The 57,671-nt window shown below is 32.4% G+C and carries 51 protein-coding genes and 1 CRISPR repeat array (1 of these 52 cut by a window edge); of the genes, 25 read left to right on the top strand and 26 right to left on the bottom strand.

Going from position 1 to position 57,671, the window contains the following annotated elements:
• Positions 1 to 268: 268 nt before the first annotated feature.
• The 4 genes from METIG_RS08475 (at position 269) to METIG_RS08460 (ending at position 4,217) form a co-directional block, all read left to right on the top strand.
• Positions 269 to 1,372, top strand: a complete 1,104-nt coding sequence (locus METIG_RS08475; protein ID WP_013799807.1) for an OBG GTPase family GTP-binding protein — start codon at positions 269 to 271, stop codon at positions 1,370 to 1,372.
• Between the two features lie 21 nt (positions 1,373 to 1,393).
• Positions 1,394 to 2,281: a type II methionyl aminopeptidase gene (map, locus tag METIG_RS08470; protein ID WP_013799806.1), complete on the top strand. Its 888-nt coding sequence runs from the start codon at positions 1,394 to 1,396 to the stop codon at positions 2,279 to 2,281.
• Positions 2,282 to 2,479: 198 nt separating this feature from the next.
• Positions 2,480 to 3,049, top strand: a complete 570-nt coding sequence (locus tag METIG_RS08465) for a GMP synthase subunit A (protein WP_013799805.1) — start codon at positions 2,480 to 2,482, stop codon at positions 3,047 to 3,049.
• Positions 3,050 to 3,137: 88 nt separating this feature from the next.
• Positions 3,138 to 4,217: an archaeosine biosynthesis radical SAM protein RaSEA gene (locus tag METIG_RS08460; RefSeq protein ID WP_013799804.1), complete on the top strand. Its 1,080-nt coding sequence runs from the start codon at positions 3,138 to 3,140 to the stop codon at positions 4,215 to 4,217.
• 157 nt (positions 4,218 to 4,374) lie between these two features.
• On the opposite strand, the gene METIG_RS08455 is transcribed toward METIG_RS08460, so the two are convergent.
• Together METIG_RS08455 and METIG_RS08450 are read right to left on the bottom strand one after the other, a co-directional pair.
• Positions 4,375 to 4,938 (bottom strand): AAA family ATPase, encoded by a 564-nt coding sequence (locus METIG_RS08455; RefSeq protein WP_013799803.1) that lies wholly within the window; start codon positions 4,936 to 4,938, stop codon positions 4,375 to 4,377.
• Positions 4,939 to 5,072: 134 nt separating this feature from the next.
• Positions 5,073 to 5,276 carry a class III signal peptide-containing protein gene (locus tag METIG_RS08450; RefSeq protein WP_013799802.1) on the bottom strand — a complete coding sequence of 68 codons (204 nt, stop codon included), beginning with the start codon at positions 5,274 to 5,276 and terminating at the stop codon, positions 5,073 to 5,075.
• Positions 5,277 to 5,531: 255 nt separating this feature from the next.
• Here METIG_RS08450 and METIG_RS08445 point away from each other — a divergent pair, with 255 nt between their 5' ends.
• The 9 genes from METIG_RS08445 (at position 5,532) to METIG_RS08405 (ending at position 18,458) form a co-directional block, all read left to right on the top strand.
• Positions 5,532 to 7,937 (top strand): DEAD/DEAH box helicase, encoded by a 2,406-nt coding sequence (locus tag METIG_RS08445; RefSeq protein ID WP_013799801.1) that lies wholly within the window; start codon positions 5,532 to 5,534, stop codon positions 7,935 to 7,937.
• Between the two features lie 125 nt (positions 7,938 to 8,062).
• Positions 8,063 to 8,587 (top strand): hypothetical protein, encoded by a 525-nt coding sequence (locus METIG_RS08440; RefSeq protein ID WP_013799800.1) that lies wholly within the window; start codon positions 8,063 to 8,065, stop codon positions 8,585 to 8,587.
• Positions 8,584 to 10,308, top strand: coding sequence for a coiled-coil domain-containing protein (locus tag METIG_RS08435; protein WP_013799799.1), 1,725 nt, complete (start codon positions 8,584 to 8,586; stop codon positions 10,306 to 10,308). The genes METIG_RS08440 and METIG_RS08435 overlap by 4 nt, the downstream gene beginning before the upstream one ends.
• A gap of 15 nt (positions 10,309 to 10,323) precedes the next feature.
• Entirely contained in the window at positions 10,324 to 10,953 is a 630-nt protein-coding gene (locus tag METIG_RS08430) for a hypothetical protein (protein ID WP_013799798.1), read from the top strand.
• A gap of 248 nt (positions 10,954 to 11,201) precedes the next feature.
• Positions 11,202 to 12,218, top strand: a complete 1,017-nt coding sequence (locus tag METIG_RS08425; RefSeq protein WP_013799797.1) for an ATP-binding protein — start codon at positions 11,202 to 11,204, stop codon at positions 12,216 to 12,218.
• A complete protein-coding gene (locus tag METIG_RS08420) occupies positions 12,208 to 12,843 on the top strand; it encodes a hypothetical protein (RefSeq protein WP_013799796.1) in 636 nt (211 codons plus the stop codon). Before METIG_RS08425 ends, METIG_RS08420 begins: the two co-directional genes overlap by 11 nt.
• A gap of 37 nt (positions 12,844 to 12,880) precedes the next feature.
• Complete coding sequence (locus tag METIG_RS08415) at positions 12,881 to 14,074, top strand: ATP-binding protein (RefSeq protein ID WP_013799795.1); 1,194 nt, start codon at positions 12,881 to 12,883, stop codon at positions 14,072 to 14,074.
• Between the two features lie 77 nt (positions 14,075 to 14,151).
• Positions 14,152 to 17,445, top strand: coding sequence for a DUF2341 domain-containing protein (locus tag METIG_RS09360; protein WP_013799794.1), 3,294 nt, complete (start codon positions 14,152 to 14,154; stop codon positions 17,443 to 17,445).
• Between the two features lie 38 nt (positions 17,446 to 17,483).
• On the top strand, positions 17,484 to 18,458 hold the full coding sequence (locus tag METIG_RS08405) for a PP2C family protein-serine/threonine phosphatase (protein ID WP_245527609.1): 975 nt from the start codon (positions 17,484 to 17,486) through the stop codon (positions 18,456 to 18,458).
• A 12-nt stretch (positions 18,459 to 18,470) separates the two neighbouring features.
• On the opposite strand, the gene METIG_RS08400 is transcribed toward METIG_RS08405, so the two are convergent.
• The 7 genes from METIG_RS08400 to cobK all read right to left on the bottom strand — a co-directional run bounded on the left by METIG_RS08400 (position 18,471) and on the right by cobK (position 25,689).
• Entirely contained in the window at positions 18,471 to 19,622 is a 1,152-nt protein-coding gene (locus METIG_RS08400; protein ID WP_048055603.1) for an inositol-3-phosphate synthase, read from the bottom strand.
• A gap of 773 nt (positions 19,623 to 20,395) precedes the next feature.
• Positions 20,396 to 20,668: an ACT domain-containing protein gene (locus METIG_RS08395; RefSeq protein ID WP_013799791.1), complete on the bottom strand. Its 273-nt coding sequence runs from the start codon at positions 20,666 to 20,668 to the stop codon at positions 20,396 to 20,398.
• 202 nt (positions 20,669 to 20,870) lie between these two features.
• On the bottom strand, positions 20,871 to 21,887 hold the full coding sequence (locus tag METIG_RS08390) for a potassium channel family protein (RefSeq protein ID WP_013799790.1): 1,017 nt from the start codon (positions 21,885 to 21,887) through the stop codon (positions 20,871 to 20,873).
• A gap of 471 nt (positions 21,888 to 22,358) precedes the next feature.
• Positions 22,359 to 23,639, bottom strand: coding sequence for an RNA-guided endonuclease InsQ/TnpB family protein (locus tag METIG_RS08385; protein ID WP_013799789.1), 1,281 nt, complete (start codon positions 23,637 to 23,639; stop codon positions 22,359 to 22,361).
• Positions 23,629 to 24,234, bottom strand: a complete 606-nt coding sequence (locus METIG_RS08380; RefSeq protein WP_048055602.1) for an IS607 family transposase — start codon at positions 24,232 to 24,234, stop codon at positions 23,629 to 23,631. The genes METIG_RS08385 and METIG_RS08380 overlap by 11 nt, the downstream gene beginning before the upstream one ends.
• 43 nt (positions 24,235 to 24,277) lie before the next feature.
• Positions 24,278 to 24,844, bottom strand: a complete 567-nt coding sequence (locus METIG_RS08375; protein WP_245527608.1) for a cation diffusion facilitator family transporter — start codon at positions 24,842 to 24,844, stop codon at positions 24,278 to 24,280.
• Between the two features lie 80 nt (positions 24,845 to 24,924).
• Positions 24,925 to 25,689 (bottom strand): precorrin-6A reductase, encoded by a 765-nt coding sequence (gene cobK, locus METIG_RS08370; protein ID WP_013799786.1) that lies wholly within the window; start codon positions 25,687 to 25,689, stop codon positions 24,925 to 24,927.
• Positions 25,690 to 26,183: 494 nt separating this feature from the next.
• Between cobK and rpl7ae the strand changes: the two genes are divergently transcribed.
• The 5 genes from rpl7ae (at position 26,184) to minD (ending at position 28,406) form a co-directional block, all read left to right on the top strand.
• Positions 26,184 to 26,537 carry a 50S ribosomal protein L7Ae gene (gene rpl7ae / locus METIG_RS08365; protein ID WP_013799785.1) on the top strand — a complete coding sequence of 118 codons (354 nt, stop codon included), beginning with the start codon at positions 26,184 to 26,186 and terminating at the stop codon, positions 26,535 to 26,537.
• Between the two features lie 101 nt (positions 26,538 to 26,638).
• Complete coding sequence (locus METIG_RS08360; RefSeq protein ID WP_013799784.1) at positions 26,639 to 26,866, top strand: 30S ribosomal protein S28e; 228 nt, start codon at positions 26,639 to 26,641, stop codon at positions 26,864 to 26,866.
• Between the two features lie 76 nt (positions 26,867 to 26,942).
• Positions 26,943 to 27,152: a 50S ribosomal protein L24e gene (locus tag METIG_RS08355; protein WP_013799783.1), complete on the top strand. Its 210-nt coding sequence runs from the start codon at positions 26,943 to 26,945 to the stop codon at positions 27,150 to 27,152.
• Positions 27,153 to 27,260: 108 nt separating this feature from the next.
• Positions 27,261 to 27,428 (top strand): hypothetical protein, encoded by a 168-nt coding sequence (locus tag METIG_RS09355; RefSeq protein WP_245527607.1) that lies wholly within the window; start codon positions 27,261 to 27,263, stop codon positions 27,426 to 27,428.
• A gap of 186 nt (positions 27,429 to 27,614) precedes the next feature.
• On the top strand, positions 27,615 to 28,406 hold the full coding sequence (minD, locus tag METIG_RS08350; RefSeq protein WP_013799781.1) for a cell division ATPase MinD: 792 nt from the start codon (positions 27,615 to 27,617) through the stop codon (positions 28,404 to 28,406).
• 71 nt (positions 28,407 to 28,477) lie between these two features.
• Here the strand turns inward: minD and dapB are convergent, their stop codons facing one another.
• The 3 genes from dapB to METIG_RS08335 form a co-directional block, all read right to left on the bottom strand.
• Positions 28,478 to 29,302: a 4-hydroxy-tetrahydrodipicolinate reductase gene (gene dapB / locus METIG_RS08345; RefSeq protein WP_013799780.1), complete on the bottom strand. Its 825-nt coding sequence runs from the start codon at positions 29,300 to 29,302 to the stop codon at positions 28,478 to 28,480.
• Positions 29,303 to 29,369: 67 nt separating this feature from the next.
• Complete coding sequence (locus METIG_RS08340; protein ID WP_013799779.1) at positions 29,370 to 30,689, bottom strand: nucleotide sugar dehydrogenase; 1,320 nt, start codon at positions 30,687 to 30,689, stop codon at positions 29,370 to 29,372.
• A 65-nt stretch (positions 30,690 to 30,754) separates the two neighbouring features.
• Positions 30,755 to 32,014 (bottom strand): cation:proton antiporter, encoded by a 1,260-nt coding sequence (locus tag METIG_RS08335; RefSeq protein WP_013799778.1) that lies wholly within the window; start codon positions 32,012 to 32,014, stop codon positions 30,755 to 30,757.
• Positions 32,015 to 32,270: 256 nt separating this feature from the next.
• Here METIG_RS08335 and METIG_RS08330 point away from each other — a divergent pair, with 256 nt between their 5' ends.
• Positions 32,271 to 32,594: a hypothetical protein gene (locus METIG_RS08330; protein ID WP_013799777.1), complete on the top strand. Its 324-nt coding sequence runs from the start codon at positions 32,271 to 32,273 to the stop codon at positions 32,592 to 32,594.
• Between the two features lie 100 nt (positions 32,595 to 32,694).
• Here METIG_RS08330 and METIG_RS08325 read toward each other — a convergent pair whose 3' ends face one another.
• The 5 genes from METIG_RS08325 to METIG_RS08305 form a co-directional block, all read right to left on the bottom strand.
• Positions 32,695 to 33,810: a TdeIII family type II restriction endonuclease gene (locus METIG_RS08325; RefSeq protein WP_013799776.1), complete on the bottom strand. Its 1,116-nt coding sequence runs from the start codon at positions 33,808 to 33,810 to the stop codon at positions 32,695 to 32,697.
• Complete coding sequence (locus METIG_RS08320; protein WP_048055713.1) at positions 33,811 to 35,400, bottom strand: DNA methyltransferase; 1,590 nt, start codon at positions 35,398 to 35,400, stop codon at positions 33,811 to 33,813. It abuts the gene before it with no gap.
• A gap of 112 nt (positions 35,401 to 35,512) precedes the next feature.
• Positions 35,513 to 36,430, bottom strand: a complete 918-nt coding sequence (locus tag METIG_RS08315; protein ID WP_013799774.1) for an SDR family oxidoreductase — start codon at positions 36,428 to 36,430, stop codon at positions 35,513 to 35,515.
• A gap of 103 nt (positions 36,431 to 36,533) precedes the next feature.
• Positions 36,534 to 37,637, bottom strand: coding sequence for an ADP-forming succinate--CoA ligase subunit beta (gene sucC, locus METIG_RS08310; protein ID WP_013799773.1), 1,104 nt, complete (start codon positions 37,635 to 37,637; stop codon positions 36,534 to 36,536).
• Positions 37,638 to 37,869: 232 nt separating this feature from the next.
• Positions 37,870 to 38,082 (bottom strand): class III signal peptide-containing protein, encoded by a 213-nt coding sequence (locus tag METIG_RS08305; protein WP_013799772.1) that lies wholly within the window; start codon positions 38,080 to 38,082, stop codon positions 37,870 to 37,872.
• Between the two features lie 243 nt (positions 38,083 to 38,325).
• Between METIG_RS08305 and METIG_RS08300 the strand changes: the two genes are divergently transcribed.
• The 4 genes from METIG_RS08300 to METIG_RS08285 all read left to right on the top strand — a co-directional run bounded on the left by METIG_RS08300 (position 38,326) and on the right by METIG_RS08285 (position 44,035).
• Complete coding sequence (locus METIG_RS08300; protein WP_013799771.1) at positions 38,326 to 39,090, top strand: 4-phosphopantoate--beta-alanine ligase; 765 nt, start codon at positions 38,326 to 38,328, stop codon at positions 39,088 to 39,090.
• Positions 39,091 to 39,335: 245 nt separating this feature from the next.
• A complete protein-coding gene (gene gatD / locus METIG_RS08295) occupies positions 39,336 to 40,589 on the top strand; it encodes a Glu-tRNA(Gln) amidotransferase subunit GatD (RefSeq protein ID WP_013799770.1) in 1,254 nt (417 codons plus the stop codon).
• A 98-nt stretch (positions 40,590 to 40,687) separates the two neighbouring features.
• Positions 40,688 to 42,583 carry a Glu-tRNA(Gln) amidotransferase subunit GatE gene (gene gatE / locus METIG_RS08290; RefSeq protein WP_013799769.1) on the top strand — a complete coding sequence of 632 codons (1,896 nt, stop codon included), beginning with the start codon at positions 40,688 to 40,690 and terminating at the stop codon, positions 42,581 to 42,583.
• 453 nt (positions 42,584 to 43,036) lie between these two features.
• Entirely contained in the window at positions 43,037 to 44,035 is a 999-nt protein-coding gene (locus METIG_RS08285) for an IS701 family transposase (RefSeq protein ID WP_013798772.1), read from the top strand.
• 202 nt (positions 44,036 to 44,237) lie between these two features.
• Positions 44,238 to 44,719: direct repeats of the CRISPR family, unit length 37 nt; unit sequence GTTTGAATACCTCATCCATTAAAACAAGGATGGAAAC.
• Positions 44,720 to 44,772: 53 nt separating this feature from the next.
• Here METIG_RS08285 and METIG_RS08280 read toward each other — a convergent pair.
• The 6 genes from METIG_RS08280 to METIG_RS08255 form a co-directional block, all read right to left on the bottom strand.
• Positions 44,773 to 45,960, bottom strand: a complete 1,188-nt coding sequence (locus METIG_RS08280; RefSeq protein ID WP_048055712.1) for a tripartite tricarboxylate transporter permease — start codon at positions 45,958 to 45,960, stop codon at positions 44,773 to 44,775.
• The gene (locus METIG_RS08275) at positions 45,953 to 46,561 is read right to left on the bottom strand and encodes an OB-fold nucleic acid binding domain-containing protein (RefSeq protein WP_013799767.1); all 609 of its coding nucleotides are present in this window, start codon (positions 46,559 to 46,561) and stop codon (positions 45,953 to 45,955) included. The genes METIG_RS08280 and METIG_RS08275 overlap by 8 nt, the downstream gene beginning before the upstream one ends.
• 11 nt (positions 46,562 to 46,572) lie before the next feature.
• Positions 46,573 to 47,385, bottom strand: coding sequence for an SPFH domain-containing protein (locus METIG_RS08270; protein ID WP_013799766.1), 813 nt, complete (start codon positions 47,383 to 47,385; stop codon positions 46,573 to 46,575).
• A gap of 63 nt (positions 47,386 to 47,448) precedes the next feature.
• Positions 47,449 to 47,862, bottom strand: coding sequence for an NfeD family protein (locus METIG_RS08265; RefSeq protein WP_013799765.1), 414 nt, complete (start codon positions 47,860 to 47,862; stop codon positions 47,449 to 47,451).
• A 178-nt stretch (positions 47,863 to 48,040) separates the two neighbouring features.
• The gene (alaS, locus tag METIG_RS08260) at positions 48,041 to 50,722 is read right to left on the bottom strand and encodes an alanine--tRNA ligase (RefSeq protein ID WP_013799764.1); all 2,682 of its coding nucleotides are present in this window, start codon (positions 50,720 to 50,722) and stop codon (positions 48,041 to 48,043) included.
• Positions 50,723 to 51,041: 319 nt separating this feature from the next.
• Entirely contained in the window at positions 51,042 to 51,998 is a 957-nt protein-coding gene (locus METIG_RS08255; protein WP_394295230.1) for a pentapeptide repeat-containing protein, read from the bottom strand.
• 120 nt (positions 51,999 to 52,118) lie between these two features.
• On the opposite strand from METIG_RS08255, the gene METIG_RS08250 reads away from it, so the two are divergent.
• Positions 52,119 to 53,339: an RNA-guided endonuclease TnpB family protein gene (locus tag METIG_RS08250; RefSeq protein ID WP_013799763.1), complete on the top strand. Its 1,221-nt coding sequence runs from the start codon at positions 52,119 to 52,121 to the stop codon at positions 53,337 to 53,339.
• 116 nt (positions 53,340 to 53,455) lie between these two features.
• Here METIG_RS08250 and METIG_RS08245 read toward each other — a convergent pair whose 3' ends face one another.
• Entirely contained in the window at positions 53,456 to 53,899 is a 444-nt protein-coding gene (locus METIG_RS08245) for a pentapeptide repeat-containing protein (protein ID WP_013799762.1), read from the bottom strand.
• A gap of 312 nt (positions 53,900 to 54,211) precedes the next feature.
• Between METIG_RS08245 and metG the strand changes: the two genes are divergently transcribed.
• The gene (gene metG, locus METIG_RS08240) at positions 54,212 to 56,191 is read left to right on the top strand and encodes a methionine--tRNA ligase (RefSeq protein WP_013799761.1); all 1,980 of its coding nucleotides are present in this window, start codon (positions 54,212 to 54,214) and stop codon (positions 56,189 to 56,191) included.
• Between the two features lie 155 nt (positions 56,192 to 56,346).
• Here the strand turns inward: metG and hemB are convergent, their stop codons facing one another.
• Both hemB and pyrE read right to left on the bottom strand, forming a co-directional pair.
• Positions 56,347 to 57,321: a porphobilinogen synthase gene (gene hemB, locus METIG_RS08235; protein ID WP_013799759.1), complete on the bottom strand. Its 975-nt coding sequence runs from the start codon at positions 57,319 to 57,321 to the stop codon at positions 56,347 to 56,349.
• A gap of 113 nt (positions 57,322 to 57,434) precedes the next feature.
• Positions 57,435 to 57,671 carry the 3' end of an orotate phosphoribosyltransferase gene (pyrE, locus tag METIG_RS08230; RefSeq protein ID WP_013799758.1) on the bottom strand. The gene runs 300 nt beyond the window's last position, so 237 of the gene's 537 nt are visible here — the last part of the coding sequence; the start codon falls outside the window, past its right edge; the stop codon is at positions 57,435 to 57,437.

The raw sequence follows: 57,671 nt of genomic DNA, 5'->3' as shown, positions 1-57,671 counted from the left end.
AAGGAGGAAAAATGACCACTTAAAATTTTATAAGTTTTTATAATAAGTTTAAAAAAATTCGCACACAACTATAATCGTTATGCATTCATTAAAATTTGAAATAACGCATTAACCTTAAAAATTTACTAATAGCATATTCCAAATTATACGGCAAAACTTTTAGTTTTGCCAAAAGATATACGGCAAAATCCCTTGGATTTTGCCAAAAAACCTTTCCAACGCACACGACTATATATTTTTTAGGAACACTTATATTTTCGGTGAGAACATGGGCATTGAAGAAGAAATTAGGAGGATTGAAGAGGAATTAAAAAACACCCCATACAACAAAGCTACTCAAAAACACATTGGAAGATTGAAGGCAAAACTTGCAAAATTGAGAGAAGAACAGAACAGACAGAGGGGTGGTGGAGGCGGTCATGGTTATGCCGTAAAAAAATCAGGAGATGCAACAGTAGCATTTGTTGGATTCCCATCAGTTGGGAAATCAACCCTACTAAATAAATTAACAAATGCTCATTCAGAAGTTGGGGCTTACGCATTTACCACATTAAAAATAGTCCCCGGAATTATGGAATATAAAGGGGCAAAGATCCAAGTTTTGGATGCTCCGGGTATTATTACAGGAGCTTCTTCTGGTAAAGGTAGAGGAACTGAAGTTTTAGCAGCGGTGAGAAGTGCAGATTTGATATTGCTTGTAGTTGATGTTTTTTCATTAGAGCATTTACCAGTTATTGAAAAAGAGTTGTTTAATGTTGGTATTAGATTGGATCAACAGCCACCAGATGTGAAAATTGTTAGAAAAGAGAGAGGAGGAATAACAGTAAACACAACAGTCCCATTAACTCATTTAGATGAGGAGACCATAGTGGCAATTTTGAATGAATACAAAATACACAACGCAGATGTCGTTATAAGGGAAGACATAACCGCAGACCAACTTATTGATGTTATCATGGGCAATAGGGTTTACATCCCATCATTAGTTGTTGTAAATAAGATTGATTTGGCAACTGAGGAGCAATTGAAGGAGATTGAAGAGAAATTAAAGGATAGACCTCATGTTCTTGTATCGGGGCATAAAGAAATTAACCTTGATAAATTAAAGGAAGCTATATATAACACACTTGGATTTATAAAGATATATTTAAAACCTCAAGGAAAGAAACCTGATTTTGATGAACCTCTCATTATGTTGAGGGGTTCAACTGTTAGAGATGTGTGTAACAAATTGCACAGAGATTTCGTTGAGAACTTCAGATATGCCCAAGTTTGGGGTAAATCAGCAAAACACCCTGGGCAGAGGGTTGGATTAGACCACGTTTTGGAAGATGAAGACATTTTAACGATTGTTATAAAGAGAAGCAAGTAAAAATTTGGCAATGTGGTTGTAATGAATGAGGAAACATACAATAAAATAATAGAAGCGGGTAAAATAGTATCTAAGGTAAGAGAAGAGGCAATAAAGATGATAAAGCCAGGAGTTAAGTTGTATGATGTGGCAGAGTTCGTTGAGAATAGAATTAAGGAATTGGGTGGAGAACCAGCATTCCCGTGCAATATTTCAATAAACAATATTGCTGCCCATTACACTCCATGTCATAATGATGATAAAATATTTGGAGAGAATGATGTTGTAAAATTAGATTTAGGAGCTCATGTTGATGGGTATATTGCAGATACTGCCATTACTGTTGATTTATCAAATTCCTATAATGATTTAAAAAAGGCAGCAGAGGATGCATTAGAAACGGTAATTAAAGAAATAAACCCCCCAATGAATGTTGGTGAAATGGGGAGGATTATTGAAGAAGTTATTAATAGTTATGGATATAAGCCAATTTCAAACCTCTCTGGGCATGTTATGTATAGGTATGTTCTGCATTCAGGTATAAGCATTCCAAATGTTAAAGAGCGAACTAATGATGTTGTTGATGTTGGAGATTTGGTTGCAATTGAGCCATTCGCAACTGATGGGTTTGGAATGGTTAAGGATGGGAGTGTTGGGCATATATATAAATTTATAACCTCAAAACCTATGCGATTACCTACTGCAAGAACATTATTAAAGAAGATAGAGAAAGAATATCCTTATTTACCATTTGCCGAAAGATGGGTTGTCAAAGAAAATCCAAAATTCAAAACAGCATTAAAGAGTTTGATTATGGCAGGGTGCGTTTATAGTTACCCTACCTTAGTTGAGAGAAACAATGGAATGGTTACACAGGCAGAACATACAGTATTGATTACTGAAAATGGTGTTGAGGTTGTAACTAAATAAACCTGCACTTTCAAATGAATAATATTTTTATTTTACTACAAAAACTATTGGTTGTTTGCGTTATAAAGGTTGAAAACTTAATCAAAATTAAAAAGATGAATTATGCCTTATTTAAATAATTTTGACCTCTTTCAATTCCATTATGCCAAGAAATCCCGCAAACGACTATATATTTAACAATTTTAAGGGGTTGAGATTGTGATAGTTATTTTAAACAACGGCGGGCAGTATGTCCATAGGATATATAGGAGTTTGAAATATATGGGAGTTCCTTCAAAAATCATCCCAAATACAACACCATTGGAAGAAATTGAGCAGAACGAAGAAATAAAGGGCATTATATTAAGTGGAGGGCCAGATATTGAAAAAGCAAAGAACTGTATAAATATAGCTTTAAATGCAAAACTTCCAATATTGGGTATTTGCTTAGGGCATCAACTCATAGCAAAAGCATACGGCGGAGAAGTTGGAAGGGCAGAAGCAGAGGAATATGCAAGCACAAAGGTGTATGTTATAGAGGAGAATGATTTATTTAAAAATGTTCCAAAAGAGTTCAACGCTTGGGCATCACACAAGGATGAGGTTAAAAAAGTTCCAGAAGATTTTGAGATTCTTGCATACTCAGATATATGTGAAGTTGAGGCAATGAAGCATAAGAAAAAACCAATTTATGGAGTCCAATTCCATCCTGAGGTAGCACATACTGAATATGGCTCAGAGATTTTGAAGAACTTTTGTAAAGTTTGCGGATTTAAGTTTGATGAATAATTTTTTATAAATTTTAAAACCTATTTTTGTGGTATAAATTTTTCAAAAACATCTAAATATGCTAAAAATTTTTTAAGGTGTTATAATTATGATTGAAAACTATTCTGAACTTTTTTTAAAAAAAATGAGAGAAAAACATCTAAAGAAAAGAAAAGAATCAAATCCAAATAAACCAATTGCCACATGGGTTCAAGATGATATTTTTTTGGATAAAAGTATTGGGAAATCCCTCACCATTATACTTAGAACAGTTGGATGCAGATGGGCGTATGAAAGTGGAGGATGCACGATGTGTAGTTATTTGATGGATTCGTCCCCAACTCCAATATCTGCAGAGAACTTAAAGAAACAGTTTGATTATGCCATTGAAAAAGTAAAAGATTTGGATGAGTTCAGCGTAAAAATCTTCACATCTGGGAGTTTTTTGGATGAATTTGAAGTGCCAAGAGAAGCAAAGGAATATATTTTTGAGAGATTGGGAAAGTTGGAAGAAGAAGGGAAATTAAAAGAAATAGCAATTGAATCACGACCAGAATTTATAACAGAAGAGAACTTAAAGAATATTAGGGAATATATTAAAGATATAAATGTTGAGATTGGTGTAGGGGTTGAGACGTTTAACGAAGAGATTAGGAACATTGCTATTCATAAAGGTGTTACAACAGAAGACATAATAAATGCTATAAACATTGCGAAAAAATATAATGTTGGGATAAAGGCATATTTACTAATAAAACCCCTCTTTATAACTGAAAAAGATGCTATATTGGATGCAATAAACTCAGCAAATAAAGCATTTGAAGTTGGATGTAGTAGAGTTTCTTTCTGTCCAGCAACAGTCCACAAAGGGACATTGATGGAATATTTCTGGTCAAAGAATCAATACCGCCCTCCATTTTTATGGAGTATAATTGAAATATTAAAAGAAGTCAAATCAAAAAATCCAGACAAGATCGTTATGTGTGATACCTCAGGTATTCCTACAAAAAGAGGAGCACATAATTTATATGGTTGTGAATGCAACTATAAAATAAAAAATGCAATAGAAAAATTCACATTAACGCAAGATATCGATGTTTTAGATGTTGAATGTAAATGCAGAAAATATTGGGAAGGTTTTATTGAGATGGAAGAAAAGAACATCGTTCCTTTGGGGGATAAGTATTAAAATATATAATAAATTATAGTCATGTGCAGAAGACATACGGCAAAACCTTTGGTTTTGCCGTTAAATTTTGATATGGGAGTATAACATCTTAAAATTTATTGTAGTTTTAGTTTAAATTACAATGCACATGACCATAATTTGTATTACATTATTTACATTATTTTTTGAATGAGTCTATAATTTTTTTCAGAGTTCTTTCCAATTCTTGCAAATAACTCTTGTAATCCCCTTCATTAACAATCATGTAATCTGCAAGTGCAATAACTCCACCAATGGAAAAGCCCAACTCTCTCATATCCCTCTTAACAAACTCTTCCCAATCCATGGTGTCATCTTCTCTTTTCCTCTTCATTAATCTCTCAAATCGTGTTTTTGGAGAAGCATGTATGGCAATGGTTAAGAACGGATAGTATTTTTTAAAATAGTTGACTTCATATAAACTTCTAACACCCTCAATTATAACAAAATCATAATTTGCAAAATATTTTTCAATATATTTTAAGCACGGCACTGCAATAGCCTCTTTTCCATACATTTCTCTCAACTTTATTGCCATATTACCAACATTTTCGGGAGTTAATTCCAGACCCTTCTTTCTTGTCTCTTCCCTAACCACATCCCCCATTGAAACTACTGGAATGTTAAACTTTTTTGCTACTTCCTTTATAGCACTCTTTCCAGAACCCGGCATCCCTGTAATCCCTATTAGCACCTCAACCATAGTCATCCTCCTGTTAAGTTATAGTTGTTCGCGAAATTATACGGTAAAACCCTATTTTGCCATATTAAATTTCAAAATTTGACTTATTCACCTTAAATTTATTGGCAGTTGTAACCAACCATTAACGCGAACAACTATACTTTATTTAATGCTTTCATAGTAACATTGTAGGTATGATTTATTGCATCTATGTTATTGTGTCCAACATCTTTTGAACTTGCAATTATGTAATATCCAGCAATAACTGCAGCAGACACAATTGCAGCCATAAGAATTGAGAACTCTAAGGATATTTGCCCCCTGGTAGAGTGTATTAATTTTTTAACTTTTTTTAACATGATAATTCACCTGTTTAAGTCAAAAAATTATAATTAACACTAAAAGCACAATTCTATGAGAAGGTTGGTTGTGAATTATGGTTAGGTGTTTAATAAAGATATCTAATTCATTATCCTATATATATCTATACGAAATGAACGGAATTATTGGGTTGGGAAAAGTAAAAGAAAAAAGAGAAGTACTACGGCAAAACCTAAAGGTTTTGCCAAATTGGCGATTGATGTAAAGCTCCTTATACTTATTTAGGTGATATCATGCTTATAATTAGAAAACCTAAGAAAAAGAAGGATGAAATTGAGGTTGTAGATTTAATCAACGAGAAAAAATATTATGCCTTATTGAGAAAAGAAGGGAATAAGATAAGGCCATATAAATGTAGAGAGGAAGACAAATTAATCCAACCAGCAAAGTTCATGAATATTTTAAAGAACAACAAGATTCTCCTAAGCAAAGATGAAGAGACCTTAAGAATAGAGGATTTTCTAAAAACAAACAATTTAAAATATGAATATATTGAGTTGTGTCCATTTTGCTTAACAAAAGGGAAATATAAAGAACTTTATGACAAATACAGTTACTATGGTAGGTGTATATGCTTAGATTGTGCCATCGAAGAAGTTAAAAATGAAGTCAATATTAACGAAGAGTTTATTAGAAAACTTTTGAAGAGATTTAGGGACGTTGAAAGAGTAATAGAAATATTCAAAACAAACAGACCATTAGATAACCCAGAATTGACAAGATACGATGTATTAGTAGGAAGTGAAGAGGATAAAATAGAAAACTATAAAATAGATGAATTAAGCATTCCCAAAGAATTAAAGGAAATTATAAAAGAAAGGGGAATAGAAGAACTCCTTCCAGTCCAAACACTTGCTGTTAAAGGTGGGTTATTGGAGAATAAAGATCTCCTTATAATGTCAGCCACATCTTCTGGAAAAACACTCATTGGCGAACTTGCAGGAATTAAAAATCTATTAGAAGGTAAAGGAAAATTTCTGTTTTTAGTGCCACTTGTAGCATTAGCAAATCAAAAGTATCTTGAATTTAAAGAGAGGTATGAAAAATTGGGGCTAAAAGTATCTTTAAGGGTAGGAATGGGAAGATTAAGCAAACCAAAAGAAGAAATAAACACTGACATAAATGCGGATATTATTGTTGGTACTTATGAGGGAATTGATTATTTAATAAGAACTAAAAAATTAAAGGATGTGGGGACTGTTGTTATTGATGAGATTCATTCCCTCAACATGGAAGATAGAGGAGCAAGGTTAGATGGATTGATTGGAAGATTGAGAGAGTTGTTTAATGCCCAAATGATTTATCTCTCTGCCACAATTGGAAATCCAAACGAACTTGCAAAAAAACTAAATGCAAGGGCAATAATATACAATGGGAGACCAGTCCCATTAGAGAGACACGTAATATTTGCAAAGAATGAATATAACAAGTTAAATTTGATTAGGGAGATTGTAAAAAGAGAGTTCAACACAATATCCAAATATGGCTATAGAGGGCAGAGTTTAATTTTCACCTACTCAAGAAAAAGGGCAGAATACATAGCGAGGTTTTTAAATTCAAAAGGAATTAAGGCAGATTACTACCATGGAGGTATGGAGTATTCAAGGAGAAGAAGGGTAGAGGATGATTTTTTAAACCAAAAAATCATGTGCGTTGTAACAACAGCTGCACTTGCTGCGGGGGTTGATTTTCCAGCATCTACAGTAATACTCGAGAGTTTGGCGATGGGAGGGGATTGGTTAAATCCATCTGAATTCCAACAGATGTGTGGAAGGGCAGGAAGAAAGGGAATGCACGATATTGGAAAGGTCTATTTGCTGGTTGAAATAGGGAAGAAGTATCATGCAAAGATGGAAATGAGCGAGGATGAAGTGGCATTTAAACTCCTAAACTCTGAGCCAGAAGATGTTAATGTTGAATACAATGAGGATGAAGAGTTAGAACAAATACTCGCCACAATAACTGCTGGAATAACAAATAAATTTGAATTGGACAGAGTTCCGTTGCTTGGTAGAAATTTGGATTTAGATTATGTTCTCAATAAATTGGGAGGATATGGTATGGTTGAAGTGATTGGAAATAATGTATATCCAACAAAATATGGATATGCAACTTCAATATCCTTCCTATACCCAAAAGATGCAGAGATTATAAGGGAAGCAATTAAAAATAAAGAGGAAATTATGGAGTTAATTGTGAAAATTTTGCCATTTGACAACATCTACATTTCCCCATCACTAAAAAATAAACTATCAAGGATATTTCACATAAATATTCCTTCAAGATTCGTTGATGCACTGCAGATAATAAAAGAGAACTTTGAGAGAGTTAGAGAGAAACATTTAAAGGAAATGCTAATACCAATTATCTTGGAATTTGAGGAAGAGGAAGAAGTTATTCCAAAAATATCAAAGACCATCATAAATTTGAGGATGAATAAAAAAACACCATCACAGATCTCAAAAATACTCTATGAAGATTATAGAATCCAAACTTACAGTGGGGATATTTACACATACTTGGAAAATGTGATTAAATTGTTGGATGCAATAGAAAGGATTGGTAACATATACAATAAAAACTATGCAATTAGAGCAAAGGAATTAAAAGAGAGAATAGAAAATCCATATCAAAAATAGTAGATTCCTTAACTTAAATATTTAGTTTTTTTAATTATATTTCTCCAAAATGGATAATACAACACAACACCAAAAAACCGAAACTTTTATATAGTATTAAATTCCAAATTATATCTTGTGATATTATGACATATTTGGTAGTGGTGGATTATGAGAAAGATTCTGAGAGAAAGAGAATTGACTACCTAATTGAGAGGTGGTCGAATAGGGGAAGTATAGAGAAAATAAGGAAAATGGCAATAATTGTAGATGTAGATAACATAGATGATTTTATAAAAGACATTATGTCCCGTTTGGAAGGAAATCCTGAGGAGAAAGTAAAGGTATATGAAATTAAGGAGGTGAAAAAAACAATACCCTCAAAAAAAATCACATTAAACTATGAAGTTGCCGATAAAAAAGAAGTTGTAGAGGGTTTTTTAAAATATCTTATGGCAAAAATTGGTGCAAGTTATGAATGCTCTATAAATGATACAAAAAAATATGAAGCATATACAAAAAAGGGCAGTTGTTCCATTTCAATTAAATTAAAAGAAAAAGGGAATAAATTAATAATAAACTTTGAAATTGAGGGCTATGGTGAAAGTGTGGATTTAATAAAAAATAAAATTGACAATGACATGAAACTATTTATTGAGGGGTTGTTATGAGTTTATTTTCAGAAGGGGATTACAAAAAATTGGAAGAACTAAAGAAGAAAGCAAATAGGGTATTAAGAGAAGGGTATGACATAATATATGAACCTTATGAGAAAAGAGTGGATTTGTGGAATAGGATAAAGGAGGATTATGAAAAATACAAAGACGGAGAGTGTGGAACCTTCTGTAAAGATGTTGATAGAGTAGTAAGAAGGGACTTTGAATGGGCATTAGCAACACTTGCATTTAGTTTTTACCATAACAACGAATCATTCCCAGGAATTAAGAGATATAGTTTTAAAGAACTTCAACTTGTTGAGTATATCTTAAAGTATAATGTATTTGAACTTTGGACTGTGGAGGACATTTTAAGGGAAATAAGTAAGGCAAATAGAGATGGCACAAATGAAACTTTGAATCTCCTTAAAGAATACTACAACAATATTGGAAAGAAAGTTGAAGAACTTGTAAAAGACCACACAATAAAACTTCCAATAAGGGACTATGCAAAGACAAAATGGGAAGAATATAAGAGTAAGATGGATGAGGCAATATTCAGGGCTATGAGGGAAATAGATTGGTTTAGCGACTTCATAACTGGTGTGGATAGCAAAATCAACGAACTTGAAAATAGGATTAATAAACTTCATAATTTAGTGTATGAGGAAAAAAGAAAGTTAGAGGAGGAATTTAAGCATAAAAAAGAAGTAGAATTGGCAAAAATTGAAGAAATGAAGGAAGAATTAAAAAGAAAGTTCGAAATTGAAAAAGAGAAAATAAAGATGGAAATTGAAATGGAGAAAAATAAGGAACTTCAGGAGAGATTAAAGAAGGAAGTGGAAAATATTGAAAAAAGTTATAAAGAACTTATTGAGGAACTGAATGAAAAAATAAAACTATTAGAATCCGAAAAAAATGAACTGAAAGAGAAGAAGGATGAATTGGAAAATATTTTAAGAAAAATAAGAGAGGCTAAGAAAGTAGGGTCAAGGTTTGTTAAGTTGGAAAACGCTCTGTCCTATGAGGAGTGGTTTGTTGGAAGGTTGGATAAGAAATTGGATGAAATGAAAGATAGTGGTATAAGGGTAGATAATAGGATATTTAATGTAGTATCCATTGAAGAATCTTGGGACTCAAATAATTCAAAACTTCCCAAAAATAAACAAATAAAGGCAATATTGAAAGAGAAAAAACTCATTCCATTTGGTAAAAGGATGGAGATAATGTTAGTTGGGATGTTTTTAACAAATAGAGAAAATTATGAGAAGATGGGTTTTGATGTCTATCCAATATCGTTGGGTAAAGTAGTTGAGGTGATAGAAAATGTAAAGGCGTATAACTTTGATAAAGTTGTGTTGTTAATTGCCTCACCAACAGGTTTTGAAAAAGAAGTTGTTGAATTTGTTAATTCTGATAATTTCAAAATGAGATACTTATCTAAAAAGATTGCTCTCGCGCTTCTTGATGTTGAAACTGGAGAATTATACTATAATGAGGTTGATGAGTATGCAAAGGCATTCGCACCATTGATGAGTTTAGAATTTGATGCAGAGAAAATAGAAAGATTAAAAAGATACATTGATGAAAATATAGTCCTAAAAGGCTACATCACATTAGAAGAAGCAATTAATGAGATTGGAGATGAAAGGGTGGCAAAAAAGGTATTTTATGAATATGAAAAAGGGGAAACCAAATATATTGAAGAAGTGGGCTTTGTTCTTATCAAAAAATAAAGTTGAGGTGAGATTATGAGTTTATGGAACAAAATAAAAGGAAAATTCCAAAAAAACCCAATAGAAAAATTAACTATAAGAGATTTAGAGGGAGAGAAGATTAGGTTAAAAAGTAAGTTAGATAGAGTAAAGAAGGAAATAAAATCACTGGATAAACAGAAAAAGCAACTATTCAAAGAGGGTATTGGTGCTGATGTCCTTACAAAAAAGATGCTCGCACAGGATATAAAAAGTATTGAAATGGAAATGAGGTTGAAGTATAAAACTTTCTTAACTTACCAAAAGCAGTTTAATTTTGTAAATAACCTTTTAATTGTTAAAAAATACGAAAAAGAATTGAAAAATATAGGAATGTGGAATAAAATTACTAATATACAACCAGAGTTGTTGGAGGCAAAGTTGAGTGAAATAATATTAGATAGTAAGGAATTTGACAGTGTAGTTGAGGGGTTAAATAAGGTCTTTGAGATGAGGATAGATGAATTTGATGAAGAGGTTGACAGTGCAGAGAAGAAGTTATTTGAGGCTTGGAACCAGGCAGAAAGTGGGGATATAGAGGTGGATGAGATTGTTGAGAACTTAGATTTAGATACTAAAGAAGAGGATGATGAAGAGTTATTTAAGAGATTAGAGAAGGAGAAATAATTTTTAAATTTTTATTTTTTTAAAATAAAATTTAAGGGGAGAAATAATGGTTTTCAAATTTATTAAAACGCTCATCCTCAATTATGATTATCTGATGTTTGGTTTTTGTTTGGAGGGGTTTATTTATAGACCCATTTATATACCTCAACCCTGCAACTATAAATAAACACACCCTATACATTAGATAATCTTGAATGAACATGAGCGTTTATTTTAATAAATAAAACTCTTGCTAAAATGGTGAAATTATGAAATTCTATAATAGAGAAAAAGAACTAAATTATTTAAAAACCTATTGCCAATTAGAGCCTAACTCTATCCTCTTTGTCTATGGACCTAAATCATCAGGGAAATCAACAGTAATGAGGAGGGTTATTAAAGAGTTATCAGAAGATATAGTTTTTTTCTACTATAACCTAAGAAAATATGCCACACCTACAAAGGATGAGTTTTTAAGTATCTTCTTTGAAAAATCTGATAAAAAATATCTTCCAAATAAATTGGAGTTTAATTTAGGTGTTTTTAAGTTTGGGATTGAGAAAAATCAGGATTTTAAAAATCTATCTTTAAATGATGTTTTTGCTAAGATAAACGAAAGTATAAATGCTGTTATCAAAGAAGGAAAAAAACCAGTTTTAATAATTGATGAGTTGCAAAAATTAAAAAATATCTATTTTAATGGAGAGAAATCATTGTTAAATGAATTATTCAATCTCTTTGTTTCATTAACTAAAATGGAACATCTATGTCATGTTATTTGCTTAACTTCTGATACTCTATTTATAGAGGAAATATATCAAAACTCAACTTTAAAAAATGCTTCTGAATACTACTTAATAGATTGGCTAAATAGAGATTGTATTAAGGATATATTAGAAGAAGAAGGGTTTAATGAAGAGGAGATAGATTATGCTATAAATTATCTATCATTACCTTATGAGGTTTCCCAACTAATAAACAATAAAAAACTTGGTTTGTCTGTTGAAGAGACAATAAGGAGGTGGATAAATATTGAGAAAGATAGGTTAGTTTATCTACTAAAATCAAATAAAGAAAGAAAAGAGAATCTATTAAAAGTTTTAAGTAAATTTAAGGAAAAAATTAAAGTAAATATTGATGATTTTGAAGATGAAATCTTTGAAGATGTTAAATTCCTAATAAAAAATGAAATTTTGTTTTATGATGTTGTTAATGGTGTAATAAAACCAACTTCAATAATTGAATGGGAAGCCATAAAATTAGGGGGTGGTAAAAATGCTAACTAAATTAAAAAATCTATTCTCTAAAAATAAAAATCCACTAAATATTCCACTAAATAAACTAAAAGAGTCAAAAATAAAATTAGACATTCAAGTTAAAAAATTAGAAGATGAAATTTCAAAAATAGACAACCAAATTGCAATGTTATTTGAAAAGGCAAAGAGTTCTAAAAGTAAAAGTGAAGAATTAACAATTGCTACAAAAATAAAAACTCTCAGTCAAAGAAAAAAACAATTACAAAACTCCCATGCTCTATTAAACAAACAAATGAGATTCGTAGATAACCTGTTGGTAATAAAAGAAAATGAAGAAATTTTAAAATCCACGCCTTTATGGAACACGCTAAACAGCATGTCACCACAAGAGTTGGAAAATCATTTAATTAATATGAAAATAAACAGTGAAAATATCATTGGAACACTAAATAACGCTCTCGGCATCACCGACGATATGCTGAGCTCGGCATCAGAAGAACATGATGAAGATATTGCGGATATATTAAATACAATACATGCAGTTAAAGAGGGGGAATTGGATATTGACGATGCAAAGGAAATAGTATCCGATGAAAAAAAACAGGAAAAAGAAGATGATTTTGAAAGAGAATTGAGAAAAGTGTTGAAAGAGTAAATTTTAGATATAATATTTAATTTTTGGTGGTGGTGTTATGGAGATAGATCTCTCTGGTGCATTAATGAGTCAATTTAAAAAAGCTAAGAAAGAGTATGAGATGGCAAAAGAGAAGAATAACTTAGATATTGCTAAAAAAAAGGCATTAGAATGTGCAAAGTTGCTAAGGTTGATGGCAAAGTATGATGAATACAATGAAAAAAGTTATTTGGAGAAGGCTAAAAAATGGGAAATGGTGGCAAATAGCATAAGTAATCCATCAAAAGTTAATAAATCCAAACCTGCAAAAAAATCAGAATCATCAAACACTACAAAAGCTGAGGTAGAAGATGAAATTGACAAGTTTAAAAATTTTGTGAAAAACAACCTAATACAAAAATCTCCTATTACATGGGAGGACATAGGGGGGTTGAAAGAAGTTAAACAACTTATGATGGAAACTATTGTTATATCAGCACTTCAAAAGCCAGCATCAATACAGCCATGGAAAGGGATTTTGTTATTTGGTCCTCCAGGAACAGGTAAAACACTATTAGCATCTGCATCTGCTGGAAGTTTAGAGGCAACATTTTTTAATGTGAAGGCATCATCTGTTTTAAGCAAATACTATGGAGAGTCCTCAAAGATAATCAGTGCATTGTATGATGTTGCAAGAGAGATGGCTCCAAGTATAGTGTTTATAGATGAAATAGATGCCTTAACCACAAAAAGAAGTGAAGAAACAAGTGAGGCATCAAGGAGGATGCTATCTACCCTTTTAACTGAATTGGATGGTTTTCAAGATAAAGGGAGGGATAGGTTAATATTGACATTAGCAGCAACAAATACACCATGGGATTTAGATGAGGCAATTTTGTCAAGGTTTTCAAGGAGAATTTATATTCCATTACCAGATAAGGAGGCAACAAAGGAGATTATTAAAATTAACACAAAAGGGGTGAAGTTGAATGTTAATTTAGATGAAATTGCAGATAAGTGTGTGGAAAGGTTTTATTCTGGTAGGGATTTGAAAAATCTCTGTCAAGAGGCAATATGGAATATGATTAGGGATGTGAATAAGGACTTACATGAATTGGCTAAACTTCCCTACAACGAATTGAGAAAAAGAAAGTTAAATGTTAGACCACTAACTAATGATGATTTTGAAGAGGCATTTAAGAAAATAAAAAGTCCTTTGACTAAAAAAGATATTGAGAAGTATGAGAAATGGGCTGAGGAGTTTGGGGGATGAGTTAATAAAAAATTTTATATTTTTTATATTTTTTAAAAATCTATATATTTATGTTCATTAGATAAGGTGGTGATATTGTGAAACTTAGAAGTTTAATAACTGGGTTAGTATTGATTGGAATCTTTATTAATATTGGAGTGGTTTTTGGAGAGGATGTTAGTACTAACACTTTATCTTATTGGATTGAACATACTGACGGCAAATATTATGTCTGGACTAAAATACCTCATATCCCTGCAAATGGTAAAGTCGTTTTAATAGTTCATAAAGATCCTTCAAAAACTCCTAATGGAGATAAAGTATTTGAATTCTTTGATGATTTTGATGGTAATAGTTTGGATACAAGTAAATGGATAGCTATAGGGTCTTATTCTATCAGCAATAGTAAAATAATACTAAATCCAGAACATTATACCACACGTGGACAAGTTTATGGTTTAGATGTACATAATGGATTGTACTCTACTTATGAAATACAACAACCAGTAGTGATTGAAACTAAAGTAGTGTCTCACACTGATTACGTTAGATATTGGTTTGGAACTACTGGACTGAGTTATGGTTATGACGATGGAGGACCTGATTGGTGGGGATTTCATTATCCTGGTGGCAGGATAGCAAAAGGTTATGATGTTCCACCCAATGGGTTAGTGGGCATTGTATCAGCTACAATTACACCAAATTCCTTCATATTAAAAGATCCAAACGTTGAATATCACTTTGACTATGGTTATGATGATATAAAAGACATTCCAAATGCAAAGCATGTTTTTGTTTCATCATGGAGTTGCTCAGACACAACCTTGGATTGGATCAGAGTAAGAAAATACGCAGATAAAGAACCAATTACAACCGTAGAACGAATAAATTCAAACACTTGGAAAGTTGTAGTATCAAATCCTAATAATTATGATTTAACTGACTTCCAAGTGAGATTTGATGGAGCAGAAATAGTAAATAGTAAAAATGACGGATTATCTATAACCATAGACTCAATCATTGATGATAATGGTAATGTAATATACTCTTCACCTAACTCACCCTCAACATCCTCACAAAAAACAGAAAAAACCAATACCAATACCCAAAAAATATCTTCTTATTGGATTGAACATACTGACGGCAAATATCATGTCTGGACTAAGATACACAATATCCCTGCAAATGGTAAAGTTGTCCTAATAGTTCATAAAGATCCTTCAAAAACTCCTAATGGAGACGCGGTATTTGAATTCTTTGATGATTTTGATGGAACGAGTTTAGATAGAAATAAATGGATAGCTATAGGGTCTTATTCTATCAGCAATAGTAAAATAATACTAAATCCAGAACATTATACTACTACAAATGGACAAGCTTTTGGTTTAGATGTAGGTAATGGACTGTACTCTACTTATGAAATACAACAACCAGTAATAATTGAAACTAAAGTAGTGTCTCACACTGATTATGTTAGATATTGGTTTGGAACTATTAGACTGAACTATAGATATGACGATGGAGGACCTGATTGGTGGGGATTTTACTATCCTGGTGGCAAGATAGTAAAAGGTTATGATGTTCCACACAATGGGTTAGTAGGTATTGTATCAGCTACAATTGCTCCAAATTCCTTCATATTAAAAGATCCAAACGTTGAATATCACTTTGACTATGGTTATAATGATATAAAAGACATTCCAAATGTAAAGCATGTTCTCGTTTCATCATGGAGTGGCTCAGACACAACCTTAGATTGGATCAGAGTAAGAAAATATGCCGACAAAGAACCAATTACAACCGTAGAACGAATAAATTCAAACACTTGGAAAGTTGTAGTATCAAATCCTAATAATTATGATTTAACTGACTTCCAAGTGAGATTTGATGGAGCAGAAATAGTAAATAGTAAAAATGACGGATTATCTATAACCATAGACTCAATCATTGATGATAACGGTAATGTAATATACTCTTCACCTAACTCACCCTCAACATCCTCACAAAAAACAGAAAAAACCAATACCAACACCCAAAAAATATCTACCGAACAAACTTCAACACCCAAATCCTCCTCACAAACATCCAGTTTTCCAAAATCCTATATACTCTTAGGATTCCTCGTCTTGATAGCAACTGTTGGAATAGTTAAGATGAGAAAAAGAAAACCTTCAGAATCAACAGAGTTAAAACCTTCCCAAACATCAACTCAAACCACCAACAATATACCTGACTTCCCACAATCCCTATTAAACAAATACATCCCACTACAAAAATTAGGAGAAGGTGGATTTGGAAAGGTATTCAAAGTTAAAAGAAAAGGTGGAACTCAACCAATAGCATTAAAAGTTCCTAATTTAGATGAAAAAGCCAAAAAATTCCTATTAAAAGAAATTAGAGCATGGAAAAACCTCGACCATCCAAATATTGTTAAAATGTATGATGCCTTTGAAGAACCAATCCCGCACATTGAAATGGAATATGTTGAAGGTTGCACTATAAACGGAAGGAAAATAAACAACTTAGAGGATTATCCAAAACCAGTAAATCCAAAAGATGCCATAAAATTAATAAAACAAATAGCAGAGGGGTTAAAACACGCTCATTCCAAGAATATAATCCACAGAGACATAAAACCATCCAACATACTACTAACTTCAAACTTAACCCCAAAAATCACAGATTGGGGATTGGCTAAAATAGGAGCAAAATCATCAACAGCAACAACCACAAAGGGATTAACTTTACTATATTCAGCACCGGAGCAAATAGATGAAGAAGAATATGGAAAAACAGATAAAAGAACGGATATTTACCAGTTGGGATTATTATTCTACGAACTTTTAACTGGAAAACTACCTTATGAAGCAACTTCATTAGCCCAACTGTCTTTGAAAATAATAAATCCCAACATAAAACCAACACCGCCATCAAAAATAAACCCAGAACTATCAATATTTGATGGAATATTTGAAAAACTTTTAGCAAAGAGAAAAGAAGATAGGTTCCAGTCAGTAGATGAGTTTTTAAACGCTCTAAATTCCTTAGAAGAACTGAACAAAGAAAAAGAAGAACTTAAAAAGACATTAACAAAAACCACAGAATTAATTAAAAAATCAACAGATAAATCAAAAATTAATAGATTAACAAAAGAACTAATAGATTCAATAACAAAACTTGCCTTAAATTGTGCTAAGGCAAATGATAAGGTTGGTTTATTAGATGCATTAGAAATATTAAAAGATTATGTCAAATCAGAAGAAAATAAAAAAGAATTAGAAGGGGCTATAAAACATGTAGAGTTCCTAATTAAAGAAAGTATCCCACTTGGAAAAGACACCATAGAAAAACTTGAAGTTTTATTGAATAGGATTAAGAAGGAATGGAAATAATTTTCTTTTTAATAAATTATTTTTTAAATGGTGAAAATATGGACTTTAAAAAAATTATTAATAAAGGGCTAAAAAAAATATTTGAATTTGTTGAGAGTAAAGAGGAAGGAAATCATAAAATCCCTACAAAATTAGATATTGAAGAGAAAAACAATATAGATAATAAATATAACATAGAAATCCCAGAAAAACCCCAAAATATTGAAATACCAAAAATTGAACCTAAACTTTCAGAAATTAAATCTACTGAAAACATTAACCGCAATGAAATTATTTTTGAGGAAAATAACGCTTACGGTGTATCCCACAAGGGAAATAGGGAAAACAATGAAGATTATATTTTAATTAAAAAAATAAAAGACATCTACATATTAGCAGTTGCAGATGGAATTGGAGGGCATAATGCAGGAGATGTTGCATCAAAAATGGCAGTGGATATTTTAGAAGAAGTTATTACAAAAAACTATAATGAAAATTTGTCAATTGAAGAGATAAAAAAACTTTTAAAAGATGCATACAATACAGCACACAACAAAATAAAAGAAAATGCCATTGGAGATAAGGAAGGGATGGGAACAACATTAACAACTGCAATAGTTAAAGGAGATAAATGCATTATTGCAAATTGTGGGGATAGTAGGGCTTATTTAATCAGAGATGGAGAAATAGTTTTTAGAACAAAAGACCACTCCTTAGTTCAGGCGTTAATAGATGAGGGACATATTTCAGAAAAAGAGGCAATGCACCATCCAATGAAAAATATTATTACATCAGCATTGGGATTGGATGAATTTAAGGTAGATGATTACGAATGGGATTTAATTGATGGTGATGTATTGTTGATGAGTTCTGATGGACTTCATGACTATGTTGAAAAGGAAACTATTTTAAAAACTGTAAGTAGCAATAACAATTCAAAAGATATTGTAAATGAATTATTAAAAATTGCATTGGAAAAAACAAAAGATAATGTGAGCATTATTGTGTATAAAAAGTTAACTCTTAAAAACTGAAAAGTTAAAAAATTAGAGCCATCTTGGTTTCAATCCTGCCCACATTCTTAATTTTTCGTATGCTATGGTTCTTGGGATGTTCGGCATGTCTTTTGGACCTGGGTTTTTCATGTAGAATGCGTTAACTGGATATACTGTTCCAAATTCTTTTTTGTCAATTGCTATTTTTCCTAATCTGACTAAGTCTACTAAAAGCCCAGCTAATGCAGGACTGTCATTTATTCTTCCGTTTATGATAAGTTCATCAACTGCTCCATTGAAACTTATGTATTCCATGTGCATTGATATGAACTTCTTATCTCCTAATGGCTCTAAGTAACCTGTTGGTTTTATGTAGTGTGGAGTGTCGTATCCCAAAATGTCCTTAACAATACTGGATTTGGTGTATTCTTTACTTTTGTTTCTCTCTTTGTCTGTTAATGCCAAGAAATCATTATTTCCTCCAATGTTGAATTGAGCAATATCTTTAACATACCTATTTCTTTGAGCTAAGTGAGCCAAAACATCAGCGGTTAATGGTGTAGCTCCTGTAGCCCCATCATCTCCAAATATTACCAAGTCGCATTCTTTAGCAAGCTCAACAAATGCAGGATCGTTTGCAATTAATGTTGGAATTGTGTTGACAAATGCTGCTCCCCCAACTTCTTTAGCATAAAGTGCAGCAGCGTAGGCATAGACTTGTGTTGCAGTTAATCTATCTTTGTTGTTTTCTTCAATTGCTTTGATAAGTTCTTCTTTATTTCCAAATGGAACAAATGCCTCTGTTGTACAAGTGTTGACAATGACATCTGGTTTAAGTTCTTTCCATTCCTCTACAAGTTTTTCAACAGCCTCTTTTAATGACATCTCGTCCTCCAATCCTTCAGCTTCAATAGGAAGGTTTCTCAAACTTCTTAAATGTATTCCTTTTCTTATAGTGACATTTTTTAGAGTTTCAGGAATTTCTCCATCCCAGTAGTTCTTAGCTACTTCGTAAATAGTTTTCCCAATTTTACTTTTATCTACGTCGTAACTTCCAACTATTTCGATGTCTTCAATTTTTATTGGGAGTTCATTTGCCAAAGGTACTCCATAGCAATCAATTTCTCCCCTCTTAATCCTCTCTACCCCTATTGCAAAAATACTTGCGACAAATCCTTGTCCTAAAATTAGTGCTCTAACCACCCCCATCACCCCCTCTTATTTTTATTTATAATTAATTATTATATTTGGGGTGGTTTGTAAGAGTATAATATGAATTTATTTAGTCATGGCATTATTTTTTCATAACGCATCTTGTATTTAAACAACCCTAACAACACATAATTCAAATAGAATCATACCCCCAAGAATAAAAAATTGAACTCATTGGAGATGCCAAAAAATTTAGAATAGGGGAAGATTGCACAAAATAACCTAACAACAATCTATTAATTCTATATAATATTCTATATAATAATTAATAACAAGCATTATTTAAATTTTTTGGTCATTTTGACCAAGAGCACAACTTATAGCTATTTGCATTATAAATGGTTGAAAACTTGATTAAAATTAAAAGGAATGGCTATACTTTATTTGAAAATAACCATAACCATATAACCCTATCAAAAATTTGTTATGGGTTAATAAATGCAGAGGATATACAAACGACTATAACATCACTATCTATATTTAAAAAAAGAAAAAAAGATAAATAAGTTTTAAACTCGATTAAAACTATTTTAAAACATTATTCATAGAAAATAAAAAATAAAGAGGAAACTATTATTTCGAAATTAAATTATATAATTTGTATAGTCATCCCCGAAGTTAACGCAATGTCCATAAAAAATTAACTTAAGCAAAGAATACAAAAACAATTGAAATTTTTAGTTATATGGTTGTGAAAAATATTTGTAGATGACTTAAACCAAATAAAAAGTTATTTGTTGTTTTTTTTTGTTTCTTTTTCTTTTTTAGATTCTGTGCATATATTTGAAAATATCTTCATGTTGTGCTATAACTTTGACTCCTATTTTTTCTCCAACTTCGTTTAACTTCTTTTTTAAAGTTAAGAAATCCTCTTTTGCGTTGGATATATCAACAAGCATTATCATGGTAAATAAATCATCCATAATTGTCTGCCTTATGTCCAAAATATTTACATTATTCTCTGCAAGAACACTTGAAATATTTGCTACTATCCCTGTTCTATCTTTTCCCGTCACTGTAATAACTACCCTTTCCATTTTCCTACTCACCCTATTTCAATGAATGTTTTTGCTACAACCTTTAATGTGTCAAAAGTAGATATGTTGAAACTATTTTTGGCAAGTTAAAGGTTTTGATTGCTCTTTTTTCATCATCTAACACACCATATTCTTTTATAACATATTTTTTATACTTTTCTATCAGGATATACAGATGAGCCACTTTTAAAACGTTAGGTATTTATTTATTTTTTACCATTTTTTCTAAACTTTTTAACTGGCTGCCGGAACCAAAAGCATAGATTTCGTCACCTGCATTAATAATAATATCCGAAGGTGGGTTTATAATTAAATTATCACCTTTTTTTATGCCTAAAATTGTTAATCCTACCTTTTTCCTAATATCGGATTCATATAAAGATTTACCATCAATCTCTGAACCTTTTTCAACAATAAATTTTCTCAGTTCAACATCTTCTCCATATTCGTATTTTGCTATGTTTATAAATGTCGAGACAAAGTCTAAAATGCCGGGCCTTAAAGCGACTTCTGCTAATCTTAACCCACCAATCATATAAGGTGAAACAACTTTGTCTGCTCCAGCTCTTTTTAGTTTTTTAATTGCTTCCTCTTCATCTGCCTTAGCCACAACTTTTATTTTTGGGTTTAAACCTTTTGCTGACAGTGTTATGAAAACGTTATCAGCATCTGTTGGGAGTGTCGTTATGAGACCTTTTGCCTTTTCTATTTTTGCTTTTTTAAGTGTTTCATCCTTTCGCGCATCTCCAACAATAAAATTGAAGTTTGGATCTTTGTTAAGTTCTTCTTTCAGGATTTCTTTGTTTATATCAATAACAATAAATGGAATTTTTTCTTTTTTAAATTTATTTGCGACGATTCTTCCTATTCTACCAAATCCACAAATTATGTAGTGGTCTTTTAATTCTTTAATCCTATTTTCCATTTTTCTCATCCTCACCAAGTTCTTAAATTCCCCCTCAATAATAAATTGGGCAATAATTCCAAATAGATACATAACAATGCCAATACCAAAAAATAGGTAGATAATCGTCAGTATTCTTCCTTCATATGTTGTTGGTGTATAATCTCCATAACCAGTTGTTGTAATTGTGATTATGCTAAAATAAAGTGCATCTAAAAACGGTAAGCCTTCAATTTTCATAATTGCAAATGAATAGGAAAAGATTAACAGAAAGACAAGGATGATAGTATATACTATTTTCCTTGACGTTTCCATGTTTTCATCCCAGTTATTTAGTATAAATTAAATTACGCTTATCTTCAATATATCATTAATGATAGTTTTATTTATATTTTCGAAATTTGGTAGTTTATATTAGAGTACTAAATTAAAAACAAATAAAGTAGATAAAACAGTGTTAAAAACTATTAAATTAATTTATTTTGAGAGTCTTATAAATATTTTGGAGATTTCTCATATAAAAAACTAAAAAAAGAATCTGGATGAGATTTGCAATGTGGGATTATATAACTATACTTTGAATCTATTTGCAGATTCTGCAAGTTTATTTGATATTTCAGTCATCTCTTCTGTAGCTCTACCTATTTCTCCAATAGTTCTATTCTGTTCTTCAACACTTGCAGTTAACTCTTCGGGGTCTATCCATCGTGAGGATTTAGGAGTAAATGTGAATAAAAGTACTCCCGCTTAAATTAACCCTCACGATGGACTTGGGTGACATCGGTCTCAACTCTCCTCTGGGTTCATTGGAGAGTAAATCATCGACCTCCACCCCAGCCACGGACATAAAAACCTAACGGTTTTTAAGTTCCCGTCGCTTCGCTCCGGGAGAACCCCAACTCCGCCTAAGAGTTTTTTAACTAATTTAACTCCTCTTTTAAAGATATTAAAAGAGCCGACGAACTGCCTATTGAAAACTCCACATTTTTCACATTTTACAACCTGTCCCTCTTGGGACTCCATTTTACTCCCGCATATAGGACAGGTTTTTGAAGTATAGTGAGGATTAACGTAAAAAACAATACTCTTATACTCTAACTTTTTCGCTATCTCTCTCCAACTCGTTCTATCTAAATCTCTGTTAAAGTTCGAATTTTTATACATATTGGGCTTATCCAAATCCTCAAAGATAAAAATTGCATCTGGGAAAAGCTTTGACAATTGGGAGGTTAATTTGTTAATAAAATCTTCAACTCGATTTTTTCTCCTATTATAATACTTTTTTAGCAAGATACTGATTCTTTTTGGGGCTTTTTTATAAATCGACTTTAACTTATCGATAATAACATCATAAACATTCTTTATTCTACGCAGTTCAGATAAATCAATTCTAATCCACCCTTCTTCTGGATGGAATAAATCTAAGGATTTTAGATTGCTATCTACACCGATAACGACTTTTTTATCAAATATATTTAAAGGTTTTTTAAAGGTTATTAATGCTTCACTGTCTTTTAATATTATCTCTCCAATGTCAAAACCTTTAATTTTTTCGAAAAACCATTCATTTTTAATGTCTAAAACTAAATACTCCTTCCTCGCTTTTATCGTTATCCTTATCGTTCCATTTTCTTTATCGTATTTTATTAGGGTATTTTTAACTCTAACAAAAGGTCTTTTAAATGTCGGTTTATTTCTTTTTCTTTTACCATCTAAATAATTCGATTTCCAACTCTCTATTGTAGAGTAAGCCACTTTAATAGCTCCATCGACATAATGAGAAGCAAAATTCCATCCATTTAGTAAATAATTTCTTAGTTCTCTTTTGAAATCCTTATCTTTTGGAATTTCTGGGATTAATCGGGTGGTTGTGTAGTATTTGTATTTATTTTTAGATTTAAATCGATGTTTAACTTCTTTTTCTTTCCAGTTGATATTTTCCCAGATAATATCAACTGCTTTCTGAGAGAGGTTTATAAATTTATCTAACAAGTTCTTTAAATCGTAATTATGTTTAATCTTATAAGTTAATACGATTTCGGATGGAAGTTTGTTTTTATTTTGCATTATTCTCGCCCACAATTTCTTTAACTGTCTTTATAAGTTTTTTATATTTGTGGGAACGCATTCCGTATAATTTTCTTGCGAAATAGGAGATAATGGTTATTAAATCTTCTACTAACTCTTCTTGTGGAGCCTTACATTTCTTATTAATAACGATTACCTCCGTTCCGTAAGATTTAAAGAATTCTTTTAATGTTTCAAAGCCAAATCTTGTCAATCTATCTGGATAGGCAATTATTACTTTCTCAACCTCCCGGTTTATAACCATTTTTAAAAGTTTTCTGTAGTTTTTTCTTTTTTCGCTTAATCCACTACCAACATCTTTTAATATCTCTATATTCCAGCCCCTATCTTTTGCGTATGATTTTATCGCGTCTATTTGCCTTTCTAAATCGTCTTTTTGTGTGTTAGATGAAACCCTTGCATAGCCGATAATTTTTCTTTGTTCTTTATCTTTAATTCCTAATATTCGTTTTATTTCACTCTCTGGAACCCTCCTCTTTCCCCCCACAGTTCTAACACACTTTATTTTTCCCTCTCTATCCCATCTTTGCAGTGTTTTTATATGAACTCCCAACAATTCACAAGCTTCCTTCATCGTATATAGTCTTTCTAAACTCACAATTACTCACCAATAATAACTAACACTCATCTAATATATAACAGTTTCGGAAGGCAATACTTATAATTGCCTCCACAATTGGTTCTATTATTGTAAATCCAAAATAAGAGCTAATTATTGCTATCAATGCTGCTACTGATGTGTAAAAATCAACTAATGAATGTTGTCCTTCTCCCATAAGTGCCTGTGAGTGTATCTCTTTACCTACCCTCTCCTTGTATTTGTAGAGGTAATAAGTAACTGCTAAGGATATTAATAATGCTAAAATGGCTGCAAAAGGATGGGATATTGTTGTTGGATTGCTTATTCTTTCAATAGACTCCCTAAGCGTTTCAATCCCAGTAATAAATATCAAAAAGGAAACAACCAAAGACGCAAGTGTCTCTGCCCTATAGTATCCATACGGAAATCTTTCATTTGGGTCTTTTTGAGCAAATTTCAATCCCACATAAACGGCAATTGGTCCCAAAACATCTGAAAATGAGTGTAAAGCATCAGCTATAAGTGCAATACTTCCAGATATATAACCAACTATTCCTTTTATTAATGCTATGGTAAAAGTCAATATAGCACTTATTATTGCCACTCGTTCCCCTTTTTTAAGATCTATGGCTTTATCCATATTACCAAAACCTCTGGCAAAGATTTTTTGTTTAATTTATAATTTTAATAATTTTTGTCTAAATTTTGGATATGCCCTATCAATGAATCAATATCATTAAAAACTACTGGATAATCAATCTTAGGCCTTTTAATCACTATTGGTGTGGCATCTGCTTCCAAAGCTCCTAAAATCTTCTCTTTAAATCCCCCACTATCTCCACTCTCTTTGGTTATAATAACATCGCAATTATAATCCAATATTAAATATTTGTTCAATTCCTTTGAAAAGACCCCCTGCATGGCGACGATATTTTGAGGTGGTAAAAGTTCTAATGCCTTATTTATGGATATAGGTAGAATTCTTGCTATTACCCTATCTTTCCCCACAATATCAACAACAGTTTTTAAATTCTTAATTCCCGCCATGTGGAATACTTTTTTATTACTTATCTCCAATGCCTTTTTAGCGGCTTCCTCAAAATCCTTTACATAAACTATCTTTTCATGTTTAAATATTTCTGAAGGTCTTTCATACCTTATATAATTAATATTTAGTTCTTTTGCCACTTCTACCGCATTTTTGCTTGCTATTACTGCAAAAGGGTGCGTTGCATCAATTAATAAATCAACAGAATAGTTTAAAATAACATTTTTTAGTGCATCTTTATCGAGAGGCTTTGATATAACGACATCGGCATATTTCTTTGCAATATCTCCACCAAAATCTGTTGTTGTAGTGGTAATTAAAAATAAATTGCCCAATTCTTTTAATTTTTTTGCTATATTATTTGCATCGCTTGTGCCACCCATTATTAGTATTCTCTTCATAACTCTCACTCTAAAATATTTTTGCACATTTGGAATATGCCATTGGTAAATTTTTATGATTATAGGTCTATTTCAAATTTTAATAAACGCATAATGATTATTTGAAATTTATTGATTATAAAATAAGTCTAAAAATCCACTGCAACGTTATGTTGCAGGGAAGTTGAATATAGTCTCGGACATTAATGAGTGGAAAATTATCATTTGGAAAATTATTATTGGCTTATTCAAAACAAATTTTTATTGAGATAAATAGACTTTTAGAAAACTTTATGGCAAAACAAAATTTTGCCGTATAATTTTTGTCCGAGACTATAATCATAGATTATTCAACTGTTCAGCAAACGACTATAAACCAATAACCATAACACATATATACTACTTTTGAGTATAGGATAATTGCCACTCTTTTACAACCATGATGATATGAGTGGGCATATATCCGGATGACAACCACATTTTTTAAATTATAAAAAATGAAGGAGGTTATATGCATGGCTATCTATGTAAAATTTAAAGTTCCTGAAGAAATCCAAGAACTCACATACAAGGTAGTTTCAAACGCAGAAAAAATTAAAAAAGGAGCAAACGAAGTTACAAAAGCAGTTGAAAAAGGAATTGCTAAACTCGTTATAATTGCTGAAGATGTTCAACCAGAAGAAATCGTTGCTCACCTTCCACCATTATGTGAAGAAAAAGGAATCCCATACACATACGTAGCATCAAAACAAGAATTAGGAAAAGCAGCAGGTTTAGAAGTTGCAGCATCATCAGTAGCTATCATAAACGAAGGAAATGCAGACGAATTAAAAGATTTAATCGAAAAAGTCAATGCATTGAAACAATAAGTTTAATAAATCTAATTCAAAATGTATATATATAACCTATTATTTTATAATTTTGGATTTTGATTAAACCTTTTTATAATTTTTATTTAAGGTGATTAAGGATGTCAGATGACATGGTATATAAAGATGCTGTTGCAGCAGAGGTTATCCAAATAATTGGAAGGACAGGAGTTACTGGTGAAATTACACAGGTAAGATGCAAAATTTTAGGTGGAAAAGACGCAGGGAGAGTTTTAACAAGAAACATTAAAGGTCCAGTTAGAGTTGGGGATATTGTAATGTTGAGAGAAACAGAAAGAGAAGCAAAGCCATTGGGTAAGAAAAGATAAACTAATTTAAACTTTAATTTAAAATTTTAACAAAATCCTTAAATATATCAAAACCCCAGTAATTGGAGGTTATAATATGGTAGAATGGAAAATCTGCAGTTTTTGTGAAAGAGAAATTGAACCAGGTACAGGTAAAATGTTAGTAAAAAAAGATGGTTCAGTGTTGTACTTCTGCTCATCAAAATGTGAAAAGAACTACAAAATGGGAAGGATCCCAAGAAAAGTTAAATGGACATTAACATACCACAAACTTAAAGAAAGCAGAAAACAAAGCCAAAGTCAATAATGCCGTTCAAAACTGTTTAGTTTTTTGTGAGTATTTGTGAGGATATGTGTGTTTATGAGTTTTAGATATATTTATATAGGACTTTATAAAGATAAAAAAAATAGATGGGTGGAGCTTGGGGTCATCTCGGAGCGAAGCGACGAGAACTTAAAAACCGTTAGGTTTTTATGTCCACGACAGGGGCAGAGACACTCTTGTGTGGCTGATGACGCCCAAGTCCAATATGGGTACTTACTCACCAATACCCACATTGGACAGACCCCTTTACTTTTCTAATTTTTATTATTTTTTAACCTTTAATCCATACATTTAAATTAATTACTTTTTATAAATATAAATATGGGAAATGATAATTTTTTATAGGTTTAGATTGTTTGCGAAATTTTTACAATAATTTTAATGACATATTACTTTTCAATACTCAATCTTCCAACATAAAATTACAGAAAGTTGGTGAACTTAATGATTATCACTATTGCATCTGGAAAAGGAGGGGTTGGAAAAACAACAACATCTGCAAACTTATCTGTTGCATTATCAAAATTGGGAAAGAGGGTTTTAGTCATTGATGGAGATATATCAATGGCGAATTTGGGATTAATTTTTAATTTTGAAAAGAAAAAACCCAACCTTCATGATGTTTTAGCTGGAGAGGCTTATGTTAAAGATGCGATATACAAACATAAAACTGGGGTCTATGTTTTACCAACAAGTTTGTCCATTGAAGGTTATAAAAAGTCAGATTTGGATTTATTTCCAGAGGTTGTTAATGAGGTTGCTGATGAGTATGATTATGTTATTATTGATGCCCCCGCTGGGTTGAATAGGGATATGGCAATGCATTTGGCTATTGCAGATAAGTTGATGCTCATTGTTACCCCTGAGTTATTTTCCATTGTTGATGGTTTGAGGATTAAAGAAAGTGCTGAAATGGCAGGGACTCCTCTAATGGGTATTGTTTTAAATAGGACCGGTAGAGATTTTGCTGAAATGGGGGAAGATGAGATAGAGATGCTTATTAAAGGTAGGATTATTGGTAATATTCCAGAGGATGAGAACATTAGAACTGCCACACTGAAAAAAATGACAGTTCTTGAATACTCCCCAAATTCCCCATCATCAAAGGCATATATGGAATTAGCTTTGAGAGTTGTTGGTTCGTATGTGGATATTGAAAAAATTGAGAAAATGCATAAAGAAAGTTTCTTACAAAAAATTAAGAGGAAAATAACAAATGTATTTAGTAGATTTTAATTTCCACAAAAATACTATATCCTTTGGAAAATGAAGTCTAAATTAAAAATAAAAAATCTAAAAGCCCTAAATTAGAATTTAATATCATTCAAACCTAAGACATCAAAGGTATTGTATATACCCTCTTCTTTATTAACAATGAATCTTATCGCTAAAATAACTCCATTTACAAATGCTTGTCTGCTACTTGCCTTGTGAGTTAATTCTATCCTCTCCCCATCTCCTGCAAAGATAACGGTATGGTCTCCTACAACATCTCCCCCTCTTAAAGCGTGGATTCCAATTTCTTCCTTCTTTCTCTCTCCAACCATACCATACCTTCCAAACACGTATTCACTTGGGATTTCCCTATTTTCTTTTATTATCTCTGCCGCTCTCAATGCTGTCCCGCTTGGTGCATCCTTCTTAAACCTGTGGTGCATCTCAACAATCTCAATATCATAATGTCCCAACTTTTTAGCTAAAAATTCCAATGTCTTAAAGAAGATATTCACTCCAATTGCAAAGTTTTGAGAAATAACTGCTGATACCTTATTTTCTTTTATTGCATTTTCTATCTCTTTCTTCTGCTCCTCAGTAAATCCTGTAGTTCCAATAACTAATTTAACTTTGTTTTTTGTTGCTATTTTGACGGTTTCAACGCACGCATGTGCTATTGTAAAATCAACTAAAACATCTGGCTTTGTTTCCTTCAAAACCTTATCTAACTCATCAGAGGTTGATAATGGAACCCCTATTTTCCCAATGCCTATAAGCTCCCCAACGTCTTCTCCTTTCTTTGGGTGGTTTGGGACTTCTATTGCTGCAACAACTTCCATATCTTCTTGTTCGCAAATGGTTTTTATAATGTTGCTTCCCATTCTTCCCAATGCTCCAGTTACTGCAACCCTTATCATAAAATCACATCCTTTTATTTTTAATTAGCTTAATTTTTAATAAATACATTTAACAAATTTTCCTATTTTAAAGTTTAGATTTTCTGAACCTTTTGCCATCCCCCAACAAAACTACATCAAAACCACACTTCTCCCACAACTCATGGTTTAAGATATTTTTCGTATCAATAATTTTTTTGGTTCTCATTTTTGAACCTATGTTTTTTATTTCTTCTTCATTAAAGTCCTTAAACTCATTGTGGTCCGCCAAAACTACTATACAATCAGCATTTTCTATACAACTTCTTAAATCGCAGAGTTCATAATCAAATACCTTAGCATGTGGGTCATAGCATTTAACTGTAAAGTTTTTTGATATCAACATAGCAACAATTTTTTTAGCTGGGCTTTCTCTTGTGTCATCTACATTACCCTTATATGTCACTCCCAAAATAGCAATTTTTGGATTTTCAATACCCTCAACTTCTCTTAAAATTAAATTGCAAACATACTCTGGCATTTTATCGTTTAGTTCCCTTGCAGTTTTTATAAGTTTGGCGTTTTTAGATTTTTCAACGATGAACCATGGGTCTATACTTATGCAATGCCCCCCAACTCCTGGGCCGGGTTTTAAGATATTGACTCTTGGATGTTTATTTGCTAACTCTATTGCCTCCCAAACATTGACTCCAATCTCCTCACAAACCTTTGCAAATTCATTTGCCAATGCTATATTCACATCCCTAAACGTGTTTTCCATCAACTTTACCATCTCCGCCGTCGTGGCATCGGTTAAGTATATATTCCCATCAACAAATGATTGATATATTTCTTTTGCCAATTCTGCAGATTTTTTATCGACTCCACCAATAATCCTATCGTTCTCAACCAACTCTATTAAAATCCTTCCTGGCAATACCCTTTCTGGGCAGTGAGCAACATAAATACCTTCTCCAAAAAACTCGTGTAGTTTGTTGGTGGTATTTGGAGGGATTGTGCTTTCAATTATAACCAAATTCCCCTTTTTTAAATATGGCTTAATGCTCCTTGCCGCACTCCATACATAACTTAGGTCGCATTTTTTTGTCCCATTATTTTCTACTGCTGGCGTTGGAACGCAGATAATAAAAATATCCGCCTCTTCTGGCTCAGTTTTGACAATTAAATTCCCAGAATTTATTGCCCCTTTAACTAATGTCATTAAGCCCGGTTCCTCTATTTGCAAAGTCCCATTTTTTATGGCGTTTACTTTATTCTCATCAATATCCACACCAACCACTTTATAACCATGATTTGCGAGCATGCTTGCAGTTGGCAATCCTATATAACCCAAACCAACAACACATATTTTTTTGTTCTTTTTTGTTTTTTCTTTGCTTACCTCATCTTCTACATTTATCACTTCCATAAACTCACCCCAATAAAAAATTAAAGAAAAAAACAGTAAAAAATTATTTTATTTAGTTTTTTGCCTTATTGTTTCAAGAGTCTATCTGCAAGCGGTCTTGCCCATGAACCCTCAATAACTACACTCAGTAAAATCGTCATGAATGTTGCCACTAAAATTGAGCCAGCAATAGCTTCTGGTGGCATGTATTGTCTAATATATACAGGGATTATGCTTGGATTTGCCATTATGTGCGAATAGACCGTTGCCGCTAATGCAGCAGGTACAACACCTCTTGGTCCCTCCAATGCAATGTATAACCTTTCTTTTAAGCTTTCATTAATTGGTGGGACTGACGTTGCTATAAATACGGCAATTGGCCTTGCAATAAATATGGATCCAATGGCACACAATAGACCTTCAAATCCGTAGCTTTTTAGGAGAGGTAGATTTATACTTGCCCCTAAAAACACAAATATCAATATTCTTATGAGTGTTGATAAGTCCGTGCAGAATTCTGTAATTTTTTCCGTTTCGTTTGATTTTTTTGGGTATTTTGTTAATACATTTCCTAAATATAATCCCATTATAGCAACTGCCATAAACCCACTAAACTCGTAGCCAATTAACTTTGGAATCAACTCTTCTCCAACATACCATACAGCCATTGCTGTTCCAATACTTAATGGGGCTATATACTCATTAAAATCTTCCTTTAAAACTACCATTTCAAAGATTTTACCTGCTACCAATCCCAAAATTCCTCCGCCAATAGCCAATGCTAAAAATTCTAATATTGGATTGGTACTCTCTCCTAATCCCAACGCAGATAATCCCAACATAGTTGCCACAATACCAAGAGGGTCATTAAATACACTTTCTGCCTCTAAGGTTATAGCAATTTCTGGGTCTATGTTGGATTTGGAGAATATTGGGATTAGTGTTGCAGGATCAGTTGCACAATTTATTGCACCATACAAATATCCAACTGGGTTAAGGTTGGGTAATTTAAAAATCATATTGAATATTATCCCAGAAATAGCAAGAGAAATAAACAATGCAATTGTATCTAATTTTAAAACTGTTTTTAATACTCTTTTTAAAACAATCCATCTCATTTCAAATGCTCCCACTAACAAAAGAACAATTAAACCTACGGTTCCAACAATGGCAAAGATATTCTGTGCGTAACTGGATGATATTATGCCAGTTACTGGCCCAACAAAAAGCCCAAATAACAGCAACAATGGAATATCAGGTAGTCCCATTTTTTCTCCAATTCTCGCTATAAATGATCCTGCAATCAATAATAATGAAATATACCCAATTGCTATGGAATACTCCATTTTCACACCTATTTATTAATGTTTTAATCCTATAAAAATAATCTGATAATTAATCAACAACCTCTCATTTTTGGATAAATTATGAAAATAATTGTGATACTTAAAGTTTTTCATGGGATATTGTATATTCTCCTTCCTGAGTAATTTAAAGTAAACACATATTTATAGATTATTTTGTTCAAACCTCAAACACCAACCCAAAAATTTATATATCAATTGCTATTTTAACCTATCCTCCGATCCTCAAGGTGATATTATGAAAACGTTAAGGTTCAAAAAAGACAAAGTCATAAAAATAAGTGAAGAACTGTTCCCAGATGAGTTATGTGAGAGATGTGGAAGATGCTGTATATTACACGCATACAAAACAGAAAATGGATTAGAGGTTATTTACTGCCAACATTTAGATAAAGAAACAAAATTATGCAGTGTTTATAAAAATAGATTTGAACATGGATGTTTAACAGTTATGGAAGGAATTATGGCGGGAGTTTTCCCAAAAGATTGTCCATACGTTAAAGATTTAGAAAGTTACGAAGAACCTTGGTTCTATAGATTAATTAGAGAAGAAAATGAATGAAAAAATACAAAAATAACTTTCATCCTTTTATCCCTTCATTTTACCCATATTCATCTTGATTATGCAGATTTTCTTTTGGTATGTTTCTGAAGTTCAAATCTCAGCTAATTTCAAGTTTATCATACAACCCCATCAGTTTTTCTTTTCGCTTTTTATTGTATCTACCAGTGTCATCAAACATGGAAAGATTAATCAATTTTTCAAATTGTTTTCTATAGGGGTTGGGAATCTCCTTTATGCCAATTTTAGAAACAATCTTAGCCAGTTCAATTTCTGAATATAACTTCCATTTATTTAAAATTTCGATGTATTTCTCAAATTTTTTAACATCTATTGCATTTTCTGTGTAGAGTGCATCTTCATTTATGAAACAAAATCTGTTGACAATTTTAAATTCTTCCTCAAACTTCGGTGTGGCTATATCGTTTATTATTTTCAGAATTTCACACATGGTATCCTTTTCACCAGAAAGGAAGTCCCAGAGTTCTCCAGCAATCAGAAACTCATCCTTGTCGAAATATTTTGAGAATTCAATAAGATAAGAGGCGAATCTTTCTTTATCATATCCGCAAGGATCATTGTTGGAAGTTGGATCAAAAGGGAAACCAAGATAGTATCTGACCTTCTTTTTAGGGAATTGGTACATCAAATATGCTTTTCCATATAGTATTTTCTGTTTCTCTCCCCTCATTTCACCAGCATTTGGTCTTACACTTTTTAGTTCTATCATGATAACTTCTTCTTTAGTTTCAATATACACATCTGCTGTGAAATTCAGTCCTCTCTCCAATTCATTCGTATTACCTTTCTCAAACAATGCCCTCCTCAACATTTTTTCTTCCTCTTTCATGTTGGGCTTTCTTGACCCGCTTTTTAGGTCGGTTATTATGTCTTCAATTATCATTTTAGCAGATTTTGGAATGCTGTAATTATTGAATGTCCTTTTCTCACCATCGGATAGTATATGGGCCACATTCTCAAAATAACTTTGTCCTAAAGTGGTACTTAATCCATGGAACCAGCTTGAGAGGGTAAGAAATCTTATCGCTTCATCCTCGTTTTTGATGTCTATTTTTTTGTAAAATGCTTTCAGAAATGCCAAATGAAAGGGCATATTTCGTAATTCGGAATTTTCATCTGGCAGAGACCTGAATCTGTTAACGAGTACCCGTATGGTTTCTATTGCTATTTCTTCTATTTTATCCTCTGGTAGCATTTATTCCACCTCTACTTCAAATATGCTCTCGTAGTAGGGATTTCTATCTCTTGATGTGCGGTTCAAAACGGGTCTCTTAAATTCTTTAATAACCTTCATTTTTGCCTTTTCAAATATCTCTGGATAGAGATTTCTCTTATCATTCACAACAATAAATATCTTGGCATCCTTTCTTAAAAACCGCTTCATGTTTAGTAAAACTTGAGAAATACCTTCAATATATTCTTCTTGGGCTTTTTTGTTAGTTCCTTGGAACTTTGGCCCAATCTCGAGCCTATCAAACCTTTTGAATCCAAAAAGTTCATATGCATAAGCGTGCTGCTCATGATAATCTATCTGACCTAAATAAGGGGGGGATGTAAATATCCCATGAATCTTCTTTTCTTGATAGAGTTTAAAGAATTCTGGATTTGTTTTTTCCAATTCTTCTTCGATATCTATCTTACGAGAGTCTCCCTGAAATACGGCGTAATAAGCATCTTTTCTCAATTTTGAGAATTCTTCGATCCTTTCAATTACATCGTAGGTATATTTTTTCAGATGCTGGGCAATGGTGTTGACCGGTCTGCATATTTTTTTGTGTTTGTAGCAATAATATGGGTCATACACCGGATTCTTAAGTGTTGCAAGATCAAAATGTGTTGTGGCCCTCACTGAGCGAGCGGTTCTGCTTAGGATAATCATAGCGACTTTTTTAATTGCTTCATCTTCAATGTTATTAATTAGAGAGAGATAAAATGCCATTTCCTCCCTAATCTCTGGAGAATACCACATATACAGGAATGATTTATCTTTAAATGGACCATCTTCAGATATATCTTCCCGATATTTTTCTTTTAATTTTTGATATTTTGCATAGAATTCTTGCATAACTCTGGATGAATATTCTTTTTCATTGATTTTTCCCATGTGAAGCATCCTTCTGTATTCTTGAGAAAAATATTTCTCGTTAAATTTCCGTATGAGTAATTCTACTTCTTCATCAAATTCTTTCCGTTTTCTCTGCTCTATATGTTCCAATGTTTTGTTAAGCATATCTAAAAGAGTACTTCTTAATTTTTTAATATCATAGTTTTGAAGTTTGACTTCCGCAATCAAACAGTTGAATGGAGAGATATCCACACCGATGGAGTGAATCCCCATTTCCAATGCCTGTACTAACGTTGTACCTGAACCCATGAAAGGATCAAGTATAATATCTCCTGGTTTAAAGTAGTTCTTAAGAAAATATTCAACCAACTGGGGAATGAACTTTCCTTTGTAGGGATGAAGGCGATGAACATGTTTTGTCCTCTCCTTTTCAGTGACCAGATCAAAAGCAAGCTCCCAGTCAAGTTTAAATCCCAATTTTTGCTCCCATTCCTCTCTTTTCTTGAAGATATGTGTTTTATAGTATTCTTCTACTTCCTTAATATCTACAAAAACTCGATTTTTTATTTTATATTTATTTATCCGTCCATACTGCACAAGATATGAGATGTTATGTGGCATAACATTCAATCCGAGTTTATTTTTAATTTCTTTCGCTGCTTCATCTATAGTGACTAGTTTTTTGTGATCCCTAATATGAATCCATTTATCCAGGGTCATCTCCATGTTAGTACCTCCAATGAATAATTAGATGAATGACAATCAAAAGTAAATCTTATCTACATTTTAACTTCGCTACTTTTAACTAAAATAAAAATAAAATTAATAAAATTTATCCTTGCATCTGTTTCATCCAATTAACAACTCTTTTAATCCCCTCTTTTAAATCAACCTCTGGTTTCCACCCTAACATTTCCGCCTTTTTTATATCCAAATAAATTCTCCTAACTTCTCCTTCTCTTGGCTTGTCATATATTGGTTTATCTTCATAATTTAACTCATCGGCAATAATTTTGAATAATTCATTAACAGATGTCTCTTTTCCAGTCCCAATATTCACAATTTCATTTTTCCAATCAAGTGCCATTAAATTTGCCCTTGCAACATCCTTTACATAAACAAAATCCCTCGTCTGATTACCATCTCCAAAGATTATTGGATTTTTATTGTTTAAAATTCTATCTATAAAGATACTTATAACTCCTGCTTCTCCCCTTGGGTCTTGTCTCTCTCCATAAACATTGGAATATCTTAAAATGCAATATTCTATGCCATATAACCTATTATAGAGCTTTATATATTCCTCCCCACAATATTTACTCAATCCATAAGGAGAAAGTGGGGCAATAGGATGATTTTCATCTACTGGCAAATACTCTGGTTCACCATAAACTGCCCCACCAGATGAGGCATAGATAATTTTTTTGACATCATATCTCCTCATATTCTCTAAAATATTTAAAGTTCCTAAAACATTAACATCTCCATCATAAATGGGATCCTCTACTGATTTTCTCACATTTATTTGTGCTGCTTGATGAATAACAACATCAATATCCTGAAAATCGATTTTTTCATCCAAATTTTTGTTTGTTATATCTCCTTCAACAAACTCTGCCTTTGGATTTATGTTGTTTTTATTTCCAGTCACTAAATTATCTAAAATAACAACTTCATGTCCATTTTTTATCAATTCATCAACGATATGACTTCCAATAAATCCTGCTCCACCTGTTACAAGAATTTTCATTTTTACCGCCTAATTTTGTTGTTTATTCATAAAAATTTAAAGTAAAATAACTAAAAAATAATAAAATAATAATGAGTAATTATAAGAAGAAAAATTTATTAAATTATGCCAAATTCTCCATTAATTTTCTTGCTGCCTCTTCCATTGAAGTTTCGTAAGGAATGCCATTTTCCTCTAAAATTTTCCTTCCCTCTTCTTCATTAGTTCCCATCATTCTAACGGCAAATTTTACATTAGGATGCTCTTTTAAAATCTCAACAATTCCCTTTGCAACCTCATCACACCTTGTTATTCCACCAAGTATATTTATAAAAACTCCCCTAACCTTTGGATTTTCTAAAACCTTTTTCAATGCCTTTTTAACAATCTCTGCACTTGCTCCACCGCCAATATCTAAGAAACATGCTGGATTTCCACCAAATTCTTTAATAATGTCCATACTTGCCAACGTCAAACCTGCTCCATTTCCAATAACCCCAATGTCCCCATCCAACTCAACATAGGCAAATTCTAATTTCTCCTTTTTACCAAATTCTTCAAACTTTGAGTAATCATGCCTATAATAAGCATCATCATCGACATTCAAAACAGCGTCAGCAGCATAAACCTTTCCATCCTCTGTTATAACAAGAGGGTTTATCTCAGCCAATACGGCATCCATTTCTTTGAATACTTTATATAACTTATACATAACATCAGCAACTATAGGGATTTCTTTTGATGGAATACCTGCATGTTTCAAAATCCACCTTGCAGAGTATGGAAGGAACTCTTTTCTTGGTTCTATGTGGTATTTTACGATCTTTTCAGGGTTTCTTTTTGCTACTTCTTCAATATCTACTCCACCCTCAGTTGAAAACATAATAGCTGGCCTTTTTTCAGTTCTATCAATAACAATTCCCAAGTAGTATTCCTTTTTTATTGGCAATTTCTCCTCAATTAATACCTTCTCAACTTCCTCTCCTTTTATCTCTTTGCTAAAAAGTTCATTAATCTTCTCTTTTAACTCCTCTTTATTATCTGCAAATAAAATTCCTCCTGCTTTTCCTCTTCCACCAACTAAAACCTGAGCTTTAACTACAACAGGCTTATTAATCCCGATGTCATCTATCTTTGAAATTTCTTCCTTTGAAATAATAAAACCTTCTGGAATTGGAATTCCATATTCCTTAAATATGTTTTTTGCTTCATATTCATGCAACTTCATTTAATCACCCCATACACCATTAATAACAATGAAATTTCAATGTTTATACAAAAATAACGATACCTAAACAATAAAATTTTTAAAGTGATATTAAAAACTTTTGACCGTAAGATTATAGTAGTTCTGCAATTAAATGACATTTATCTTACACTTAATTTAAACATATAAAGTTATTTAATCATTCACTAATTGATTTAAGATAATGATTTATGACACTCTTGTGCAGAACGATCTATGTCAAATTACCCAGTTGGTTAGCGAGGTCTTTAATCTTCTCAGAGTACGTGGAACTTACATTTGTAACGGTTTTATTTACAGTTTTTCCAGTAGTTTTTATTGTTGTTAAATAATGATATGCAGCAACTACTGCTACTACAATAGCCACCATAAGTAATATACCAAGTTCCATAGTAATCTGTGCTTTTTTAGATGTTATAATTTTCATAATTTCACCATCCTAAACAGAATAAAAATTAAATGTAACTATTAATATCCTAAATTTTAGTATATAATACCACAGGTTTCGTATAGCCGTTTGCGTTATAATGCATAATCAAAATTAAGGAAAGAATCATATCCCATTTGAAAATTTAACTATGATTATAGCCCCTTTCAAAATTTTATTGTTATTAAATAACTGACAAAAGTTCCGCAAACGACTATAATAATATACAATTTTGGTGAAATTATGGATATTCCAAAATCACATCCAAGGTATGAATCACTATTAAAAAGAGAGAAAATCGTAGAAGCATTAGATAAAGGCATATTAGCAAAAGCTGGATTAATAGCACATGGGAGAGGAGAGACCTTCGACTATCTAATCGGAGAAAAAACAACAGATATTGCACTTGAATCAATAAAAGCAGCTGCTGCTTTGCTGGTTTTGGCAGAAAATCCAGTTATATCAGTAAATGGAAACACGGTTGCATTAGCTAAGGAAGATGTTGTAAAACTTGCAAAAGAACTAAATGGAAAAATTGAGGTGAATTTGTTTTATAGAACAAGAGAAAGGGAAGAGAAAATAAAGAAAGAGTTTGAAAAAGAGATAGAAAATGGAGAGATAAGATTATTAGGAGTGGATGATGCAAACAAACAAATTCCAAATTTGGATAGTTTAAGGGGAAAGGTCTCAGAAGAGGGAATTTATACTGCAGATGTGGTTTTAGTTCCTTTAGAAGATGGAGATAGGACAGAAGCATTGATAATGATGGGAAAAAAGGTAATTTCCATTGATTTAAACCCACTATCAAGAACTGCAAGGAAATCAACAATAACTATTGTGGATGAATTAACGAGATGCCTACCATTGCTCATAAAGTATGTTAGAGAATATAAAAATAAAAGTAGAGATGAATTGGAAGACATCGTAAATAATTACAACAACAAAGAAAATTTAAAAAGAATGCTCAACTATATAGCAGATAGGTTAAAAAGTTTAGAGATTGATTAACGATTTATTAAATTATAAATATCTCCGCTCATTGACCATAATAAATCCAAATATAGTCGTTCTACAATTAGATGACAGTTAGCGTAACTCTAATTTAAATTGGAGTTTTGTTAAATTACCTAAAATTGGAAATTTAAGATTATGGACAGTGCCGTAATTTGTAGAACGACTATAGTTTAGTTTGCATTAAATAATTAAATATTGGCAAACATTATAATATTGCTATAAAATTATCCGGTGAGATTATGGAAGTTGGAGATGTCGTAAAAATTTGCACAAAAGATACTGAATATGTTGGAGTAGTTCTCCCTTCAATAGACGAAAACACAGTAGTCATAAAAATGAAGAATGGCTATAATGTAGGAATTTTAAAAGAGAATATTGAGAAAATCGAAATTATTGAAAAGGGTAAAAAACCAGAATACAAGCTGCCTCCATTAGGCATCAAAAAGAACCCAAATCTAAAAAATATCGCTATTCTCTCAACTGGAGGAACAGTTGCTTCAAGAGTAGATTATAAAACTGGAGCAGTTCACCCTGCATTTACAGCAGATGATTTAATAAGGGCAGTTCCAGAACTTTTGGATATAGCAAACATTGAAGGAAAGGCAATAATGAACATTCTAAGCGAGAATATGCTTCCATCATATTGGAAGAAAATTGCTGAGGCAATTAAGGAAGAGATTGAAAATGGGGCGGATGGAATTGTTATAACTCACGGAACAGATACGATGCACTATACAGCGAGTGCTTTATCCTTTATGGTAGATGCTGATGTGCCAATAATTTTGGTTGGAGCGCAGAGAAGTAGCGATAGACCTTCCTCAGATGCAGCATTGAATTTAATTAGTGGAGTTTTGGCGGCAACTGAGCCAATTAAGGGTGTTTATGTTGTTATGCATGGGGAGAGTGGAGATACATTCTGCTATTTGCATGAAGGAGTTAAAGTTAGGAAATCCCATTCATCAAGAAGAGATGCATTTAAATCAATAAACACCATTCCTGTTGCAAAGATAAATCCATTTACAAAGGAGATAGAATATTTAAGAGAACCAAAAAAAAGTGAAGGAACTAAAAAAGTGAAAATAAATACCAACTTAGAAGAAAAAGTAGCATTAGTTAAGATTTATCCAGGAATTAGTTCAGATATTTTAAAGTTTTATGTTGACAATGGATATAAAGGAATTGTTTTAGAAGGAACTGGTTTAGGTCATGCACCGGAAACAATCTTTGATGGCATAAAATATGCAGTAGATAATGGTGTTGTAGTTGTAATGACAACCCAAACAATACACGGAAGAGTAAACATGAATGTATATTCAAATGGAAGAAAACTGCAAAAGTTAGGAGTTATTGGATGTGAAGATATGCTACCAGAAGTTGCATTGGTTAAGTTAATGTATCTTTTAGGAAATTATAATGTAGAAGAAGTTAAAAAATTAATCAACAAAAATTTAGTTGGGGAAATTGAGTATAGAAGTAGATTTGACTGCTATTAAACATAATCTAAAAATAATTCAGTAAAAATAATCAATAATTGACAAATGATTAACAAAATAAATAAAATAAATTAAATTTACATGAATTAGGTGATAAAATGGAGATTGATTACAACAAAATAGGGTTAAAGGTTGGTTTAGAAATCCACCAGCAATTAAACACAAAGAGAAAACTCTTCTGCCACTGTCCAACAGTTATTAGAGATGATGAGCCAGATGGGGAAATAGTGAGAGTTTTAAGACCTTCTCAAAGTGAGATGGGAGAAGTTGATAGGGCAGCATTGTTGGAGGCAAAGAAGGGAAAAAAATTCATTTATCAATACTACAAAGACACAACTTGCTTAGTTGAGTTAGATGAGGAACCTCCTCATCTACCATCAGAGGAGGCAATAGAGGTTGCGTTAGAGGTTGCTTTAATGATGAATATGAAAGTTGTTGATGAAGTCCATACAATGAGGAAGATTGTTATTGATGGTTCTAACACATCAGGTTTCCAAAGGACAATGTTCATAGCAAAGGACGGATATATCGATACGGAATTTGGAAAAGTAAGAATAACAAGTTTATGTTTAGAGGAGGATGCAGCAAGAAAGATTGAAGATAGAGGAGATTGTGTCGTCTATAACTTAGATAGATTGGGGATTCCATTAGTAGAGATTTCAACTGAACCAGATATCACTTCCCCAAAAATGGGTAGAGAGGCAGCAAAAAGAATTGGGGAAATTTTAAGGGCAACAGGAAAAGTTAAGAGAGGATTAGGAACAATTAGGCAAGATATTAACATATCAATAAAAGATGGGGCAAGAATTGAGGTTAAAGGTGTCCAAAACTTAGATTTAATTGAAAAAGTTATAGAGAACGAAGTAATTAGGCAAATTAATCTATTAAAGATAAGGGATGAATTAAAAGAGAGAAATGCTGAGGTTGTTGATGAAGTATTTGATGTAACAGAGATATTTAAAGATACAAAATCAAAAGTTATAAGAAATGCTTTAAAAAAGAAGAACGGTAAGGTTAAGGCAGTTTTATTGAAGGGCTTTGCTGGTTTAGTAGGTAGAGAAATTCAACCAGGAAGAAGGTTAGGGACAGAGTTCTCAGATAGGGCAAAGGTTATTGCGGGGGTTGGAGGGATTTTCCACACCGATGAACTTCCAAAATATGGTATTAGTGAGGAAGAAGTTAAAAAATTGAGAGAATTTGTTAATGCAGGAGAAAATGATGCTGTAATAATTGTTGCAGATGAAGAGGAAAAAGTAGATAAGGCATTGGAGGCTGTAAAAGAGAGGGCAAGGGAAGCACTCATTGGAGTTCCAGAGGAGACAAGGAAGGCTTTGGAAGATGGAAACACTTCCTACTTAAGACCATTGCCAGGAGCAGCAAGGATGTATCCTGAAACTGATATTCCACCAATAAAAATAAGTAAAGAGTTGATTGAGAAAATTAAGAATAACCTTCCAGAGATGCCAGAGGAAAAAGCAGAGAGGTTCATGAAAGAATATGGCTTAAATGAAGAGTTAGCAAAGCAGATGGTTCTCTCATACTATGTAGATTTATTTGAGAAACTTTGTGAGGAGTTCAAGTCCATAAAACCAACATTAATAGCAACAACATTAGAGGGAACATTAAAAGAAATTAGAAGAGAGGGCTATGACATATCAAAAATTACTGAAGAACATTTAAGAGAGACATTTAAAGCATTATCAGAAGGAAAAATGTCAAAAGAAGCAATTATTGAAGTTCTCAAAGGATTCTGTGAGTTCCCAGATAAGAACATAGATGAGATTTTAGAGATGAAGGGATTAAAATCATTATCAAAAGAAGAAGTCGAAGAGATTATTGAAAACATTATAAAAGAGAACATTGAAGTTGTTAAAAGTAAGGGAATGGGAGCAGTGGGTATGTTAATGGGAAGATGTATGGCAGTTTTGAGGGGTAAAGCAGATGGTAAATTGGTCAATACCATATTAAGAGAGAAATTATCAGAGTATCTCTAAGAAACCTCTAAATGAAACCTTTAAAAGAAACTTTTAAAAAAAGTTTCATCAAAATGGGATGCATTGCTTCGCTTCGCTCAGCAATGCCTCTTAGAGAGTTTAATAGCATATATTAAATTTCCTAATTAATCTTTCTTGCTTCTTACGAACGAAGTGAGTAAGTCGTAAAAATTCCGAAGGAATTTTGAGATTATATACCCCCTGTTGAATTTTGGTACTAGAAAATCGATAAAAAGTATTACTGATTTTTTCAAATTAAAATTGAGGTTTTTTAATTATTTTAGTTTTTTGGTTTTATTTTGTATGTTTTAAGTTTGGATTGGTTTTAAATTGTGTAATATCTCTAGAACTTTCGCAAGTATATTCGAATATTTAATTATAATCACTAAATTAAATATATCTATTGCAATCCTATACTATTATTTTGAATAACAAAAATTGTTTTGGGATAATATGCTAAAAAAGATGGGGTCTATCGTTTACATGCTTTTTATATTACTTTCAGAGGTTAATTCGTGTGTAGAGCTATCAAAAACGTTGCGTATTTTCGGAATAAACATATCCCACGATACTATAAATCGAATTCTTTGGGATGAAGGAATTTCTCCTCAAGAGAGACTATTTAGCTATGTTAGAGATTTTATCATTCCCGACTATAACATTATCGTTATAGACGACTTTGTTATAGACAAAATTTACTCCAAATCAACAGAGTTTACCTATTATTGTTGGAGTAACCTACACAAACGAGTAGTTAAAGGCATACATATCGTTGATTGCATTGTTACAAATGGAAAAAACATCATTCCAATCGATTTTAGAGTCTATGATAAACAAAGAGATGGAAAGACAAAGAACGATTTATGCAGAGAAATAATATCATCTTTGGTGGAGAAAGGCTTAAATATTCGATATATCTGCTTTGATAGTTGGTATTCAAGCAAAGAAAACTTAAAACTCATAGATAAGTTCGGTTTATTTTACCTCTGCAGGATTAAAAGAAATAGGAAGATAAAACTCTCCAAAAACGGAGAGTGGATTTCGATTAAAGAACTTGGAGAAATTCCTAAGAGCGGCTTAATCGTTTATCTAAGGAAAGTGGGCTATGTCAAACTCTTCTGCCTTTCCAAAAACGGAAAGGCAGTATATTATATAACGAATAACCTATTTATGGATTTCGAAGAATTCCAAGAGGTCAGAAACGCCTCTTGGAGAATCGAAGAATTCCACAGAGGGGTTAAACAGTGCTGCAATATCGGAAATTTCTTCGTTAGAAAGAGACTTCCAGTATTAGGACACATCTCGTTAGCCATGAGAGCTTTTTTTATTTTAGAGAGGATTAGAATTGATAAAAAGATTACTTGGTATGAGTTTAGAAGAGAACTAAACCGAATAGCCGTTGGGAATGCTATAATCTCTTTATGTAAAGAAGCTGGTTTATTGTTAATCTAAGTATTTAAATGTATTTGCGAAAGTCCTAATCTCTTCTAATCATTGAGATTTATTGGAGTGGTTGTGCATTGGATTTATAAATAATTTGCACAATCTTTCTTACTCTTATAAAGGGTTTGATAATCATACAGTAAGAAAATTCGGGTTGAAAAAGAAAGATTTATATAGGAGTTTGGGCATAAAATAAGGATGAAGTTATAGGGTTTGAATTGCTTATCCATTAAAACAAGGATGGAAACTTAGAAATTAAGAAATAGTGGGTGGATCGGGTCACCCACCCATAGTTTGAATACTTCATCCATTAAAACAAGGATGGAAACATAATCTCTGGATCAGAACCCATGTAGAAGAGTCGTTTGAATACTTCATCCATTAAAACAAGGATGGAAACATAATCTCTGGATCTATTGACATCCTAATACACACCGTTTGAATTGCTTATCCATTAAAACAAGGATGGAAACCACTCATGCGGTTCTAAAAGCAGAGCCACATACTCCGTTTGAATACCTCATCCATTAAAACAAGGATGGAAACTCGGGATTTTGTTTCTTAATCTTTTTCGCTTTTTTCAGTTTGAATACCTCATCCATTAAAACAAGGATGGAAACGTAATTTTATAATTTCATTTTCAATTGCTTCTAAAAGTTTGAATTACTCATCCATTAAAACATGGCTGGAAACATTAAATGATGCATTTGGTTGAAGAACTAAAAGCAATGAAAAATTGTTATTAATTATGAAGACAAAAAATAAAGTATAGTTGGGAATATTAAAACGCTCATCATGTAGGAAAATGGAGTTTTTGTTTTTAAACATAAAATGCCGATTGAGATTGCTGTCAAATAAATAGTCAAATGATAAAATAGATGGTTGTTGATGGATGAAATAACAACTACAAAAGTGCAGAAAAAAATAAAAAATATTGAAATCTTTTTGAAATTTATCTTCTGCATTTTTAAAAGGATAAATTTTGATAAATACAACAAAACAACAAATGAAATCGATGATGCAATAATTATAGACGGTATTAATTGGAATAGATCAACATCAATGTTTAAATTTTTTATCGCCTTTGCCACGCCACTTCTACCAGTCCCAATTAAAAATAATGCAAAGATTGAAAATACTTCATTAGCTAATGTTATAGAGCCTTGTGAAACAATAAAATTCCTTATATCGGTTTCTCTTATCAATTTACTCAAAAAATAGTTCACCTGTGCTCCTCCAACGCCGGGTAAAAATATTCTTAAAAATCCCCCAACAGAGCCAAAGAATGCTGATTTTAAAAAACTCAACTTAAAATCTGGAAATGTTATAATTTGGTGTGGTATCCTTGCTGTTTTAAGGTTGTTTATCAATATTGGAATACCAAACATGCCTGTAAATATTGCAGTTAATGTGCAGTTGAAGGATGGATTTTTATATAGCGTGATAACTCCAAAAATCCCAGATAATAGCGTTATAACCAACGCCCAATAACTCCTTGAAAATATAACAATAATAAACAAAACTAACGCCAAAATAAATGGAAGATATGACTTTAAAAAACTATAAAACCGATAAAAATCCAAATTTAAAAATGATATAACAAAAATCACAAAAATTGAAGATACTATACCTAAAAATGCCCCAAAACCTGATAAAAACACCGCCTCATAACCTAAACCCCTCAAAGTTAATCTATGCATTGGAAAGACGGCAGTTGCTGTTTCATCATCAGGTACTCCTAAGAACACCGTTGGAACGTAATTTATAAAATAGTGGGCAACAACCATGCCAATTAAAAAGAACACATAACCACTCTCGAAATAAGGAATAAATAGGAAAGATAATGCCACAATATTGTTTGGATGCACGCCAGGGAATAATCCAGTAAATGTTCCGCAAATGATGCCCAAAAAGAGAAAGAACAAATTATTTATTGGCATTCTTTGAACACCATTTGCATTTTTTATAACCTAATTCTTCTGCATCTTCCTCAGAATAGAAGTAAATTCTATTATCTTTCTTTATTTTCTTACCATAAGGACAATCTTCTGATGTGTGGTATGTTTTCCCATATTTTGAGGCATATATATGCGTTGGAATTGGAGAGAGATAAATATCCTTCTCAAAATTTAACTTTTCAATTAACTTGAAGTTATCTATATCCTCTAAAATTAGTTGGTATCTCCCATTGTATGTTGATATTTTCCCAATCACTTGAACTTTATCCTCCTCTTTTATGGAACATGGCTGATAATCCTTTATGTAATTTGTTAGTTCTTCTCTTACTTTTCCAAATGCAACAACATTTAAATGTCCCGTGCCATCACTTATAGTTAAAGATTTAACTTCCAATATATGTCGATATTCGTCTCTCTTGACTATCAATTTTTGAATATAACCAGTTATTTTTACATAGTCCCCATCCTTTATCTCACAAATTTTGACGTCTTTTGGCTCTAAGGTATAAAAATTTAGGGATATTAAACCCAATACTGCAAATATTAAACAAAATGCTATAACGTGCTTATCATTCATCACCATCCCAATTATTGCTTAGTTTCTTTTTTGATGAAATTCTTTGCTATATCCATAATGTTCTCAGATATCACATATTTTGCATTGTCTTTTAACACAATTGAAGCAACTTCCAATGCTTTGTATAATTGTGCTTCATCCTTAAAGTATTGCTGCGCTGCTTCAGCAACAATTTTAATTGCCTTTGCCTGCCCTTCTGCCTCAATCCTATAACTCTCTGCAATACCTTCTGCTTTTAAGATTCTACTTCGTTTCTCTCCCTCTGCCTCTAAGATTGCTGCTCTCTTCAACCTCTCCGCCTTCATCTGCTGGGTCATCGCATCTTTTATATCTTGTGGTGGCTCAATCTCCCTAAGTTCAACTTTCTCTACCTTAACCCCCCAGACGTCAGTTTCCTTATCTAATATCTCCAACAATATTGAATTTATGTGTTCTCTCTTATTCAAGACCTCATCCAACTCCATATTACCAATTATTGCCCTCAATGTTGTTTGAGTAAGGTTTATTATTGCAAATTCGTAATTCTGAACCTCCAAAATTGCCCTATTAACATCCACAACCCTATAATAAATAACCGCATCTATCCTAACAGCAGCGTTATCTTTTGTTATCATCTCTTGTGGTGGAATATCAACAACTTTTGTCCTTAAATCCACCTTTATAGGTACATCAAAGAATGGGATTATTAAATTTACTCCAGGCCTCAACATTCCTATAACTTTACCAAGCCTGAATATAAGCCCCCCTTCATACTGCTTAACAATAACAACTGCCTTTGTAATAATAAATAGAGTAATTAAACCTAATAGAATCCAAAACCACACAACTATCACCCTAATAATGAATTAATAATAAATTATAAACAACTATGATTTTTAACAACCTGTTTAATTTTCTTTTTTCTTAACTATGAGGGAAACCCCCTCTATACCAACAACAACAACTTTTTCTCCTTTTTTTATTGGTTCTTTTGCCTTAGCTTGCCATTTCTCCCCATCTATCAAAACAAACCCATAATGGTGTTCATCAACATCCTTAAGCATAATTCCCTCCATGCCAATGTATTTTTCAGCCCCTATTTTCACATCCATGCCTTTCTTATAAACTGCTTTGTGAATTATATAGAGTGTCACAACTCCTGCAATTATTGCAGATGGTAAGGCAAAATTTGGGGCAATTATTAAAAAAACTCCATAGATTAGTATTGCAATTCCCCAAGCCGGAAAATACAACCCAGGAATAATGGTTTCTAAGGCAATCATGAATAATCCCGCTAAAATAAAAGCATATCCTATCTCCATAACACAGCCCCACACATTATTTAAGATTATTTAAGATTTTAAAATATTTTAAAATAAAGTTTAATTTTTTACACTATTATATATTATTTTACTATTATATATTATTTTCTATTTTGTAGCATCCTAAAATTATTTTAAGTATAAAAAATAAAAAATAAAAAAAGAAATAAATCAAATTTTATTGCTTGCTTTTAACGAACTCAACAACTTTTTCCTTAATTGTCTCAAACTCACCACTATATTTTCCTTGTGCTAAGTGTTCTCTTCCTCCACCTTTTGCAACATGCCTAATCAATTCAACCATACTTATATCAACATTTTCTCCTCTCTTACATAAAATATTTCCATTATCGTTCAGCAAGACCACAATAGAGCCTTCTTTTACCAAATTATCAGCAATATTCAACATCTCTTTTGGATCACCTTCAACTTTCTCAACTAAAACTTTGTATTTTCCAACTTCTTCAAACTTGTTCATTAACTCGTATTTTTTAAGTTCTCCAATTTTCTTCTGCAGTTCTTCGATAGTCTTTCTTTGTTCTTTCCACTCATCAAAGAACCTCTTAACCGCCTTTGGCAGCTGCTCTGGTGGAACTCCTAAGATTCCACTTGCTTCTATTAATGTATCTTCCATTTTTTGGATTTCCTCAACTGAATTTATTCCACTTGTGTATTCAAGCCTTTCAACACCATCTTGAATTCTTTCAGTCCTCAAAATCTTTATAAATCCAACTTCTGATGTGTTCTCGCAATGCGTTCCACCACACGCCTCAATATCAACACCTTCAATCTCAACGATTCTCAAAACATTTCCTGGGACAACTCCCCCTTGGTAAATTCTAAATCCATATTTTTGCTCTGCATCATTCCTATTCATGAATGTTGATTTTATTGGGATGCCTTTTAAAACAATTTCATTTGCAATTCTTTCGATTTCCTTTAACTGCTCTCTGCTAATTCTTTCATAATGTGTAATATCTAACCTTGCCTTATCAACCTCAACATTTGAACCTGCCTGCCAAACGTGTTTACCCAAAACTTTTTGACATGCTGCGTTAATTATGTGTGTTGCTGTGTGATTCCTCATCAACCTTTCTCTATCTTCCCAGTTAATGACACCTTTTACAACATCCCCTTCTTTTAAGCCACCGACATCTTTAAGTTTGTGGTAAACAATGTTGTTTTTCTTTTGAACCTCAATAACCTCCTTATCATTTATAAATCCAGTATCGTACCTTTGCCCACCACCTTCTGGATAGAAGAGTGTTTTATCTAAAATCACATAATTATCAACAATTTTCAATATCTTTGCCTCAAACTCCTTCTGTTTTGGATTTTTGTAGAATAATAACTCTGTCTCTGGAACATCCACATCTGGTAAGTCCTCTTTCTTGTCCTTTGTCTCTTCTTTTTTCTGTTCATGTCTCTCTGCAACTATTGTGTAGAAATTGTCTGGGATGTTTATTTTTACCTCTTTCTTTGTTTTTTGCCCAATTTCTTTTGCAATATCCTCTACAACCTCTGGTGGTAATCCATGGCTGTCATAGAGTTCAATTAAATCATCTAAACCAATCTCATTCTTAGATTTAACTAATCTCTCAACAATTCCTCTCCCCCTGTTAAGTGTTTGTATGTATTTTTTCTCTTCAACCTCAACAATTTCCATAATATAATCTTCCATCTCCAAAAGCTCTGGATAAAGGTCTTTTAAGTTTCCCAATTGCATTTGGATGATATCTTTTAATGATAAAGTTAATCCTGCCTTTTCCATGTATCTCAACGTTTTCCTTAAAACCAACCTTGCCAAATATCCATCTTTAACATTTGAAGGAACGATTCCATCCCCAAACATAAATGCTAAGCATCTTGTGTGGTCTGCTATTGCGTAGATGTTTTCTAATGGACTTATCAATTTATCAAGTTCCTCAACATCCATTCCAATCTTATCAGCAACCCTCTTCCTCAAAATCTTCAAGTCCCCAACATCCTCAATATCCATCAATCCAGCAACTTCTGTAATCTTTGCCAATATTCTATCGTCTATGTTTTCAATTCCAGCATTTTTCTTCAATTTCTCAACAATATCCCCAAATACAGCATCATAAGCAGTTGGTGTTCCCTGTGAAGCCCAAACAAACCTCTCAATTCCATAACCAGTATCGACAATCTTTAATGGAATTTCCTTATATGCATCGCCAACTTTCTCATACTGCATAAAGACAAGTGTGGCAAGTTCAACACCGTGTGTAATAACCTCATAACATGGCCCTGCGTTTCCTCCTCCCTCCCACCAACTTTCAATAAATGTCAATGATTTTTCATCAATACCAAGTTTTTTCATGAAGTTAAAGCATAACTCAACGGTCTCATCTGTCCAGTATTTGAAATCATCTTTCTTGTTAAATGCGTGGTGCCCTCCCATTGTAAAGCATGTCATGTGCCTTCCAGTTCTCCCAACATTATCAATATCATTTAACCTAATACATGGCTGGGCAATTACCAATGGGTTTGCCACTGGCTCAACAATTCCCTTTGTTACCCATGGTTGGAAGACAGCAATTGAAGCAATGGTTAAAAGTATATCGTCCCTCCACCTTCTTGCTGTAACTGGGTATCTCTTTATTGGCGTATGCCCATTTTCTGCAAAGAAATTCAAAAATTCCTTAACCATCTCATTGTATGTGTATTTTTTCTTTGTTATTGGATTGCCAATAAATGTATAGACATCACATGGGCTGTCTCCACATGTTTCCCTCTCTTCATCCAAAGTCCAGAAGTATTGTCCACATTTCTTACATTTTTTTCTTACAAATCCTAAATCTTCAAAAAGTTTAACTTTGTAATCGTGCTTTACCTCCATCCTATCACCAAATGAATTTTAGTGGAATATTCAACAAGAAACCTTTTAAAAAAGGTTAAGCAAAACCTGTGGTTTTGCAGCTCGAACCTTACGGTTCGATTTCATCCAAATCGGATGCACTGCCTCGCTACGCTCGGCAGTGCCTCTTAGATATATTATTTGGCAAAACCGAAGGTTTTGCCGTATATCATTTCCGCACACGACTATAATTTAACTTTAAATTTACACTGAATATTTAAAAATCTTTCGTTGTTTGCCCTTTTATTTAGTTAGGCAAAAAATAAAACAATAATATCATAAATAATAATGCATATTAGGACTATACTCTCTCCAATCTTCTTTTAATTGCTATAAAGAGATTACTCAATAGAATTAATGAGATTATCCTGATTGACCACTCGTAAGATATCATTAAGGATGATTTATCAATTATGCCGAGTTGGAAAAATGCCCTCAATGTCTCTTTTAGGCATTTTGGGTAGAATTCTGTTACTTTTGAGAAATCATTATTGTAGTTTAAGAACAGTATTATTAGAGGATATACAAAAATAAAAACCGCAGACCAAAAGATGGGCCTTATAATGGACTCACCATATTTTGATAGCCCATAATAGAAATCATAAACTGCCTTTTCAAACCATGGAAGTCCTTTTTTCAGTAGTTCCATTTCTTTAATAAACAACTCTGATGCCTCTACAAAAGTCCGGTTCTTTTCAAATGACTTCCTTATGTTTCTATACTCTGCGAGGACGGTCTCTTGCCTCAAATATGGTCTAAGTATCTTTATCACTTTTTCAAAGTTCTCATTTTTATTTGTCTCGTTTATCTTTCCCCTTTCTTCTTTTTCTTTGTATCTTAAAAGTTTTTCACTTAAAATTTCCTCTGCTTTTGCTATTATTGTAATGTCTTTAACATCAGTCATTAAAAAGGATATTTTGGACAGTGGGAAGTCCATAAATGTAGTGTTTTGCGGGTTTTTAAAATTCACAAAATTAAAAATTACTACTTCATTCTTATCTGGGCTGAATGTCTCTCTCCTTTTAAAAACGGTAATATCTTCAAATATACAATGCAAAAATTTTGCGAGTTCAAAGGAAACGTTTATGAATTTGGTTAAGTTTTTGAATGTCACTCCGAGAAAATCCACATCTCCCCTAAATGTCGTCCTTGAAAAATCAACGTCCCTCTTGAATATAGTTCCTAAAAAATATGCCTTTTTGTTAAATGTGGTCCTTGAAAAGTTAGCACCTTCATTAAATACTGCCCTTGAAAAAATCGCCGTTTGAAACTGTTTAATTATACATGGACATTTATGAACATTTGTGAGTAAATATTGAAGAAATTTTTAAATATTTGATAATACCATAATCCTACTAAAAAACAAACAACGATTACTATGTCCAATAAGACAAAATCAAAAGGGACTCAGGAATTATCCTATCAAGTCGTTCTATCCTACAAAGTTAGCCATAACTATCCACTTAAAACGTTCTTAATCGAATGCAAAGATAAGTTAAACGAATGCATAGACATGATTTGGAATAACATAGAATACACTAAAAAAGACAAACCAAAACTACCAAAATCAAACGAATTCAAAAGAAACCTAAGAAACAAACTCTTAGAAAATTGGAGTTATGCCTCTCACTACATCGATGGGATTATAAAAACCGCCTATTCCATCCTACAAAGTTGGGCTTCGAACTACAAAAGAGGTTATAGAACTAAAACAAAACCAGTAGTAGAGAGGTTATTCGTTAGAGTTAAAACAACTCTAATAAAATACGACAAAGAAAGAGCGGAGATAAGAATAACGATAAAACCAAGAAAAGAGTATTTAACCTTAAACATCAAAAATGAGTGGTTTTTCGATAAGGTTAAGGACTTAACAATTGGAGAAATTATTTTAAAGGAAAATGAAGCATTCTTAACCTTCAAAGATAATCTAAACTATTCAGACAAAGATATAATCGTTGGAGTAGATAGCAATCTAAAATCCCTCGATTTATTTCATCCGATAGAGGGTTGGATAAGGATAGATTTAACCGAATTACACCGACTTAAGGAGGTTTATGATAAAAAGATTGATGGGCTTAAAAAACTGCTCAAAAAATGTCCTTTAAGAGTTTTGAGAAAGATAAATAGGTTATTCGAAAGAAGGAGAAATAGGGTTAAGGACTTTTTACACAAACTTACAACACAATTATCTCGACTATTTCCGGATGCAATTTTTGTCTTCGAGGATTTGAATAAGAGAAGGATGTATAAAAATAAACACTTCAATAGAAGAATAGATAGGGCGAATTGGAATGGAATAATCGAAAAAATAAGTTATAAGGCGATTGTTATCTTAGTTAATCCTGCCTACACTTCAACGACCTGTCCTATATGCGGGAGTAAAATGGAGTCCCAAGAAGGGCAGGTCGTTTGCTATAATTGTTCAAACTCTTTTAATCGCCAAGTAGTTGGCTGTTTTAATATTTTTAAACGAGGTTTGAATGTAATCAAAAGGTTTATGGGTGGCTCTGGGGTTATCTCGGAGCGAAGCGACGAGAACTTAAAAACCGTTAGGTTTTTATGTCCACGACAGGGGCAGAGGTCTCTGCTAAGAGACTGATGACGCCCAATCCCAACGTAGTTTATTACGTGGATTTAAATGGTAAATATCTTAAATGTCCATAATTGTCCATATTTGACTACGTTGGGAGAACCCCATTCCATTAAACACAGTTCCTAAAAACTCCGCCTCCCCATAAATGCAGTTCTTGAAAAATAAACCTTTCCATCAAACACAACCTCTAAAAAACGGACTATACCATTAAATTTTGCCTTAGAAAAATAAACATTTTCCCTAAACTCTACTTTACCAAAATTAATCTTCTGGAAATTGGCTTCTTCAAAAATCACTCTTTTTTTAAATATAATTTTATCCTTTCCAATTCTATCAGCAAAATCTCTAAAATCAATCTCTGGCAAATAGTAACCAACACAAATTAGTTCCTTATCATTAGTTACTGCATCCACCACTTCATTATAAAATGCCTCCCTAACTTTATCTCCATATTCTTTCCAATAGCTTGGATGATGAAATATACAATAACTATCTTTTATCACTTCCTTTGGAGTGTAGTTTTTATATCTATCAAGGATTCTCTGACATCTTTTGCAAATAGCCAATCCCCCCACCCCACATAAGAATAAAAAATTAAATCCATTTTAAATACACCAAAAATTTTATAGCAAAAATTATTAATTGTTGTGTCCTTAAAGCATGATTAATATTTAAATATCCACACTTAAATAATTTACCTCAAAAAATAATAAAATAATAAATTGAATTCTCTATAAAACAGTAAAATAATATATACCAAACAGTAATGACTTAGGGAAAAATGTGTTTTCTGATTTTAGGTTGTGGGCGTATGTTAAATTTTAATGTGTGATTTAACTTACTTAAAATCAAAAAATCACCTTTTGGAGGGAGATGCTATGAAATATCTAATCACAACAGCATTGGCATACACAAACGGACCTTTGCATTTAGGGCATGCGAGAAGCACATATATCCCAGCAGACATTTTAACAAGATATTTAAAATTAAGAGGAGAGAATGCCATCCATATTGGGGGGACAGATAACCACGGAGTCCCAATAACATTAACAGCAGAGAAAGAAGGCACCACACCCGAAAAAATTGTTGAAAGATACCACAATGAAATAAAGAGGGATTTAGATAGCTTAAATATTGAATTTGATGCATTTGGAAAAACCCACAGCGATATTCACATAGAGACAGCACAAGAATTTTACAAAAAATTAAAAGAAAATGGATACATTTATGAAAAGGAAATTGAGCAATTTTACTGCCCAAAATGCAGCAAGTTTTTGCCTGATAGATACGTTGAGGGAACATGCCCACATTGTGGAGGAGAGGCAAGAGGAGACCACTGTGAAGGTTGTGGAAGGCATTTAGAACCAACAGAATTGATTGACCCTTACTGTGTTCACTGTAAATCAAAACCTGAGGTTAGAAAAACTACCCACTATTTCTTTAAGTTAAGTGCTCTAAAAGAGCAATTAAAAGAATACATAGAGAATGCAAAAGAAATGCCCGAACATGTAAAAAACATGGCTTTGAGTTGGATTGAAGAATTGCACGACTGGGATATCTCAAGAGATATAAGTTGGGGAGTTCCTATCCCAGATAATCCAAACCAAGTAATGTATGTCTGGTTGGAGGCACCTATTGGATATATATCAAACACAAAACTTTTAGGAGATATTTGGAAAGAATACTGGCTTAAAAATAATGACACAAAAATATACCACATGATTGGGAAAGACATCACGGTTCATCACGCCGTCTTTTGGCCTGGAATGTTGATTGCGCATGGAGAATACAACTTACCAAGTGCAGTTGTTAGTGGGGGTTACCTTACATTAGAAGGAAAAAAGATGAGCACAAGTAAAAAATGGGTCGTTTGGGTGAAGGATTTTGTTGAAAACTTTGAGGCAGATTATTTAAGGTATTATTTAACAATGTCAGCCCCATTGCATAAGGACTGTGACTTTTCATGGGATGATTTCCAAAGAAGGATTAATAATGAACTCATTGACATTATAGGGAATTTTACACACAGGACCTTTGTATTCACCCACAGAAAATTCAAAAAAATCCCAATAGTTGACGAAAACAGATTAAAAGAAGAAGATAAAAAGTTATTGGAAAAATGCAAAGAAACCATTGAAAAGGTCGATAAACATATAAGAAATTTCGAATTTAGGGATGGTCTTGTGAGTATTTTACATTTAGCAAGGGAGGGAAATATCTACTTCCAAAACATGCAACCATGGACAATTGAGGATGAAGAGAGGTTGGAAGAAATCTTATATGTTTGCTGTAAAGTGGTAAAAACCATAACCTACCTTCTCTATCCATACATGCCTAAAAAGGCAATGGAACTTTTAAATATGATGAATGAAGAATTGGATTTGGGGTTGAGAGGAAACGAATTGAAAAAACCAAAGATTATATTCAAAAAAGTAGAAGATGAAAAAATCAAAAAGATGAAAGAAAAATTAAAGAAAGTTGAAGAAGAAAACAAAAAGAAAGAAGAAAAGAAAGAGGTGAAAGGCATGGATTTGATTGATATTGAATATTTAAGCAAAATAGATTTGAGAGTTGGAGAAATTAAGAGCGCTGAGGATATTCCAAAATCAAAAAAACTTTTAAAATTAATTGTTGATATTGGTGGAGAAGAGAGGCAAATCGTTGCAGGAATAAAAGGACACTACACACCTGAAGAATTAGTTGGAAAAAAGGTAATTGTTGTCTGTAATTTAAAACCAGCAAAATTGTGCGGAGTTAAGTCAGAGGGTATGTTATTGGCAGGAGAAAACGAAGATGGAAGTGTTGTCAGTTTATTAACTATTGATAAGGACTTACCTGCTGGAAGTAAGATTCACTAAAAATAGAGGCAAAACCTTTACTTAGCCATTTTTACTATTTTATGAGTATTTTCTAAATAATGTGTAATGTCTTGTAATTTTGTGGTTGCTTGCTGCAGCATCTGCTACTTGACTTGATGAACCTTTTGCTGTAACTACAGAATCCTTAAATATTTTTAATATAAATACCATGATGCCACTTCCTTTGCCCAGTATGTTATTATGAAATCTGCCCCTGCCCTTTTTATACTCAATAATGTTTCAAATATTGCACTTTCTCTATTCAACCATCCATTCCTTGCTGCTGCTTCAACCATTGCATACTCTCCACTAACACAATATCCTCCAATAGGCACATCAAATCTGTCCCTTGCCATCCTTATTATGTCCAAGTAAGGTAATGCTGGTTTTACAAGTATTAAATCCGCCCCTTCTTCAATGTCCAACTTAATCTCTTTCATCGCCTCTCTTGCATTTCCAATATCCATTTGATAACTTTTTCTATCCCCAAATTTTGGGGCACTCTCTGCTGCATCCCTAAATGGGCCGTAGAAAGAGGATGCATATTTTGCCGCATAACTCATTATAGCAACGTCATCAAATCCATGTTTTTCTAAGGTTTCCCTAATTGCTTTAACCCTCCCATCCATCATATCTGACGGAGCTACAATATCAGCCCCACTTTCTGCATAGGAAAGTGCTATTTTACTTAAAATCTCCAAGGTTTCGTCATTTAATATCTTTCCATCCTTAACGATTCCACAATGTCCGTGGGATGTGTATTCGCATAAGCAAACATCTGCAATAACCAAAAGTTCATCCCCCAACTCATCTTTAATACCCTTTATAGTTTTTTGGATAACTCCGTTTTTATCATAAGCAGATGATGCTACTTCATCTTTGTGTTTTGGGATTCCAAACAAAATAACTGCTGGAATACCTAAATCAGCAATTTCTTTTGCTTCTTCAACAGCTCCCTCTATGCTGAATCTATATTGGTTAGGCATTGATTGTATTTCCTTCCTTTCATTGCTTTTCAAATTTTCATCCACAAATATTGGCATTATTAAATCATTTTTTGTTAATGTTGTTTCTCTAACCAAATCTCTAATTTTTTGGTTTTTTCTCAATCTCCTTGGTCTGATTAGCATAGTAATCCCTTGTACTATTTTCTCATATTACCCAATATTTGATGTTTTATATAAAATCATTGTTTTATATTTTCTATTTAAACGCAAACTAAATTTTAGTATAAATTTCCTTTTTAATTTCTTTTAACTCCTAAGTCCTCAATCGTAACCAATGGAATCAACTCAACACCAATATTTTTTAAATTCTCTTTTGCCCCTTCTAATCTATCAACAACAACAAAAACTTTCTCTACAATTCCTCCATTTTCTCTAATTTCATTAACTGCCTTAATAACACTTCCACCAGTTGTAGTCACATCCTCAACCACAACAACCTTATCTCCTTTATTCAATTCTCCTTCAATTTTATT

The organism is Methanotorris igneus Kol 5 (assembly GCF_000214415.1).
In the GTDB taxonomy this organism is placed as follows: domain Archaea; phylum AGJL01; class Methanococci; order Methanococcales; family Methanococcaceae; genus Methanotorris; species Methanotorris igneus.
Note: the sequence above shows the minus strand (reverse complement) of the source record. Positions and strands in the feature narration are given on the sequence as shown.

What these genes read in the sequence shown, in the direction of transcription:
- METIG_RS08475 (WP_013799807.1), top strand. Translation starts at nt 269, where the DNA reads ATGGGCATTGAAGAAGAAATTAGGAGGATTGAAGAGGAATTAAAAAAC.
- map (WP_013799806.1), top strand. Translation starts at nt 1,394, where the DNA reads ATGAATGAGGAAACATACAATAAAATAATAGAAGCGGGTAAAATAGTA.
- METIG_RS08460 (WP_013799804.1), top strand. Translation starts at nt 3,138, where the DNA reads ATGATTGAAAACTATTCTGAACTTTTTTTAAAAAAAATGAGAGAAAAA.
- METIG_RS08455 (WP_013799803.1), bottom strand. Translation starts at nt 4,938, where the DNA reads ATGGTTGAGGTGCTAATAGGGATTACAGGGATGCCGGGTTCTGGAAAG.
- METIG_RS08450 (WP_013799802.1), bottom strand. Translation starts at nt 5,276, where the DNA reads ATGTTAAAAAAAGTTAAAAAATTAATACACTCTACCAGGGGGCAAATA.
- METIG_RS08445 (WP_013799801.1), top strand. Translation starts at nt 5,532, where the DNA reads ATGCTTATAATTAGAAAACCTAAGAAAAAGAAGGATGAAATTGAGGTT.
- METIG_RS08440 (WP_013799800.1), top strand. Translation starts at nt 8,063, where the DNA reads ATGACATATTTGGTAGTGGTGGATTATGAGAAAGATTCTGAGAGAAAG.
- METIG_RS08435 (WP_013799799.1), top strand. Translation starts at nt 8,584, where the DNA reads ATGAGTTTATTTTCAGAAGGGGATTACAAAAAATTGGAAGAACTAAAG.
- METIG_RS08430 (WP_013799798.1), top strand. Translation starts at nt 10,324, where the DNA reads ATGAGTTTATGGAACAAAATAAAAGGAAAATTCCAAAAAAACCCAATA.
- METIG_RS08425 (WP_013799797.1), top strand. Translation starts at nt 11,202, where the DNA reads ATGAAATTCTATAATAGAGAAAAAGAACTAAATTATTTAAAAACCTAT.
- METIG_RS08420 (WP_013799796.1), top strand. Translation starts at nt 12,208, where the DNA reads ATGCTAACTAAATTAAAAAATCTATTCTCTAAAAATAAAAATCCACTA.
- METIG_RS08415 (WP_013799795.1), top strand. Translation starts at nt 12,881, where the DNA reads ATGGAGATAGATCTCTCTGGTGCATTAATGAGTCAATTTAAAAAAGCT.
- METIG_RS08405 (WP_245527609.1), top strand. Translation starts at nt 17,484, where the DNA reads ATGGACTTTAAAAAAATTATTAATAAAGGGCTAAAAAAAATATTTGAA.
- METIG_RS08395 (WP_013799791.1), bottom strand. Translation starts at nt 20,668, where the DNA reads ATGGAAAGGGTAGTTATTACAGTGACGGGAAAAGATAGAACAGGGATA.
- METIG_RS08390 (WP_013799790.1), bottom strand. Translation starts at nt 21,887, where the DNA reads ATGGAAACGTCAAGGAAAATAGTATATACTATCATCCTTGTCTTTCTG.
- METIG_RS08385 (WP_013799789.1), bottom strand. Translation starts at nt 23,639, where the DNA reads ATGCAAAATAAAAACAAACTTCCATCCGAAATCGTATTAACTTATAAG.
- METIG_RS08380 (WP_048055602.1), bottom strand. Translation starts at nt 24,234, where the DNA reads ATGAAGGAAGCTTGTGAATTGTTGGGAGTTCATATAAAAACACTGCAA.
- cobK (WP_013799786.1), bottom strand. Translation starts at nt 25,689, where the DNA reads ATGAAGAGAATACTAATAATGGGTGGCACAAGCGATGCAAATAATATA.
- rpl7ae (WP_013799785.1), top strand. Translation starts at nt 26,184, where the DNA reads ATGGCTATCTATGTAAAATTTAAAGTTCCTGAAGAAATCCAAGAACTC.
- METIG_RS08360 (WP_013799784.1), top strand. Translation starts at nt 26,639, where the DNA reads ATGTCAGATGACATGGTATATAAAGATGCTGTTGCAGCAGAGGTTATC.
- METIG_RS08355 (WP_013799783.1), top strand. Translation starts at nt 26,943, where the DNA reads ATGGTAGAATGGAAAATCTGCAGTTTTTGTGAAAGAGAAATTGAACCA.
- minD (WP_013799781.1), top strand. Translation starts at nt 27,615, where the DNA reads ATGATTATCACTATTGCATCTGGAAAAGGAGGGGTTGGAAAAACAACA.
- dapB (WP_013799780.1), bottom strand. Translation starts at nt 29,302, where the DNA reads ATGATAAGGGTTGCAGTAACTGGAGCATTGGGAAGAATGGGAAGCAAC.
- METIG_RS08340 (WP_013799779.1), bottom strand. Translation starts at nt 30,689, where the DNA reads ATGGAAGTGATAAATGTAGAAGATGAGGTAAGCAAAGAAAAAACAAAA.
- METIG_RS08335 (WP_013799778.1), bottom strand. Translation starts at nt 32,014, where the DNA reads ATGGAGTATTCCATAGCAATTGGGTATATTTCATTATTATTGATTGCA.
- METIG_RS08330 (WP_013799777.1), top strand. Translation starts at nt 32,271, where the DNA reads ATGAAAACGTTAAGGTTCAAAAAAGACAAAGTCATAAAAATAAGTGAA.
- METIG_RS08325 (WP_013799776.1), bottom strand. Translation starts at nt 33,810, where the DNA reads ATGCTACCAGAGGATAAAATAGAAGAAATAGCAATAGAAACCATACGG.
- METIG_RS08320 (WP_048055713.1), bottom strand. Translation starts at nt 35,400, where the DNA reads ATGACCCTGGATAAATGGATTCATATTAGGGATCACAAAAAACTAGTC.
- METIG_RS08315 (WP_013799774.1), bottom strand. Translation starts at nt 36,430, where the DNA reads ATGAAAATTCTTGTAACAGGTGGAGCAGGATTTATTGGAAGTCATATC.
- sucC (WP_013799773.1), bottom strand. Translation starts at nt 37,637, where the DNA reads ATGAAGTTGCATGAATATGAAGCAAAAAACATATTTAAGGAATATGGA.
- METIG_RS08305 (WP_013799772.1), bottom strand. Translation starts at nt 38,082, where the DNA reads ATGAAAATTATAACATCTAAAAAAGCACAGATTACTATGGAACTTGGT.
- METIG_RS08300 (WP_013799771.1), top strand. Translation starts at nt 38,326, where the DNA reads ATGGATATTCCAAAATCACATCCAAGGTATGAATCACTATTAAAAAGA.
- gatD (WP_013799770.1), top strand. Translation starts at nt 39,336, where the DNA reads ATGGAAGTTGGAGATGTCGTAAAAATTTGCACAAAAGATACTGAATAT.
- gatE (WP_013799769.1), top strand. Translation starts at nt 40,688, where the DNA reads ATGGAGATTGATTACAACAAAATAGGGTTAAAGGTTGGTTTAGAAATC.
- METIG_RS08285 (WP_013798772.1), top strand. Translation starts at nt 43,037, where the DNA reads ATGCTAAAAAAGATGGGGTCTATCGTTTACATGCTTTTTATATTACTT.
- METIG_RS08275 (WP_013799767.1), bottom strand. Translation starts at nt 46,561, where the DNA reads ATGAATGATAAGCACGTTATAGCATTTTGTTTAATATTTGCAGTATTG.
- METIG_RS08265 (WP_013799765.1), bottom strand. Translation starts at nt 47,862, where the DNA reads ATGGAGATAGGATATGCTTTTATTTTAGCGGGATTATTCATGATTGCC.
- alaS (WP_013799764.1), bottom strand. Translation starts at nt 50,722, where the DNA reads ATGGAGGTAAAGCACGATTACAAAGTTAAACTTTTTGAAGATTTAGGA.
- METIG_RS08250 (WP_013799763.1), top strand. Translation starts at nt 52,119, where the DNA reads ATGTCCAATAAGACAAAATCAAAAGGGACTCAGGAATTATCCTATCAA.
- metG (WP_013799761.1), top strand. Translation starts at nt 54,212, where the DNA reads ATGAAATATCTAATCACAACAGCATTGGCATACACAAACGGACCTTTG.
- hemB (WP_013799759.1), bottom strand. Translation starts at nt 57,321, where the DNA reads ATGCTAATCAGACCAAGGAGATTGAGAAAAAACCAAAAAATTAGAGAT.